Annotated in this window: 51 protein-coding genes and 1 tRNA gene (2 of these 52 running past the window's edge); 40 read left to right on the top strand and 12 right to left on the bottom strand. The window is 67.0% G+C overall.

Translation table 11 applies throughout. The features are described from left to right. On the bottom strand, positions 1-849 hold the 5' portion of the coding sequence (locus EOJ32_RS13330; RefSeq protein ID WP_371706146.1) for a glycosyltransferase family 2 protein. The gene continues 18 nt to the left of window position 1, outside the view; the window shows 849 of its 867 coding nt (coding positions 1-849); the start codon lies at positions 847-849; its stop codon lies off the left edge, out of view. A gap of 8 nt (positions 850-857) precedes the next feature. Continuing rightward, complete coding sequence (locus tag EOJ32_RS13325; RefSeq protein ID WP_127898894.1) at positions 858-1,586, bottom strand: hypothetical protein; 729 nt, start codon at positions 1,584-1,586, stop codon at positions 858-860. Positions 1,587-1,785: 199 nt separating this feature from the next. Here EOJ32_RS13325 and infC point away from each other — a divergent pair, with 199 nt between their 5' ends. From infC to EOJ32_RS13300, 5 genes are all read left to right on the top strand, one after another. Then, positions 1,786-2,325 carry a translation initiation factor IF-3 gene (gene infC, locus EOJ32_RS13320; RefSeq protein WP_045999550.1) on the top strand — a complete coding sequence of 180 codons (540 nt, stop codon included), beginning with the start codon at positions 1,786-1,788 and terminating at the stop codon, positions 2,323-2,325. Positions 2,326-2,399: 74 nt separating this feature from the next. Further along, positions 2,400-2,879 carry a dUTP diphosphatase gene (dut, locus tag EOJ32_RS13315; protein ID WP_164871448.1) on the top strand — a complete coding sequence of 160 codons (480 nt, stop codon included), beginning with the start codon at positions 2,400-2,402 and terminating at the stop codon, positions 2,877-2,879. After that, positions 2,876-3,928 (top strand): HesA/MoeB/ThiF family protein, encoded by a 1,053-nt coding sequence (locus tag EOJ32_RS13310; protein ID WP_127898892.1) that lies wholly within the window; start codon positions 2,876-2,878, stop codon positions 3,926-3,928. Before dut ends, EOJ32_RS13310 begins: the two co-directional genes overlap by 4 nt. A gap of 27 nt (positions 3,929-3,955) precedes the next feature. Further along, positions 3,956-5,980 carry a M3 family metallopeptidase gene (locus tag EOJ32_RS13305; RefSeq protein ID WP_127898891.1) on the top strand — a complete coding sequence of 675 codons (2,025 nt, stop codon included), beginning with the start codon at positions 3,956-3,958 and terminating at the stop codon, positions 5,978-5,980. 31 nt (positions 5,981-6,011) lie between these two features. Next, a complete protein-coding gene (locus tag EOJ32_RS13300) occupies positions 6,012-6,383 on the top strand; it encodes a hypothetical protein (protein ID WP_127898890.1) in 372 nt (123 codons plus the stop codon). A gap of 121 nt (positions 6,384-6,504) precedes the next feature. Here the strand turns inward: EOJ32_RS13300 and EOJ32_RS13295 are convergent, their stop codons facing one another. After that, positions 6,505-9,939: a pyruvate carboxylase gene (locus tag EOJ32_RS13295; RefSeq protein ID WP_127898889.1), complete on the bottom strand. Its 3,435-nt coding sequence runs from the start codon at positions 9,937-9,939 to the stop codon at positions 6,505-6,507. Between the two features lie 221 nt (positions 9,940-10,160). On the opposite strand from EOJ32_RS13295, the gene uvrA reads away from it, so the two are divergent. Continuing rightward, a complete protein-coding gene (gene uvrA, locus EOJ32_RS13290) occupies positions 10,161-13,028 on the top strand; it encodes an excinuclease ABC subunit UvrA (protein WP_127898888.1) in 2,868 nt (955 codons plus the stop codon). Between the two features lie 125 nt (positions 13,029-13,153). Then, a tRNA-Gly gene (locus EOJ32_RS13285) sits at positions 13,154-13,228 on the top strand. A 295-nt stretch (positions 13,229-13,523) separates the two neighbouring features. On the opposite strand, the gene EOJ32_RS13280 is transcribed toward EOJ32_RS13285, so the two are convergent. Next, the gene (locus EOJ32_RS13280; RefSeq protein ID WP_127898887.1) at positions 13,524-16,016 is read right to left on the bottom strand and encodes an FAD-dependent oxidoreductase; all 2,493 of its coding nucleotides are present in this window, start codon (positions 16,014-16,016) and stop codon (positions 13,524-13,526) included. A 152-nt stretch (positions 16,017-16,168) separates the two neighbouring features. Between EOJ32_RS13280 and panC the strand changes: the two genes are divergently transcribed. Next, positions 16,169-17,014: a pantoate--beta-alanine ligase gene (gene panC, locus EOJ32_RS13275; protein ID WP_127898886.1), complete on the top strand. Its 846-nt coding sequence runs from the start codon at positions 16,169-16,171 to the stop codon at positions 17,012-17,014. A gap of 38 nt (positions 17,015-17,052) precedes the next feature. After that, positions 17,053-17,862 (top strand): 3-methyl-2-oxobutanoate hydroxymethyltransferase, encoded by an 810-nt coding sequence (panB, locus tag EOJ32_RS13270; RefSeq protein WP_127898885.1) that lies wholly within the window; start codon positions 17,053-17,055, stop codon positions 17,860-17,862. A gap of 8 nt (positions 17,863-17,870) precedes the next feature. Here panB and EOJ32_RS13265 read toward each other — a convergent pair whose 3' ends face one another. After that, positions 17,871-19,013: an MFS transporter gene (locus tag EOJ32_RS13265; protein ID WP_127898884.1), complete on the bottom strand. Its 1,143-nt coding sequence runs from the start codon at positions 19,011-19,013 to the stop codon at positions 17,871-17,873. Next, the gene (locus EOJ32_RS13260; protein WP_127898883.1) at positions 19,013-20,017 is read right to left on the bottom strand and encodes a D-glycerate dehydrogenase; all 1,005 of its coding nucleotides are present in this window, start codon (positions 20,015-20,017) and stop codon (positions 19,013-19,015) included. Before EOJ32_RS13260 ends, EOJ32_RS13265 begins: the two co-directional genes overlap by 1 nt. A 233-nt stretch (positions 20,018-20,250) precedes the next feature. On the opposite strand from EOJ32_RS13260, the gene EOJ32_RS13255 reads away from it, so the two are divergent. The 24 genes from EOJ32_RS13255 (at position 20,251) to trmB (ending at position 42,106) form a co-directional block, all read left to right on the top strand. Further along, complete coding sequence (locus EOJ32_RS13255) at positions 20,251-20,721, top strand: SH3 domain-containing protein (protein WP_240542551.1); 471 nt, start codon at positions 20,251-20,253, stop codon at positions 20,719-20,721. Positions 20,722-20,911: 190 nt separating this feature from the next. Beyond that, entirely contained in the window at positions 20,912-21,229 is a 318-nt protein-coding gene (gene ndhC / locus EOJ32_RS13250) for an NADH-quinone oxidoreductase subunit A (protein ID WP_206692694.1), read from the top strand. Further along, positions 21,229-21,753 (top strand): NADH-quinone oxidoreductase subunit B family protein, encoded by a 525-nt coding sequence (locus tag EOJ32_RS13245; protein WP_176695081.1) that lies wholly within the window; start codon positions 21,229-21,231, stop codon positions 21,751-21,753. The genes ndhC and EOJ32_RS13245 overlap by 1 nt, the downstream gene beginning before the upstream one ends. Before the next feature lie 2 nt (positions 21,754-21,755). Beyond that, entirely contained in the window at positions 21,756-22,376 is a 621-nt protein-coding gene (locus tag EOJ32_RS13240) for an NADH-quinone oxidoreductase subunit C (protein ID WP_045998808.1), read from the top strand. Beyond that, positions 22,373-23,614 (top strand): NADH-quinone oxidoreductase subunit D, encoded by a 1,242-nt coding sequence (locus tag EOJ32_RS13235; RefSeq protein WP_045998809.1) that lies wholly within the window; start codon positions 22,373-22,375, stop codon positions 23,612-23,614. Before EOJ32_RS13240 ends, EOJ32_RS13235 begins: the two co-directional genes overlap by 4 nt. Beyond that, a complete protein-coding gene (nuoE, locus tag EOJ32_RS13230; RefSeq protein ID WP_127898881.1) occupies positions 23,614-24,507 on the top strand; it encodes an NADH-quinone oxidoreductase subunit NuoE in 894 nt (297 codons plus the stop codon). The genes EOJ32_RS13235 and nuoE overlap by 1 nt, the downstream gene beginning before the upstream one ends. A 35-nt stretch (positions 24,508-24,542) precedes the next feature. Further along, complete coding sequence (locus tag EOJ32_RS13225; RefSeq protein WP_127898880.1) at positions 24,543-25,103, top strand: hypothetical protein; 561 nt, start codon at positions 24,543-24,545, stop codon at positions 25,101-25,103. Then, entirely contained in the window at positions 25,103-25,312 is a 210-nt protein-coding gene (locus tag EOJ32_RS13220; RefSeq protein WP_045998811.1) for a DUF5337 domain-containing protein, read from the top strand. Before EOJ32_RS13225 ends, EOJ32_RS13220 begins: the two co-directional genes overlap by 1 nt. A 24-nt stretch (positions 25,313-25,336) precedes the next feature. After that, complete coding sequence (nuoF, locus tag EOJ32_RS13215; RefSeq protein WP_127898879.1) at positions 25,337-26,632, top strand: NADH-quinone oxidoreductase subunit NuoF; 1,296 nt, start codon at positions 25,337-25,339, stop codon at positions 26,630-26,632. A gap of 101 nt (positions 26,633-26,733) precedes the next feature. Further along, the gene (locus EOJ32_RS13210) at positions 26,734-27,135 is read left to right on the top strand and encodes a DUF5333 domain-containing protein (RefSeq protein ID WP_127898878.1); all 402 of its coding nucleotides are present in this window, start codon (positions 26,734-26,736) and stop codon (positions 27,133-27,135) included. A 10-nt stretch (positions 27,136-27,145) separates the two neighbouring features. Then, positions 27,146-29,158, top strand: coding sequence for an NADH-quinone oxidoreductase subunit NuoG (nuoG, locus tag EOJ32_RS13205; RefSeq protein WP_127898877.1), 2,013 nt, complete (start codon positions 27,146-27,148; stop codon positions 29,156-29,158). Positions 29,159-29,193: 35 nt separating this feature from the next. After that, positions 29,194-29,910, top strand: coding sequence for a hypothetical protein (locus EOJ32_RS13200; protein ID WP_240542436.1), 717 nt, complete (start codon positions 29,194-29,196; stop codon positions 29,908-29,910). Positions 29,911-29,928: 18 nt separating this feature from the next. After that, positions 29,929-30,960 carry an NADH-quinone oxidoreductase subunit NuoH gene (nuoH, locus tag EOJ32_RS13195; RefSeq protein ID WP_045998816.1) on the top strand — a complete coding sequence of 344 codons (1,032 nt, stop codon included), beginning with the start codon at positions 29,929-29,931 and terminating at the stop codon, positions 30,958-30,960. Between the two features lie 3 nt (positions 30,961-30,963). Continuing rightward, positions 30,964-31,455, top strand: a complete 492-nt coding sequence (gene nuoI / locus EOJ32_RS13190) for an NADH-quinone oxidoreductase subunit NuoI (protein ID WP_045998817.1) — start codon at positions 30,964-30,966, stop codon at positions 31,453-31,455. Continuing rightward, positions 31,452-31,865, top strand: a complete 414-nt coding sequence (locus EOJ32_RS13185; RefSeq protein WP_045998818.1) for a carboxymuconolactone decarboxylase family protein — start codon at positions 31,452-31,454, stop codon at positions 31,863-31,865. Before nuoI ends, EOJ32_RS13185 begins: the two co-directional genes overlap by 4 nt. After that, entirely contained in the window at positions 31,862-32,464 is a 603-nt protein-coding gene (locus EOJ32_RS13180) for an NADH-quinone oxidoreductase subunit J (RefSeq protein ID WP_127898876.1), read from the top strand. Before EOJ32_RS13185 ends, EOJ32_RS13180 begins: the two co-directional genes overlap by 4 nt. A gap of 58 nt (positions 32,465-32,522) precedes the next feature. Beyond that, positions 32,523-32,828, top strand: a complete 306-nt coding sequence (nuoK, locus tag EOJ32_RS13175; RefSeq protein ID WP_042248542.1) for an NADH-quinone oxidoreductase subunit NuoK — start codon at positions 32,523-32,525, stop codon at positions 32,826-32,828. Positions 32,829-32,832: 4 nt separating this feature from the next. Next, on the top strand, positions 32,833-34,959 hold the full coding sequence (gene nuoL / locus EOJ32_RS13170) for an NADH-quinone oxidoreductase subunit L (RefSeq protein ID WP_127898875.1): 2,127 nt from the start codon (positions 32,833-32,835) through the stop codon (positions 34,957-34,959). Position 34,960: 1 nt separating this feature from the next. Continuing rightward, positions 34,961-36,514: an NADH-quinone oxidoreductase subunit M gene (locus EOJ32_RS13165; protein ID WP_127898874.1), complete on the top strand. Its 1,554-nt coding sequence runs from the start codon at positions 34,961-34,963 to the stop codon at positions 36,512-36,514. A 10-nt stretch (positions 36,515-36,524) separates the two neighbouring features. Continuing rightward, positions 36,525-37,985: an NADH-quinone oxidoreductase subunit NuoN gene (gene nuoN, locus EOJ32_RS13160; protein ID WP_127898873.1), complete on the top strand. Its 1,461-nt coding sequence runs from the start codon at positions 36,525-36,527 to the stop codon at positions 37,983-37,985. A 25-nt stretch (positions 37,986-38,010) separates the two neighbouring features. Next, on the top strand, positions 38,011-38,745 hold the full coding sequence (locus EOJ32_RS13155) for a biotin--[acetyl-CoA-carboxylase] ligase (RefSeq protein WP_127898872.1): 735 nt from the start codon (positions 38,011-38,013) through the stop codon (positions 38,743-38,745). A 4-nt stretch (positions 38,746-38,749) separates the two neighbouring features. Beyond that, a complete protein-coding gene (locus EOJ32_RS13150; protein WP_045998823.1) occupies positions 38,750-39,529 on the top strand; it encodes a type III pantothenate kinase in 780 nt (259 codons plus the stop codon). After that, the gene (locus EOJ32_RS13145) at positions 39,522-41,198 is read left to right on the top strand and encodes a ribonuclease J (RefSeq protein WP_127898871.1); all 1,677 of its coding nucleotides are present in this window, start codon (positions 39,522-39,524) and stop codon (positions 41,196-41,198) included. Before EOJ32_RS13150 ends, EOJ32_RS13145 begins: the two co-directional genes overlap by 8 nt. Positions 41,199-41,392: 194 nt before the next feature. Then, a complete protein-coding gene (gene trmB, locus EOJ32_RS13140) occupies positions 41,393-42,106 on the top strand; it encodes a tRNA (guanosine(46)-N7)-methyltransferase TrmB (RefSeq protein ID WP_127898870.1) in 714 nt (237 codons plus the stop codon). A gap of 27 nt (positions 42,107-42,133) precedes the next feature. Here trmB and glmS read toward each other — a convergent pair whose 3' ends face one another. Both glmS and glmU read right to left on the bottom strand, forming a co-directional pair. Next, entirely contained in the window at positions 42,134-43,951 is a 1,818-nt protein-coding gene (gene glmS / locus EOJ32_RS13135; RefSeq protein ID WP_127898869.1) for a glutamine--fructose-6-phosphate transaminase (isomerizing), read from the bottom strand. Further along, entirely contained in the window at positions 43,951-45,294 is a 1,344-nt protein-coding gene (gene glmU / locus EOJ32_RS13130; protein WP_127898868.1) for a bifunctional UDP-N-acetylglucosamine diphosphorylase/glucosamine-1-phosphate N-acetyltransferase GlmU, read from the bottom strand. Before glmU ends, glmS begins: the two co-directional genes overlap by 1 nt. Positions 45,295-45,411: 117 nt before the next feature. On the opposite strand from glmU, the gene EOJ32_RS13125 reads away from it, so the two are divergent. Continuing rightward, complete coding sequence (locus EOJ32_RS13125; protein WP_127898867.1) at positions 45,412-46,086, top strand: HAD-IA family hydrolase; 675 nt, start codon at positions 45,412-45,414, stop codon at positions 46,084-46,086. A 4-nt stretch (positions 46,087-46,090) separates the two neighbouring features. On the opposite strand, the gene bfr is transcribed toward EOJ32_RS13125, so the two are convergent. Together bfr and EOJ32_RS13115 are read right to left on the bottom strand one after the other, a co-directional pair. Next, a complete protein-coding gene (gene bfr, locus EOJ32_RS13120; RefSeq protein ID WP_127898866.1) occupies positions 46,091-46,576 on the bottom strand; it encodes a bacterioferritin in 486 nt (161 codons plus the stop codon). Then, positions 46,524-46,817 carry a bacterioferritin-associated ferredoxin gene (locus EOJ32_RS13115; RefSeq protein WP_127898865.1) on the bottom strand — a complete coding sequence of 98 codons (294 nt, stop codon included), beginning with the start codon at positions 46,815-46,817 and terminating at the stop codon, positions 46,524-46,526. Before EOJ32_RS13115 ends, bfr begins: the two co-directional genes overlap by 53 nt. A 118-nt stretch (positions 46,818-46,935) precedes the next feature. Here EOJ32_RS13115 and queA point away from each other — a divergent pair, with 118 nt between their 5' ends. The 3 genes from queA to lpdA all read left to right on the top strand — a co-directional run bounded on the left by queA (position 46,936) and on the right by lpdA (position 50,782). Beyond that, complete coding sequence (queA, locus tag EOJ32_RS13110; protein ID WP_127898864.1) at positions 46,936-47,982, top strand: tRNA preQ1(34) S-adenosylmethionine ribosyltransferase-isomerase QueA; 1,047 nt, start codon at positions 46,936-46,938, stop codon at positions 47,980-47,982. Positions 47,983-48,067: 85 nt separating this feature from the next. Further along, complete coding sequence (locus tag EOJ32_RS13105; protein WP_045998830.1) at positions 48,068-49,324, top strand: MFS transporter; 1,257 nt, start codon at positions 48,068-48,070, stop codon at positions 49,322-49,324. Between the two features lie 66 nt (positions 49,325-49,390). After that, positions 49,391-50,782, top strand: a complete 1,392-nt coding sequence (lpdA, locus tag EOJ32_RS13100) for a dihydrolipoyl dehydrogenase (protein ID WP_045998831.1) — start codon at positions 49,391-49,393, stop codon at positions 50,780-50,782. A 51-nt stretch (positions 50,783-50,833) separates the two neighbouring features. On the opposite strand, the gene EOJ32_RS13095 is transcribed toward lpdA, so the two are convergent. Next, positions 50,834-53,251 (bottom strand): penicillin acylase family protein, encoded by a 2,418-nt coding sequence (locus EOJ32_RS13095; RefSeq protein ID WP_127898863.1) that lies wholly within the window; start codon positions 53,249-53,251, stop codon positions 50,834-50,836. Between the two features lie 137 nt (positions 53,252-53,388). Between EOJ32_RS13095 and EOJ32_RS13090 the strand changes: the two genes are divergently transcribed. The 3 genes from EOJ32_RS13090 to EOJ32_RS13080 all read left to right on the top strand — a co-directional run bounded on the left by EOJ32_RS13090 (position 53,389) and on the right by EOJ32_RS13080 (position 56,415). After that, entirely contained in the window at positions 53,389-54,255 is an 867-nt protein-coding gene (locus EOJ32_RS13090) for an NAD(P)-dependent oxidoreductase (RefSeq protein WP_045998833.1), read from the top strand. 54 nt (positions 54,256-54,309) lie between these two features. Continuing rightward, on the top strand, positions 54,310-54,693 hold the full coding sequence (locus EOJ32_RS13085; RefSeq protein WP_045998834.1) for a PaaI family thioesterase: 384 nt from the start codon (positions 54,310-54,312) through the stop codon (positions 54,691-54,693). A 78-nt stretch (positions 54,694-54,771) separates the two neighbouring features. Next, positions 54,772-56,415 (top strand): long-chain fatty acid--CoA ligase, encoded by a 1,644-nt coding sequence (locus tag EOJ32_RS13080; protein ID WP_127898862.1) that lies wholly within the window; start codon positions 54,772-54,774, stop codon positions 56,413-56,415. Positions 56,416-56,427: 12 nt separating this feature from the next. Here the strand turns inward: EOJ32_RS13080 and EOJ32_RS13075 are convergent, their stop codons facing one another. Next, positions 56,428-56,513: the final stretch of a ribbon-helix-helix domain-containing protein gene (locus tag EOJ32_RS13075; protein WP_084693622.1), read on the bottom strand. The gene runs 154 nt beyond the window's last position; 86 of the gene's 240 nt are visible here — the last part of the coding sequence; its start codon lies beyond the right edge, outside the window; its stop codon occupies positions 56,428-56,430.

Below are 56,513 nucleotides of genomic sequence, written 5' to 3'. Positions count from 1 at the left end.
CTCCATCAGGCCCAGGTCCATCAGCTGCTGGCTGGTCCAGTCGAAGCGGTGCGAATTGCGCCAGGTCATGTCGCGGACCTGTTCGCGCGATCCGGGGTTGCGTACCAGCGCCTTGGCGACCCGAAAGGATGCCACAGCGGCCGTCAGGTTGTGGTGCCAGGGACAGGAGTAGGTGTTGTACTCCTCGATCGAGAAGCGGTGGTCGGCGGTCACCGTCAGGCCGGGGGCGGCGCGGAACAGCGCGATGCGGTCGATGCGGCGACGGTCTGCCGGCAGGAACTCCTCATAGCGCCAGCGCAGGCCGCCATGAAAGTCCAGCTGGCGTTCGCGGATCTGGCCGTCCGTGCCGCGACGGCCCAGGGCATAGTATCCCGTCCGGTCGAACAGCGCCCCGTCAAGATCGACCGCGTCGGGGCAGGCCCGCAGATCACCCGCATAAAGATCGATCACATAGGACAGCATCGCGGCGCGCCGTTCCTCGGTGTGAAAGGCCAGCATCTCTCCGACGCTTCGGGTTTCGCAGAAGGGATAGAACAGGAACTCTGCGTTAAAGCCGTAGTAAAGCCAGGTGCCGGTCGGCACGGCGCGGATCACCGCGTTCACCGCCTGGACATGGGCCGCGGGCCTGCGCGGGTCGTAGCGCAGCTGCGTCACCTGCGCGGCCATCGCGTCGGGCAGATCCTGCGGCTGGTCCGACATCAGCAGGATGTGGCGAAAGCCCCGGTCCAGATGATGGCGCAGCGTCGCCGCGACGGCGGTGTCGTCCTCGACCAGGATCACGGCAAGCGGTCCGCGGGCCAGGACGGCGGGCCGCCCGGCCAGGAACGGCGCCATGTCCCGGATCGGCAGGACCGTCATCAGCGCATGACCGCCTTGACCTGCTCCAGCGCGGCGGCCAGCAGGGCGGGGTCGCCCTCTGCCTGCGACACCAGCTGCTTGAGCGTCTGCTTCTGCGTGTCGGGGATGGCCGCGCCGTCGATGATGCTGTCGACCTGGGCGCGGTCGAAGCCCTCGGGGGTCAGCAGCGCCTCGATCCGGGCGGCGACGGTGGCGGCATCGGCCGTCTCGGCGGCGGCGTCCGCCGCGTCCTGCGCGGCGCTGGCGGCCTCCTGCGCGGCCGCGTCGGCGGTCAGGCCGGTGACGCCCGCGGTGGCGCCCGCGGCGGCGGCCGCGGCCCGGTCGGCGGCGTCCAGCGCGGCCTCGGCCGCGGCTTCGGCGGCGTCCGCCGCGTCGCTGGCGGGGGCGGCGCCGGTGTCGTTCGATGCGGCGACGGCCTCGGCCGCGGCATCGGCAGCGATGGCGGCGGCGTCGGCGGCCGCGTCGGCTGCGGCATTGGCTGCATCCTGGCTGTCCGTCGCCTCTGTCGCGGGGGCATCGTCCGCGGTTTCCGCGGCTGTCTGTGCGGCGTCGGCGGCATCGTCGGCCAGGCGCGCAGCGTCGCCCGCGACGGTGTCGGGGGCCGCGGTCGGGGCCTCGGGGGCCTGGGCCATCTCAACGGGTTCGTCGGTGCGGCCTTGCATCAGGTATGACGCACCCCCCGCGGCCAGAACCAGAATCACGACGATGGGCAACAGTTTCGGCATCATGGACCCCTGATGTTCACGGCATTTGCACACTCTATGACACAGCCCCCCGCGCCGGAAAAGCGCCGCACCCCCCGATTGCCCCCGGATCGGGTCGCCGCAGGGCCGAATTGCGCCCCGTCCTGATCAATTCCGGTTGAATAATGACGCGGTTGCCCTTATTTTCCTGTCACTTCGCATTGGCCATAAAAGGAGCAACGCCATAGCCCGCCGCCCGCATAACGCACCGCCCCAACGTGACACCGGTCCCCGCACCAACGAACGCATCCGCGTGTCCGAAATCCGCCTGATCGGTCCCGAAGGGGAAAACATCGGCGTCGTGCCGCCGTCGGTCGGCATGCAGATGGCACAGGATGCCGGGCTGGATCTGGTCGAGATTTCGCCGAACGCGGCCCCCCCGGTCTGCAAGGTCATGGACCTCGGCAAGTACAAGTACGAGATGCAGAAACGCGAGGCCGAGGCCCGCAAGAAGCAGAAGGTCATCGAGGTCAAGGAGATCAAGTTCCGTCCGGGAACCGATACTCACGACTATGACGTCAAGATGCGCAGCGTGCTCAAGTTCCTGGAAGGCGGCGACAAGGTCAAGGTGACCCTGCGCTTTCGCGGCCGCGAGATGGCCCACCAGGATCTTGGCCTGGAACTGCTGCACCGCGTCCGCGACGACGTCGGAGAGGCCGGCAAGGTCGAGACCATGCCCAAGCTGGAAGGTCGCCAGATGGTGATGATGATCGCTCCGCGCTGATCCGTTCCGACTGCGACATGCTGAAAGGCCGTGCGGCATTGCCGCGCGGCCTTTTGCATTGCATGGATAGGGGCATGACCCACCAGCCCGTCCTGCGCGTGATGCGCCTTCCCGATGCCGACCCCACCCTTCCGCTGCCGTCCTATCAGACGGCGGGGGCGGCGGGGGCCGACCTGTGCGCCAACCTGGCCCCCGCGGACCGGCTGCAGGGGGTGACCCTGCAGCCGATGGGCCGCGCGCTGATCCCCACCGGGCTGGCGCTGGCCATCCCGCAGGGGTGGGAGGTCCAGGTCCGCCCCCGGTCCGGGCTGGCGCTCAAGCACGGCCTGACCCTGCCCAACAGCCCCGGCACCATCGACTGCGATTATCGCGGCCCCCTGGGGGTGATCGTGCTGAACCTTGGCGATGCGCCGTTCACCATCCGCCACGGCGACCGGATCGCCCAGATGGTCGTGGCCCCCGCGCCGCAGGCCCGGTTCGAACTGGTCGACGCGCTGGACGACACCGTGCGCGGGCAGGGCGGGTTCGGTTCCACCGGGGGGGCGGGGCTATGACCGGCGTCTTCCTGATCGTGATGCTGCTGATTTTGGGCCGGGTGCTGCATCTGCCACGCCAGGTGGTGCTGCTGATGGTGGGGATCCTGTGGGTTGGCATGCTGTCGCTGCAGGTGATCGCGCCGGGCAGCGGTGCCGCCGCCGCCCTTGGTGGCAGCGCGGCGGGCTGGCTGGTTCTGGGCGCGGTGGTGATGCTGGTCATCGGCTATCGCCGGCTGCTGGCGCGACTGCGCGTTCAGGCCACGCCCGCGCCCGCCCCCGTGACCCGCGATGCCGGGCTGTCGGACGCAGAGCTGGACCGCTATGCCCGCCATCTGGTCCTGCACCAGATCGGCGGTGCGGGTCAGATGCGGCTGAAGGACGCGCGGGTGCTGGTCGTCGGGGCAGGGGGGTTGGGCTCGCCCGTCTGCCTGTACCTGGCTGCAGCTGGGGTGGGGCGGATCACGCTGGCGGATGACGACACGGTCAGCCTGTCCAACCTGCAGCGCCAGGTGATCTTTCGCGACGATCTGCGCGGCGAACCCAAGGCCTATGCCGCGGCCGAGGCGATGCTGCGGCTGAACCCGCATCTGGACGTGACGCCCCTGATCCGCCGCATCACCGAAGGCGACAGCGACCTTATCGCGGGACATGATCTGGTCATCGACGGCACCGACAGTTTCGCGGGCCGCGCCGCGATCAACCGGGCCTGCGTGGCGGCGGGCGTGCCCCTGCTTTCGGGCGCCATCGGCCAGTGGGAGGGGCAGGTGACCCTTTTCGACCCGGCCCGCGGCGGGCCCTGCATGGCCTGCCTGTTCCCCGTGGCCCCCGAACGCGACGCCCCCTGCGCCGAGGCGGGCGTGGTCGGCGCGCTGCCCGGCGTGATCGGCAGCCTGATGGCGCTGGAGGCGATCAAGCACCTGACCGGCGCGGGACAGGGCCTGCGCGGCAGGATGATGCTGTTCGACGGCCTTTATGGCGAAACCCGGACGATCGCCTGCGCACAGGACCCGACCTGTCCGGTCTGCGGGGCGCAATCGGCGCTGGAACCCGGCGCGGCGCAACCCTAGGCTGCCTGTCGACGACAGGAGGTCTTGATGAACCCGCAACTGACCCGCTGGACCGGCCCCGAAGGCCTGCCGCGTTTCGACCTGATCCACGACACGGATTTCGCCCCCGCCTTTGACCAGGCGCTGGCCGCGGCCGAAGCCGCGAACGAGGCGATCGCCGCCAACCCCGACGCGCCCGACTTTGCCAACACCATCGCGGCGATGGAGACCGCGGACGAGGATCTGAACCGCGTCCTTTCGGTGTTCTACACCTTGGCCGGGGTCGATTCGAACGACGCGCGCCAGGCGCTGCAGCGTGATTTCGCCCCCAGGCTTGCCGAATACGGCAGCCGGATCAGCATGGATCCGCGTCTGTATGCCCGCGTGCGCGCCGTGGCGGCCGCCGCCGACGGCCTTTCGCCCGAGGATCGGCGCATCACCGAACTGGCGCTGCGCGACCTGACGCGGGCCGGGGCGGGCCTGGACGAGGCGGGCCGTGGCCGCATGGCCCAGATCCGCGCCCGGTTGGCCGTGCTGACCACCGAGTTCACCCAGAACGTGCTGACGGACGAACGTGATTATGTCCTGCCCGTGGCCGACGACGCCCTGGCGGGTCTGCCCGACTGGCTGGTCCGTGCCATGCGGGCGGCGGCGCGCGAGCGCGGCATGACGGGGCAGGTGGTGACGCTGAATCGATCGTTGATCGTGCCTTTCCTGGAACATGCGCAGGACCGCGCGCTGCGCGAGACGGCGTTCCGGGCCTGGACCGCACGGGGGTCGGGTTCGGGGGCAGGCGGCGCGGCGACCGACAACCTGCTGCTGGTCTCCGAGATCCTGGCCCTGCGCCATGAGCGCGCGCAGCTGTTGGGCTATGCCGATTTCGCCAGTTACAAGCTGGAGACGCAGATGGCGGCGACGCCCGACCGCGTGCGCGACCTGCTGTCCCAGGTCTGGACCGCGGCGCGCGCCCGCGCGCTGTCCGATCAGCAGGTGCTGGCCCAAATGCTGCACGAGGACGGCGTCAACGGTCCTCTGGAGGCTTGGGACTGGCGCCTCTATGCCGAACGGCATCGCGCCCGCGCGCATGATTTCGACGCCGATGACGTGGCCCCCTATCTGACGCTGGACGCGATGCTGGGTGCTGTCTTCGACGTCGCGCATCGCCTGTTCGGCCTGGAGTTCCAGCCGCTGGAGGCGCCGCTCTGGGCGCCCGACGTGCGCGCCTGGCGGATCACCCGCGACGGTCAGCTGATGGCCGTCTTTGTGGGCGACTATTTCGCGCGGCCGTCCAAGCGGTCGGGGGCGTGGTGTTCGGCCTTGCAGATGCAGCACAAGATCGGTGACGGTCAGAGGCCGATCGTGGTCAACGTCTGCAACTTCACCCCGCCGGACCAGCCGGGTGGGCCGGCCTTCCTGTCCTGGGACGATGCGCGCACGCTGTTCCACGAATTCGGCCACGCGACGCATCACATCCTGTCGGACGTGACTTGGCCCTCGATCTCGGGGACCTCGGTTGCGCAGGATTTCGTGGAGCTGCCCAGCCAGCTCTATGAACACTGGCTGGAGCAGCCCGCGGTGCTGGATGCCCATGCGCGCCACCATGAGACCGGTGATGTCCTGCCCGCCGATCTGCGCGACCGGATGCTGGCGGCGGGCAAGGCCGGGGCAGGGTTCTCGACCGTGGAATATCTGGAGAGCGCGCTGGTGGACCTGGCCTTCCATGAGGGTGCGCCGGCATCCGACCCGATGGCACGGCAGGCCGAGGTGCTGACGGGGCTGGAGGCGCCGGACGCCATCCCCATGCGTCATGCGACGCCGCATTTCGCGCATGTCTTTGCTGGCGACAGCTATGCGGCGGGCTATTATAGCTACATGTGGTCCGAGGTGATGGACGCGGATGCCTTTGCGGCCTTCGCCGAGACGGGCGACATCTTCGACCCCGCAACGGCGCGGCGGCTGGAAGAGACGATCCTGTCCAAGGGCGGGTCGGCCCCGGCGGATCAGCTGTGGATGGCCTTTCGGGGCCGCATGCCGGGCGTCGATGCCCTGCTGAAAGGGCGCGGGCTGGACTGAGGCCCGCGCGACAGGAAGAAGGAGAAGACCCATGACCCCCATCCTGCCCGCCGCCCTGATGGCGGCGCTGGCCCTCGCGGCCTGCAAGACCGAGACCGGCGGCGGCGCCGTGCCGCCCCCCGCACAGGGCGGCGCTGCGCTGGTCGACGGGACCTATGATCTGCGGGCCGAGGCCTGCGGGGATCCGGCCTCGGAGACGCGGCTGACGCTGGCGGGGGAAAGCTGGCGGTTCTACGAGGCACGCTGCACGCGCAGTGCTGTGGGGGCGGACGGGGCGATGACGCTGAGCTGTTCCAGCGAGGGCATGACGGACACGCGTGCCGTCAGCGCCACGATGGAGGGGGCGGTGCTGCGCCTGACTGATGCGGGCGGCACGCGCCTTTACCAGCGCTGCGACGGTTGAGGGTGTGACGGGCCGGGGCGGGGGTGCCGACCGATGGTCGGCGTGCTGCCGCCCGGGCCTGAGGCGCCGCTGACGCGGCGCGGTCGTGCGGTGCCGGGGCGGCGTCCCCCGGCCCTGCGGCTCATTCGATCTCGACCAGGAGGTCTTTGGCGTCGATCTGCTGGCCGGGGCCGACATGCAGCGCCTTGATGGTGCCGTCGCGGTCGGCGTGCAGGCCGGTCTCCATCTTCATCGCCTCGATCGTCAGCAGCAGATCGCCCTGCTTGACTTGAGCGCCCTGGGCGACGCCGACGGACGCCACGACGCCCGGCATCGGCGCGCCCACATGGCCGGGGTTCGCGGCATCGGCCTTGGGGCGCGCAGCCTGCGCACCGGTGGCGGAGCGGTTCGGAACGCGGACCTGACGCGGTTGGCCGTTCAGTTCGAAGAAGACCTTCATCTGGCCGGTCTCGTCGGTCTCTCCCAGGGTCAGAAGGCGGACCTCCAGCGTCTTGCCCGGGTCGATCTCGACGCTGATCTCGTCGCCCGGCTCCATGCCGTAGAAGAAGGTTCGGGTCGGCAGGGTGCGCACCGGGCCATAGGTCTCATGGCGCTGCATGTAGTCGGTGAAGACCTTGGGATACATCAGGTATCCGTTCAGATCCTCATCGTCGATGGTCTTGCCGTCCAGCATCTCCGACAGTTTGGCACGCTCGGCCTCAAGGTCGACGGGCTCCAGATGGGCACCGGGGCGGTCGGTGATCGGGGTCTCTCCCTTGAGCACCTTGGCCTGGATCGCCCGCGGCCAGCCACCGGGGGGCTGGCCCAGGTTGCCGCGCATCATGTCCACCACCGAATCGGGGAAGGACATGTCGCGGTCGGGGTTCATGACGTACTCGGGGGGCAGGTTCTGGGACACCATCATCAGCGCCATGTCGCCCACGACCTTGGACGACGGCGTGACCTTGACGATGTCGCCGAACATCCGGTTCACGTCGGCATAGGCCTGTGCGACCTCGTGCCAGCGATCCTCCAGACCCATGCTGCGGGCCTGCGATTTCAGGTTGGTGAACTGCCCGCCGGGCATCTCGTGCAGATAGACCTCGGAGGCGGGGGACTGCAGGCCCGATTCGAACGCGGCATAGCTTTCGCGCACGCGTTCCCAATAGTTGCTGATGGCGCGGACGGCGCCGATATCCAGGCCGGTGTCGCGATCGGTCTGGGCCAACGCCTCGACCACGGACCCCAAGGTCGGCTGGCTGGTGTTGCCCGACAGCGCGTCCATCGCGCAATCGACGGCATCGACGCCCGCATCGGCGGCGGCCAGGATCGTGGCACCGCCCATGCCGCTGGTGTCGTGGGTGTGGAAGTGGATCGGCAGGCCGACCTCCTCCTTCAGGGCCTTGATCAGGATGCGGGCGGCGGGCGGCTTCAGCAGGCCCGCCATGTCCTTCAGGCCCAGCACATGCGCGCCCGCGGCCTTCAGTTCCTGCGCGGTTTTCACGTAATACTGCAGGTCGTATTTGGACCGGTCGGGGTCCAGCATGTTGCCGGTATAGCAGACCGTGCCTTCGCAGATCTTGCCCGACTCGATCACGGCGTCCATCGCGACGCGCATGTTCTCGACCCAGTTCAGGCTGTCGAAGACGCGGAACACATCGACCCCGGTCTCGGCGGCCTGCTTCACGAAGAACTGCACCACGTTGTCGGGATAGTTGGTGTAACCCACCCCATTCGACGCGCGCAGCAGCATCTGCGTCATCAGGTTGGGCATCTGCGCACGGATGTCGCGCAGGCGCTGCCAGGGGCATTCCTGCAGGAAGCGGTAGGCCACGTCGAAGGTCGCGCCCCCCCAGCATTCCACGCTGAACAGCTGCGGCAGGTTCGCGGCATAGCTGGGCGCCACGCGGATCATGTCGATCGACCGCATCCGTGTCGCCAGCAGCGACTGATGCCCATCGCGCATCGTGGTGTCGGTGATCAGCAGCTGGGTCTGGGCGGCCATCCAGTCGGCCACGGCCTGGGCGCCCTGGGTCTCCAGCAGCTGGCGGGTGCCGGGCGCGGGGGCGGCCTTTGGGGCGGGCGGGACCGGCGCGCGGGCCTGGGCCGGGGGCAGGGCGCGGCCCGCGGTCTCGGGGTGCCCGTTCACGCTGATGTCGGCCAGATAGGTCAGGATCTTGGTCGCGCGGTCCTGACGCTTCTTGAAGTCGAACAGGTCGTCGGTCGTGTCGATGAACTTGGTCGTGTAGGTGTCGTCCAGGAAGGTCGGATGTTTCAACAGGTTGATGACGAAGTCGATGTTCGTGGAAACGCCACGCACCCGGAACTCGCGCAGCGCGCGGTCCATGCGGCGGATCGCCTGGTCGGGGGTCTGCGCCCAGGCCGTGACCTTGACCAGCAGCGAATCGTAATAGCGCGTGATGACGCCCCCCGAATAGGCCGTGCCGCCGTCCAGGCGGATGCCCATGCCGGTGGCCGACCGATAGGCGGTGATGCGGCCGTAATCGGGGATGAAGTTGTTCTGCGGGTCTTCCGTGGTCACCCGGCATTGCAGGGCATGGCCCGACAGGGTGATGTCGGACTGGGCGGCATGGCCGGTGGCATCGGCCAGCGTCTCGCCCTCGGCGATGCGGATCTGGCTTTGGACGATGTCGATGCCGGTGACCTCCTCGGTCACGGTATGCTCGACCTGGACGCGGGGGTTCACCTCGATGAAGTAGAACTGCTGGCTGTCCATATCCATCAGGAACTCGACCGTGCCGGCGTTCTGATAGCCGACCGCCTGCCCGATCTTCAGCGCCAGGCCGCAGACCTCGGCGCGCTGGTCCTCGGTCAGGTAGGGGGCGGGGGCGCGTTCGACCACCTTCTGGTTGCGGCGCTGCACGGTGCAGTCGCGCTCATAGAGGTGATAGAGGCCGCCATGCGTGTCGCCCAACAGCTGCACCTCGACATGGCGGGCGCGCAGGATCATCTTCTCCAGATAACCCTCGCCATTGCCGAAGGCGGCCTCGGCCTCGCGGCGGCCCTCGCGGACCTTCTCGATCAGTTCTTCGGGGTTGTTGATCGGCCGCATGCCGCGCCCGCCACCGCCCCAGGACGCCTTCAGCATCAGCGGATAGCCGACGTCGGCCGCCTCACGCTTGATGGCGTCGAAATCATCGCCCAGCACCTCTGTCGCGGGAATGACCGGGACACCCGCCTCGATCGCCACGCGCCGCGCGCTGGCCTTGTCGCCCAACGCGCGCATCGTGTCGGCGCGCGGCCCGATGAAGGTGATGCCCGCCGCGGTGCAGGCATCCACGAAATCGGGGTTTTCCGACAGCAGGCCGTATCCCGGATGGATCGCGTCGGCGCCCGACAGCTTGGCCACGCGGATGATCTCGGGGATGGACAGATAGGCCGCGACCGGTCCCAGCCCCTCGCCGATGCGATAGGCCTCGTCCGCCTTGAAGCGGTGCAGGCCCAGCTTGTCCTCCTCGGCATAGACGGCGACCGTCTTCTTGCCCAGCTCGTTGGCCGCGCGCATCACGCGAATGGCAATCTCGCCCCGGTTCGCCACCAAAATCTTCTTGAACATGCCAAGCCCCCTTCCTCGTTGCCAAGCATCCTATCCGTGCTGCGATGCAGCGCAAGTGTTAGCGATAACCAGAAGCCTCCGCCCCGCGATATGCGACCAAAAGCTGATAGGCCACGCAGCGGATGTCACGGTGCCGCAGCGATGTTCCGCCTTCGTTCGCAGATGGAACTTGCTTTTCGCCCAAGCGTCCCTATCTGATGCGACTGGTCAGAGGGGCACGTATGGAACAGAAGTTCATCGAGGTTCGCGGCGCGCGCGAACACAATCTGAAAAACGTCGACATGGATATCCCCCGCGATCAGCTGGTGGTGATCACCGGTCTGTCGGGGTCCGGCAAGTCGTCCCTGGCCTTCGACACGGTCTATGCCGAGGGGCAGCGCCGCTATGTCGAAAGCCTGTCGGCGTATGCGCGCCAGTTCCTGGACATGATGGGCAAGCCCGATGTCGACCATATCAGCGGTCTGTCCCCCGCGATCAGCATCGAGCAGAAGACGACCTCCAAGAACCCGCGTTCCACCGTGGGCACGGTCACCGAGATCTACGACTATCTGCGTCTGCTGTTCGCGCGCGCCGGGACGCCCTATTCCCCCGTGACCGGCCTGCCGATCGAGGCGCAGCAGGTCCAGGACATGGTCGACCGCACCATGGCCCTGCCCGAAGGCACGCGCGCCTATCTGCTGGCCCCCATCGTCCGCGACCGCAAGGGCGAGTACAAGAAGGAGCTGGCCGAGCTGCGCCGCCAGGGCTTTCAGCGGGTCAAGATCAACGGCACCTTCCACGACCTGGACGACGCGCCGACCCTGGACAAGAAGTTCCGCCACAACATCGACATCGTGGTCGACCGCGTCGTCGTGCGCGAGGGGCTGGAGACGCGGCTGGCAGACAGTCTGCGCACCGCGCTGAACCTGGCCGACGGCATCGCCCATCTGGAGCTGGCGCAGGAGGAGGGGGCCGAGGGTGAACCCGAGCGCCTGACCTTTTCCGAGAAGTTCGCATGCCCCGTCAGCGGCTTCACCATCCCCGAGATCGAGCCGCGGCTGTTTTCGTTCAACGCGCCGTTCGGCGCCTGCCCGGTCTGTGACGGTCTGGGGGTCGAGCTGTTCTTCGACGACCGCCTGGTCGTGCCCGACGCGGCCCTGTCGGTGGACAAGGGCGCGATCGTGCCTTGGGCCAAGACCAAGTCGGCCTACCTGACCCAGACCATCAACGCGCTGGCGAAGCATTACGGTTTTGACAAGAAGACCCCGTGGAAGGATCTGCCCGACAGCGTCCAGCAGATGTTCCTGCGCGGGTCGGGCAAGGACGAGATTAAGTTCCGCTTCGACGACGCCGGCCGTGTCTATGAGATCAGCCGTGTCTTCGAGGGCGTGATTCCCAACATGGAACGCCGCCTGCGCGAGACCGACAGCGCCTGGGTGCGCGAGGAGTTCGAGCGTTATCAGAACAACCGCCCCTGCGGCGCCTGCGGAGGCTATCGCCTGAAGCCCGAGGCGCTGGCGGTCAAGATCGCCGGCAACCACGTGGGCGAGGTCGTGCAGCTGTCGATCCAGGAGGCGCTGGACTGGATCACCGACGCGCCGAACCACCTGTCCAAGCAGAAGGCCGAGATCGCCGCCGCAATCCTCAAGGAGATCCGCGAGCGGCTGGGATTCTTGGTCAATGTGGGCCTGAACTATCTGACCCTGTCGCGCGCGGCAGGCACGCTGTCGGGCGGCGAAAGCCAGCGCATTCGCTTGGCCAGCCAGATCGGGTCGGGCCTGACGGGCGTGCTGTACGTTCTGGACGAGCCGTCCATCGGCCTGCACCAGCGCGACAACGACCGGTTGCTGACCACGCTGATGAACCTGCGCGACCAGGGCAACTCGGTGTTGGTGGTCGAGCATGACGAGGATGCGATCCGCCATGCCGACTATGTCTTTGACATGGGGCCGGGGGCGGGGGTGCATGGCGGCACCGTGGTCAGCAAGGGCACGCCTGCCGAGATTGCCGCCGATCCGAACAGCCTGACCGGCCAGTATCTGTCCGGCAAGCGCGCGATCGAGGTCCCCGAGACCCGCCGCAAGGGCAACGGCAAGAAGGTCACCGTGGTCAAGGCGACCGGCAACAACCTGAAAAACGTCACCGCCGAATTCCCGCTGGGCCGCTTCGTCTGCGTCTCGGGCGTGTCGGGGGGCGGCAAGTCCACACTGACCATCGAGACGCTGTTCAAGACCGCATCCCTGCGCCTGAACGGTGCCCGCCAGACCCCCGCGCCCTGCGAGACGATCCGGGGGCTGGAGCATCTGGACAAGGTCATCGACATCGACCAGCGCCCCATCGGGCGCACGCCGCGGTCGAACCCGGCGACCTATACCGGCGCCTTCACGCCCATCCGCGACTGGTTCGCGGGCCTGCCCGAGGCCAAGGCGCGCGGCTACAAGCCGGGCCGCTTCAGCTTCAACGTCAAGGGGGGCCGCTGCGAGGCGTGCCAAGGCGACGGTGTCATCAAGATCGAGATGCATTTCCTGCCCGACGTCTATGTCGAGTGCGAGACCTGCAAGGGCAAGCGCTATAATCGCGAGACGCTGGAGGTGCAGTTCAAGGGCAAGTCCATCGCCGACGTGCTGGACATGACCGTGGAGGACGCGCAGGAATTCTTCAGCGCCGTCCCCTCGATCCGCGAGAAGATGGACGCGCTGATGCAGGTGGGCCTCGGCTACATCAAGGTGGGCCAGCAGGCGACGACCCTGTCGGGCGGCGAGGCGCAGCGCGTCAAGCTGTCCAAGGAGCTGTCTCGCCGGTCCACAGGCCGCACGCTGTATATCCTGGACGAGCCGACGACCGGTCTGCATTTCGAGGATGTCCGCAAGCTGCTGGAAGTGCTGCACGAACTGGTCGACCAAGGCAATTCGGTCATCGTGATCGAGCATAACCTGGACGTTATCAAGACGGCAGACTGGATCATCGACATCGGCCCCGAGGGCGGCGATGGCGGCGGCGTGATCGTGGCGGCAGGCACGCCGGAGGACGTCGCGCAGGTCGAGGCCAGCCATACCGGGCGCTATCTTGGACCCATGCTGAACCCCGCCCGCAGCCGCGCCGCGGAGTAGGGCAGGGGGTGCAAAAGAAAATCGCCGATGTTGCGTTTTTTCCTCTTGCACCCCCCGGCGGGCTTTCGTAAATACACGCTCACCGAAGGCGAGACGGTCAAACGGATCGCAAGAGGAACTGGAGTGCGGGCGTAGCTCAGGGGTAGAGCATAACCTTGCCAAGGTTAGGGTCGGGCGTTCGAATCGCCTCGCCCGCTCCAAAAACAAAAGGCCAGACCTTCGGGTCTGGCCTTTGTCATTTGTGGCCTGCGGCTTGGCGTCAGGCGGCAATAGCCCGAATTCCATCATGATTGTTTGTTACAATGGTCTGGGTGATTCCGGGTGCACAAACAGCTTTTGTTGGCACGCGGAGGATGATCCGCCGGATGCGACACCCACGGTCAGTGCCGCTTTGCAATACGCCGGTCGATCGGTGACGACATAGGTCGATCCAACCATCGGCACCCTGGGCGTCCGTGCGCAGGCGATCGCGGGGGGACCGCCTGCGCAACCTTGTCAGCCGTCGACGCGAATGCGGGCGTTCTGCGGGTCGTGCGGGCTGTCCTCGGTCACCACCGCGTCATACAGCTCGCGGAACATCCGCACCTGAAGCTTGGTGCCGGGCGTCGCCAGGTCGGGGCGGACATAGCCCATGCCGATCTGCTTGCCGAAGGCCGCCGAATAGCCACCCGAGGTCAGGCGCCCGATCTTTTCCCCGTCCAGGAACAGCGCCTCGCGGCCCCAGGGGTCCGCATCCGCCGGCCCGTCGATCAGCAGCGTGACGCAGGTGGACCGGATCCCCTTGGCCTGCATCGCGGCCTTGCCGCGGAACTCCTTGCCCAGGTCCACGAACCGGTCCAGCCCCGCCTCCAGCGGCGTCGCATCCCGGCCCAGTTCGGTGCCGAAGGCGCGGTACGACTTTTCCTGGCGCAGCCAGTTCTGAGCCCGTGCGCCGACCAGCTTCATGCCGGACGGCTCTCCTGCGGCGATCAGCTTGTCGAACAGGTGGTTCTGCATCTCGATCGGGTGGTGCAGCTCCCATCCCAGCTCGCCGGTATAGGCGACGCGGATGGCCATGACCGGTACCATGCCCAGCTCGATGTTGCGCATCGACAGCCAAGGAAAGCGCTTGTTCGACAGGGCGGTCGCGGGTTCCGCGTCACGGATCATCCGGGCCAGGATGTTCCGGCTCTCAGGCCCTGCCAGGGCAAAGACGCCCCATTGCGTGGTCACGTCCTGCACATGGACGTACTGGCCCCCGGCGGCCATGAAATCCTGCGCCGACTTCACAAGGTTGTCGCGGTCGTAATCGGTCCACGCGCCGGCGCTGACCAGGTAATAGTCCTGCTCTCCACGCCGCACGATGGTGTATTCGGTCCGCACCGTGCCTGCATCGGTCAGCGCATAGGTCAGGTTGATCCGTCCCACCTTGGGCAGCTTGTTGGTGGTCAACCAGTCCAGGAAGGCGGTCGCCCCCGGCCCGGTGACGGTGTGCTTGGCGAAGGCCGTCGCATCGACCAGGCCCGCCGTCTTGCGCACGGCCTCTGCTTCGGCCTTGGCGTATTGCCACCAGCCGCCGCGACGGAAGCTGCGGCTGTCGTGGTCGTCAAAGCCCTCGGGCGCGTAGTAGTTCGGGCGTTCCCACCCGTTCACATGCCCGAACTGCGCTCCATGCGCCGCCTGCCGGTCATAGGCCGGGGATGTGCGCAGGGGGCGGCAGGCGGGCCGCTCCTCGTCGGGATGGTGCAGGATGAAGACGTGGTCATAGGCCTCCTCGTTCTTGCGTGCGGCGTATTCCGTGGTCATCCAGGACCCGAACCGGCGCGGGTCCAGGCTGGCCATGTCGATCTCGGCCTCGCCCTGGGTCATCATCTGCGCCAGGTAATGGCCCACGCCGCCTGCTGCGGTGATGCCAAAGCTGAACCCCTCGGCCAGCCACATGTTGCGCAGGCCGGGCGCGGGTCCGACCAGCGGGTTGCCGTCGGGGGTATAGCAGATCGGGCCGTTGAAGTCGTCCTTCAGACCCACCGTCTCCGACGTCGGAATCCGGTGGATCATCGCCATGTACTCCTCCTCGATCCGCTCAAGATCCAGGGGGAACAGGTCGGCGCGGAAGCTGTCGGGCACGCCATATTCGAACCGCGCGGGCGCACCCTTCTCATAGGGCCCTAGGATCCAGCCGCCGCGCTCCTCACGGACATACCACTTGGCGTCCGCATCGCGCAGGACCGGGTGTTCGGGGTTCCCCTCGGCGCGCCAGCGCATCAGGGCGGGGTCGGGCTCGGTCACGATGAACTGGTGTTCGACCGGAATGGCGGGGATCTTGATGCCCAGCAGCTTGGCCGTGCGCTGTGCGTGGTTGCCGGTCGCGGTCACCACATGTTCGGCGTGGATGTCATAGACCTCTCCGGACGGGATCAGGTTGCCGCCCCGATCGACCATCTTTTCCACCGTCACGACCCATTCGGACCCGGTCCAGCGATAGGCGTTCACCTGGATCTTGCGCTCGATCCGGCAGCCCGCCATCCGCGCGCCCTTGGCCATGGCCTGCGTCACGTCGGCGGGGTTGATGTATCCGTCGGTCGGGTGGAACAGCGCGCCCTTCAGGTCCTCGGTGCGGACCAGCGGCCAGCGCTCCTTGATCTGCGCCGGCGTCAGGAACTGATGCTCGATCCCGATCGTCTCGGCGGTGGCGGAATACAGCATGTATTCGTCCATCCGCGCATCCGTCTGCGCCATGCGCAGGTTGCCGCAGCGGGTGAAGCCCGCGTTCAGCCCCGTCTCGGCCTCCAGCCCGGCATAGAGCTTGACCGAGTAATCGTGGATGTGGCTGGTCGCATAGTTCATGTTGAACAGGGGCAGCAGCCCCGCCGCGTGCCAGGTCGATCCGGCGGTCAGCTCGTCGCGTTCGACCAGCAGCGTGTCCCAGCCCGCGCGCGCCAGATGCAGCGCGATGCCGCATCCGACCGCGCCCCCGCCCACGACCAGAACCTTCACATGCGACGTCATCGCGCTCTCCTGTTGGAACCGTTTCGCCTGTGATGCCCCATCGGTGAAACGCCGCGTCAAAGGCGCCCGACATCTGCGGGCGAAAAACGACATGGCCTTGCCCAGACCCGCCCCCGTCGCTAGGTTGCGGCCCACGCCAACAAGGGGGCACCATGGACATCTGCCGCAGCACCGACGCCATGCGCGCCTGGCGCCGGGACGCGGGCCGCACAGCCCTGGTGCCGACGATGGGCGCGCTGCATCAGGGCCACCTGACCCTGGTCGCGCGGGCCCGCGACTGGCTGGACGGGCAGGGTGGCGGCCGGGTGGTGACCTCGATCTTCGTGAACCCCGCGCAGTTCGGCCCGAACGAGGATCTGGACAAGTATCCCCGGCAGGAGGCGCAGGACCTGGACCTGCTGCGCGAGGCCGGCTGCGACGCGGTGTTCCTGCCGCAGGTGTCCGACATCTGGCGCCCCGGTGCGCAGACCCATGTGCAGGTGACGCAGTTGGGCGGCATCCTGATGGGCCGCCTGCGCCCCGGCCATTTCCGCGGCGTGGCGACCGTGGTCACCAAGCTGTTCAACATCGTCCAGCCCCAGGCCGCGGCTTTCGGCGAAAAGGACTATCAGCAGCTGACCCTGATCACCCGCATGGTCGAGGACCTGGACATTCCCGTGACCATCCTGCCCGTGCCCACCGTGCGCGAACCCGACGGGCTGGCGATGTCCTCGCGCAACCAGCGCCTGACGGCAGAGGATCGCGCAGCCGCCCCGGTGCTGGCCCGTGCGCTGGACCATGCGGCGGAATCGGTCGCGATGGGTACACCCGTCAGCCTGCTGCGCCGCCAGATCCGCGCCATCCTGTCCACGGAACCGCGGGCCGACATCCGCTCGATCGACATCCGCGACGCGCGCGACCTGTCACGCATCGCCGTCGTGGGCGGTCCGGTGGCGATCCTGCTGGCCGTCCGTTTCGGCGACGTGCTGCTGATCGACCAGCGCACCGCCCATCCCTGACCCGCGCGGCCCCGCGCATCCCCTTGAAAGGTCGACCCATGTCCGCGCAAGCCCCCGTCCGCCGCGTCACCGCGCCCCAGATCGCCGACCGCAAGGGTGCGGCCCCCATCGTCGCGCTGACCGCCTATACCGCGCCGATGGCGGCAATGGTCGATGCCCATGCCGATGTGATCCTGGTGGGCGACAGCCTGGGCATGGTGGTCCACGGCCTGCCCTCGACCATCGGGGTCACGCTGGAGATGATGATCCTGCACGGCCAGGCCGTCATGCGCGGGTCCGACCGCGCCATGGTCGTCATCGACATGCCCTTCGGAAGTTATGAGGAATCGCCGGAACAGGCGTTCCGCAACGCCGCCCGCGTGATGGCCCAGACCAGCGCCGGCGCCGTCAAGCTGGAGGGGGGCGCCCGCATGGCCCCCACCATCCGCTTTCTGGTCGACCGCGGCATCCCGGTCATGGCCCATGTCGGCCTCACGCCGCAGGCCACGAACACGATGGGCGGCTTCAAGACGCAGGGCCGCGATCCGGCCACCTGGCCCGCCTTCGTCGCGGATGCCCGCGCGGTCGCCGATGCGGGCGCGTTCAGCGTCGTGGTCGAGGGGGTGATGGAGGCCTTGGCCGATCAGATCACCGATGCCATCGCCGTGCCGACCATCGGCATCGGCGCCAGCGCGCGCTGCGACGGGCAGATCCTGGTGCTGGACGACATGCTGGGCCTGTCGGGTCGCGTGCCGCGCTTTGTCCGCCGTTTCGGGGAACTGGGCAACGAGGCCGACCAGGCCATCGCCGCCTATGCGGCCGCGGTCCGTGACCGCAGCTTTCCGGCCGCGGCCGAACTGTACCGCTAAGGCGGCGCTCAGTCGTCGCGCGGTTCGAAATCGGCGGTGGCGGCCAGGCGGGACAGCAGCAGCGGGATCAGCAGCAGGGCGGCAAGCCCCAGATAGATGGTGCCAAGGCTGAGGTGTTCCGCCAGGAAACCGATGCTGCCCGGCGCCAGCAGGATGCCGGAATAGCCCATCATCGTGACCACCGACAGGCCCATGCCCGCGGCCAGTCCCGGCACGTTCCCGGCCGCGGAAAAGGCGATGGGCACCATGTTCGCGATGCCGATGCCCGCCAGCGCGAATCCCGCGATCGCCGGGGCGGGGCTGCTCGACAGCCCGGCAAGGACCAGGCCCGCCATCGCCACGGCCGAACTGGCGCGCAGGGTGGTGACCGCGCCAAAGCGCCGGCGCAGCCCGTCGCCCGCAAAGCGCATCGCCGCCATCGTGCCCGCGCAGGCGGCAAAGCCCAGGCCCGCGACCGACAGCGACGCGCCCATCTCGCGCTGCAGATAGACGGCGGCCCAATCCAGGATCGCGCCTTCGGGAATCATCGCGGCCAGGGCCATCAGCCCGATCAGCCAGGGCAGGGGGCTGCGCGGCAAGCGCAGCGGCGCCTTGGGCGAGCCAGCCTCGGGGGCGTCCTCCAGCAGGCGGGACAGCGCCAACAGCAGCACCAGCGCAAAGACCGCGGTGATGACGACGGCATGGGCCAGCTCCCCGAATCGCTGGATCAGCCAGCCGCCCGCGGCGGCGCCGGCAAAGGCGCCCAGGCTCCAGAAGCCGTGGCAGGACGACATGATCGCCCGGCCGCGCGCGCGTTCCACCGCGACCGCGTTGGCGTTCATCGCCACGTCCATGCCGCCGACCATGCCGCCGAACAGCACCACGGTCGCCGCCACCATCCAATAGGTCGGCGCCAGAGAGATCCAGATCATCGACGGCGCGGCCAGCCACGCGGCCAGCCGCACGGCGCTGGCCGATCCGGCCCGTGCGACCATCGCCCCGAACAGCGGCATCACGCAGATCGAGCCCAGGCCCAGCCCCAGCACGATCACCCCGGCGCTGGCCTCGGTGATGCCAAGCCTTTCCATCAGGACGGGAATTTTCGGCGCCCAGCTGCCCACCAGCAGGCCGTTCACGAAAAACAGGGCCGACACGGCCCAACGCATCGTCATCACAGCATCGACGGCACGACCAGGTCGGGCGGGCGGTGCCCGTCGGCAAAGGTCTTGATGTTGATGATCACCTTCTCGCCCATCTCGGCGCGGCCCTCGACGGTCGCGCTGCCCATATGCGGCAGCAGGACGACGTTGGGCAGTTCGCGCAGGCGGGGGTTGATCTCGTGGCCATGCTCGAAGACGTCCAGGCCCGCGCCCGCAATCTCTCCGGCGCGCAGCATGCGGGTCACGGCGTTCTCGTCGATGACCTCGCCGCGCGAGGTGTTCACGATCACGGCGGTCGGCTTCATCAGCTTCAGCCGACGCGCGTTCAGCAGGTGGAAGGTCGAGGGCGTGTGCGGCGCGTTCACGCTGACGATGTCCATGCGCGCCAGCATCTGGTCCAGGCTCTCCCACCAGGTCGCGCCCAGGGCCTCCTCGATCTCGGGGCGCAGGCGGCGGCGGTTGTGATAGTGGACCTGCATGCCGAATGCGGCGGCGCGGCGCGCGACGGCCTGGCCGATGCGGCCCATGCCCAGGATGCCAAGACGCCGCCCGCCGACGCGCCCGCCCAGATGGGCGGTGGGCGACCAGCCCTGCCAGCGTCCGGCCTGCATCTCGGCCAGGCCTTCGGGAATCTTGCGGGTCACGGCCAGGATCAGCGCCAGCGTCATGTCGGCGGTGTCCTCGGTCACGACGCCGGGGGTATTGCTGACCAAGACGCCGCGCTGGCGGGCGGACATCACGTCGATATGGTCGATGCCCGCGCCGAAATTCGCGATCAGCTTCAGCCGCTCGCCCGCGCGCGCCAGCATTGCGGCGGTGATCTGGTCGGTCACGGTCGGCACCAGGACGTCCGCGTCCTGCATCAGCGATACCAGTTGATCGGACGACATCTTGCGGTCGTCGTCGCGCAAGGCCACGTCGAACAGTTCGGACATGCGGGTCTCGACCGCCTCAGGCAGGCGGCGCGTCACGGCGACGCGCAGTCTGCTGCGGGGGGCTGCGGGGGTGGCGGGCATGGTCACCTCACTGTGTCAGAGCCTTGATCGGTCGCCTGCAGGCACGCCCTTCCCATCGGCGGACGCTTTTGGCAAACTGCCCGCGTTGAGGGGCAGGCACAAGACCCCAGAAGGGGCGTCCGCGCCCCGCACAGGACAGGAACGGACAACGCATGACGGCACGGCCAGGCAGGACGGGCGCAAGGGTGGCACTTGCGCTTGTGGCGATGATGGGGGCTGCCGCCCCGCAGGCGATGGCCCAAAGCGAACCGCGACAAAGCCAGGGTGCGACCGAACAGCGGGGTCCGGTGACCAACCTGCCGCTGCCCCGCTATGTCAGCCTGAAGGGCAACGAAGGCAACGCCCGTCGCGGGCCCAGCCTGTCGCACCGCATCGACTGGGTGTTCCGCCATGCGGGGATGCCGCTGCGGGTGGTGGCCGAATTCGGTCATTGGCGCCGGGTCGAGGACAAGGACGGGGCAGGGGGCTGGATCCACTATGCGCTGCTGTCGGGGGTCCGCACCGCACTGGTCACCCAGGACATGCTGGAACTGCGCGCCCGACCGCATCGCGATTCCGACATCGTGGCGCGGGCCGAGGCCGGGGCCATCCTGCGGCTGAACGAATGCGAACCCGAATGGTGCCGAGTGTCGGGCGGCGGCCAGCGGGGCTGGGTGCCCAAGACGGCGATCTGGGGCGTGGACGCGGGCGAAATCCGCGACTGATCCGCGCCGCATTGCAACAATTCGCCGCGCTTTCGATCCCCTGCGCCCGTTGACCCCGGACGGTCACGGGTCTAAACCGCACTCAGCCAACCCGTCGCGGGGTCAGCCGTGATCCCCGCGACCGACAAGGGGATCGTCACCCGTGCAAAACATTACGCAGGACTATCTGCCCATCCTCGTCTTCGCGGCGATGGCCTCGGCGCTTGCGCTGATCTTGCTGCTGTCCGCGTTCGTCATCGCCGTGCGCAATCCCGACCCCGAAAAGGTCAGTGCCTATGAATCGGGCTTCAACCCGTTCGACGACGCGCGGATGAAGTTCGACGTGCGATTCTATCTGGTGTCGATCCTGTTCATCATCTTCGACCTCGAGGTCGCGTTCCTGTTCCCCTGGGCGGTCAGCTTCCAGGCGATCAGCGAGACCGCGTTCTGGTCGATGATGGCGTTCCTGGGCGTGCTGACCGTGGGCTTTGCCTACGAGTGGAAGAAAGGAGCCTTGGAATGGGCGTGATGGCAGGGGCGAATACCGCCGGACCCGATCGTGAATACGCGACCAAGGCCCTGAACGCGGAGCTGCAGGACAAGGGTTTCCTGCTGACCACGACCGAGGACATCATCAACTGGGCGCGCAACGGCTCGCTGCACTGGATGACGTTCGGCCTGGCCTGCTGCGCGGTCGAGATGATGCAGACCTCGATGCCGCGGTATGACCTGGAACGCTTCGGGACCGCGCCGCGCGCCTCCCCGCGCCAATCGGACCTGATGATCGTGGCGGGCACGCTGACCAACAAGATGGCCCCGGCGCTGCGCAAGGTCTATGACCAGATGCCGGAGCCGCGCTATGTCATCAGCATGGGCAGCTGCGCCAATGGCGGCGGCTATTACCATTACAGCTATTCCGTGGTGCGCGGATGCGACCGGATCGTGCCCGTGGACATCTATGTCCCCGGCTGCCCGCCGACCGCCGAGGCGCTGCTTTACGGCATCCTGCAACTTCAGCGCCGCATCCGGCGCACCGGCACGCTGGTGAGGTGATCATGGCGACCTATACCGATCCCGACGCGCTGGACCAGCTGGCCGAGCACATCAAGCTGCGCCGCCCGAACGAGGTCATCGGCACCGACGTGGCCTTTGGCGAACTGACCGTGACGGCCACGGCCAGCGGCATCCTGGATCTGCTGGATTTCCTGCGCAGCGACAGCAGCTGCCGGTTCTCCACGCTGGTCGACATCACCGCCGTCGATTACCCGTCGCGCCAGCAGCGGTTCGACGTCGTCTGGCACTTCCTGTCGATGTACCAGAACCACCGCATCCGCGTGAAGGTCGCCATCCGCGAGGATGAGATGCTGCCGACGCTGACCGCGATCTATCCCGCCGCAAACTGGTTCGAGCGCGAGATCTTCGACATGTTCGGGATCCTGTTCACCGGTCATCCGGACCTGCGCCGCATCCTGACCGACTATGGCTTTTCCGGCCATCCGCTGCGCAAGGACTTTCCGACCACCGGTTATGTCGAGGTTCGATATGACGACGCCGAAAAGCGCGTGATCTATGAACCCGTGTCGCTGGTGCAGGAATACCGGCAGTTCGATTTCCTGTCGCCTTGGGAAGGCGTGCAATACGCCCTGCCCGGCGACGAAAAGGGGGCCGCGAAATGATGGACGGCGACATCCGCGCGAACAGCTATGACGACGGCAGCCACGACCTGGTGACGGGCGAACAGCGCATTCGCAACTTCAACATCAACTTCGGTCCGCAACACCCTGCCGCGCACGGCGTTCTGCGCATGGTGCTGGAGCTGGACGGCGAGGTCGTGGAACGCGCCGACCCGCATATCGGCCTGCTGCACCGCGGCACCGAGAAGCTTATGGAGAGCCGGACCTATCTTCAGAACCTGCCGTATTTCGACCGGCTGGATTACGTGTCGCCGATGAACCAGGAACACGCCTGGTGCCTGGCGATCGAACGTCTGACCGGCACGGTCGTGCCGCGCCGCGCCAGCCTGATCCGGGTCCTGTTCTGCGAGGTGGGGCGTATCCTGAACCACCTTCTGGGCCTGACGACCGGCGCGCTGGACGTCGGCGCCCTGACCCCGCCGCTGTGGGGCTTCGAGGCGCGCGAGGATCTGATGATCTTCTATGAGCGCGCATCGGGCGCGCGTCTGCATGCGGCCTATTTCCGGCCGGGCGGCGTCCATCAGGACCTGACCCCCGACCTGCTGGACGACATGGAGGCGTGGTGCGAACGTTTCCCCAAGGTTCTGGACGATCTGGACACGCTGCTGACCGAAAACCGCATCTTCAAGCAGCGGCTGGTCGACATCGGCATCGTGTCCGAACAGGATGCGTTGGATTGGGGTTTCTCGGGCGTGATGGTGCGCGGATCGGGCATGGCCTGGGACCTGCGTCGCAGCCAGCCCTATGAATGCTATGACGAATTCGACTTCAAGATCCCGGTCGGGACGAACGGCGACTGCTATGACCGTTTCCTGTGCCGGATGCAGGAAATGCGTGAATCGACGCTGATCATGAAGCAGGCGATCGCCAAGCTGCGGGCCGAAGGGCCGGGCGAGGTTCTGGCCCGCGGCAAGCTGACCCCGCCCAAGCGGGGCGACATGAAGCGGGACATGGAAAGCCTGATCCATCACTTCAAGCTGTACACCGAGGGCTTCCGCGTTCCCGCCGGAGAGGTCTATGCCGCCGTCGAGGCCCCCAAGGGCGAGTTCGGCGTCTATCTGGTCAGCGACGGCACCAACCGTCCCTATCGTGCGAAACTTCGTGCGCCGGGGTTCCTGCACCTTCAATCCATGGACTGGATGTCCAAGGGCCATCTGCTGGCCGACGTCCCGGCCCTGATCGCCACCCAGGATATCGTTTTCGGAGAGGTTGACCGCTGATGCTGCGCCGCCTGCACCCCGTCCAGCCGGACATTTTCGAATTCACGCCTGCGAACCTGGAATGGGCACAGGCACAGATCACCAAATACCCCGAGGGTCGTCAGCAATCGGCGATTATTCCTGTCCTGTGGCGTGCCCAGGAACAGGAAGGCTGGCTGTCGCGTCCTGCCATCGAATATTGTGCCGAACTGTTGGGCATGGCCTATATCCGGGCGCTGGAAGTGGCGACGTTCTACTTCATGTTCCAGCTGCAACCCGTTGGGACTGTTGCGAACATCCAGATCTGCGGCACCACGACCTGCATGATCTGCGGGGCCGAGGACCTGGTCGCGGTCTGCAAGCGCAAGATCGCGCCCACGCCGCATACCCTGTCGGCGGACGGCAAGTTCAGCTGGGAGGAGGTCGAGTGCCTTGGCGCCTGCGCCAACGCCCCGATGGCCCAGATCGGCAAGGACTACTATGAGGATCTGACGCCCGAGAGCCTCGAGGCGCTGATCGACCGCATGTCGGCCGGAGAGGTTCCGGTGCCCGGATCGCAGACCGGCCGCTTTGCGTCCGAACCCGTCAGCGGGCTGACCAGCTTGGCCGATCTGAAGGGGCAGGAGGGTCACAACGCCAGCGTGCAACTGGCCTCTGACCTGGGCGAGACGCTGAAGCGGATCGACGGGACCGAGGTTCCGATCCTGACGAAATGGCGCCGCAAGCCCGATGCCGCGGCGGACGACCAGACCGGCGTGGACACCGCGCCGGAACGCGAACCGCGCCCGTCGGACGGGGCACCGGTCGATTCGACCGGCGTGACCGAGCAGGAGGCGCAGGCCAGTTCGGCCGCGCGCCCGGTTTCGGCGCGCGAACCGGCCGATGTGCGCAAGGATGACAAGGACCGCGACTGACCGCAGCCCGACGACCCGCAGAAAGGACGCCAGCCATGACACCCGCCAGCAGAACCACCGGAGCCGTCACGGCGCTGCTGGTCTTTCTGGGCATCGGCCTGTTCGGGCAGATGGGCTGGCTGGCGGCCTTGTTGCTGGCGCTGATCGCGGGTGGCCTGCTGGCCCTGATGGTGGCTTGGCTTGGCGATCCCCGCGGGGTCGGAATGGACGCGCCGGATTGGGACGCGATGCCGCTGCCGTGTCAGCCTGTCGCGGCCGCGCCCGTCCGGCAGGCACCGGCGCCTGCGGCTGCGCCCGAGATTGCGCCGTCGGGGGATGCCATTCCGCCAGCCGCCCCGCGCGAGACGCCGGACGCCGCGCGCAGCATCTATGCCGGCGGGCCGGACGACCTGCGTGCCATAAAGGGCATCGGGCCGAAGGTCCAGCAGGCGCTGGAGCAGGCGGGCGTGACGCGGTTCGCGCAGATCGCCGCCTGGGACGATGCCGACGTGGATCGCATGGCGGCCGGGATCGGCCGCGCCGCGTCGCGTATCCGTAATGACGACTGGGTGGGGCAGGCGCGCGCGCTGGCCGCACGCAGGCAGGAGGCGGGGTGATGGCGGACCCCGCGCAGGACGCCCGCCAGATGCGGCTGGTCGCGATCGTGATCGCGACGACCATGCTGATCTGGCTCGCCATCCAGGCGATCGGGCAGCACTATGACTGGGCGGCGCGGTGGGCCTTTCTGGCCGACCTTGCCGCCATCGGCGCTTTTGTCTGGTCGCTGATCGTGACCTGGCGTATCTGGCGGCGCAGGAATGCGTGACGCCGGGAATAAAGGACGTATCGGATGCTGAAAGACCAGGATCGCATTTTCACCAACCTGTATGGCATGGGCGACCGCAGCCTGGCGGGCGCGCAGAAGCGTGGCCATTGGGACGGGACCGGCGACATCATCGGCCGCGGGCGCGACAAGATCATCGAGCAGGTCAAGGCTTCGGGGCTGCGTGGACGCGGCGGCGCAGGCTTTCCGACCGGTCTGAAATGGTCCTTCATGCCCAAGGAATCGGACGGCCGGCCCAGCTATCTGGTGATCAACGCCGACGAATCCGAGCCTGCGACCTGCAAGGACCGCGAGATCATGCGCCATGATCCGCACACCCTGATCGAGGGTGCGCTGATCGCAAGCTTCGCGATGAACGCGCATGTCTGCTACATCTACCTGCGCGGCGAATACATCCGCGAAAAGGAGGCCCTGCAGGCCGCCATCGACGAATGCTATGACGCGGGGCTTCTGGGCGCGAATGCGGCCGCGTCGGGATGGGATTTCGACCTTTACCTGCATCACGGTGCCGGTGCCTATATCTGCGGCGAGGAAACCGCGCTGCTGGAAAGCCTGGAGGGCAAGAAGGGCATGCCGCGCATGAAGCCGCCCTTCCCGGCGGGCGCGGGTCTCTATGGCTGCCCGACCACGGTGAACAACGTCGAATCCATCGCCGTCGTGCCGACGATCCTGCGCCGCGGGGCGGAGTGGTTCGCGGGCTTTGGCCGTCCGAACAACGCGGGCGTCAAGCTGTTCGGCCTGACCGGACACCTGAACGCGCCATGCGTGGTCGAGGAGGCCATGTCGATCAGCATGAAGGAGCTGATCGAGAAGCATGGCGGCGGCGTGCGCGGCGGCTGGAAGAACCTCAAGGCGGTGATTCCCGGCGGTGCCTCCTGCCCGGTCCTGACGGCCGAGCAGTGCGAGAACGCCATCATGGATTACGACGGCATGCGCGAGCTGAAATCCAGCTTTGGCACCGGCTGCATGATCGTGATGGATCAGTCGACCGACATCATCAAGGCGATCTGGCGCCTGTCCGCCTTCTTCAAGCACGAGAGCTGCGGTCAGTGCACGCCCTGCCGCGAGGGCACCGGCTGGATGATGCGCGTCATGGCGCGCCTGGTGTCCGGCGAGGCCGAGGTCGAGGAGATCGACATGCTGCTTGACGTGACCAAGCAGGTCGAAGGCCATACCATCTGTGCCTTGGGCGACGCGGCGGCATGGCCGATCCAGGGCCTGATCCGCAATTTCCGCGGAGAGATCGAGGATCGCCTGATCGCCAAGAAGACCGGGCGCACGGGCGCGCTGGCCGCGGAATGAGCATGACGGCGGCATATCACGATCCCCGCACGGGGTCGTGTCGGGCAATGCGCCCGGCCGGCGATTACGTGGAGGCACGTGATCACCGAGAGGATGCCGTGATGAAACGACCCATGCTTGCCGCCATCGCCCTGGCGTTCCTGGCCCTTCCTGCCGCCGCGCAGGTGCCGCTGAGCCAGGAGACCTACATCAACGACCGGCTGGTCCAAGCCCGTGTGGCCGACATGCTGCGCCGGGGATGCCCCGACATCAGCGCGCGGATGATCCGTGCCTTCAGCGAGGCGCGCGCGCTGAAACGCTATGCCCTGGATCAGGGCTATTCCGAGACCGAGATCGAGACCTTTCTGGACAGCCGCGAGGATCGCCGACGCATCTATGCCGAGGCAGACCGCTATATGGTCCAGAACGGTGTCGTGAACGGACAGCCGGAAACCTTTTGCCGCCTCGGGCGGGACGAAATCGCACGGCAGACGGTCGCAGGATCGCTGCTGAGTGCCAGATAAGGAAGTCATCATGGCCGAATTGCGGACAATCAAGATCGACGGCATCGAGATCCAGGTCGATCCGAACCTGACCTTGATCCAGGCCTGCGAGCAGGCCGGGATCGAGATCCCGCGTTTCTGCTATCACGAGCGGCTGTCCATCGCGGGCAACTGCCGGATGTGCCTGGTCGAGGTCGTGGGCGGCCCGCCCAAGCCCGCCGCCTCCTGCGCGATGCAGGTCAAGGACATGCGCCCCGGTCCCGACGGCGCCCCGTCCGAGATCCGCACCAACAGCCCGATGGTCAAGAAGGCCCGCGAAGGCGTGATGGAGTTCCTGCTGATCAACCATCCGCTGGATTGTCCGATCTGCGACCAGGGCGGCGAATGCGACCTGCAGGACCAGGCGATGGCGTACGGCGTCGATTTCAGCCGCTATCGCGAGCCCAAGCGTGCCTCCGAGGAGCTGAACCTGGGGCCGCTGGTCGAGACCCACATGACGCGCTGCATCAGCTGCACCCGCTGCGTGCGCTTCACGACCGAGGTCGCGGGCATCACCCAGATGGGCCAGACCGGCCGCGGCGAGGACAGCGAGATCACCAGCTATCTGAACCAAACGCTGGAATCGAACCTGCAGGGCAACATCATCGACCTGTGCCCGGTGGGCGCGCTGGTATCGAAGCCCTATGCCTTCACCGCCCGCCCGTGGGAACTGACCAAGACCGAGACGATCGACGTCATGGACGCGCTTGGCAGCGCGATCCGCGTGGACACCAAGGGCCGCGAAGTGATGCGCATCCTGCCGCGCAACCATGACGCGGTGAACGAGGAGTGGATCAGCGACAAGACCCGCTTCGTCTGGGACGGTCTGCGCCGCCAGCGTCTGGACACCCCCTATCTGCGCGAGAACGGCCGCCTGCGCCCGGCCACCTGGCCCGAGGCGCTGACCGCCGCCGCCCGCGCGATGCAGGGCGGCAAGGTCGCGGGTCTGGTCGGTGATCTGGCCTCGGTCGAGGCGGCCTTCAGCCTCAAGACGCTGGTCGAGGGGCTGGGCGGTTCGGTGGAATGCCGCACCGACGGCGCGCGCCTGCCGGCGGGCAACCGGTCGGGCTATGTCGGCAATGCGGTGATCGAGGATATCGACAACGCCATGTCGATCCTGCTGATCGGGACCAACCCGCGCGACGAGGCGGCCGTGCTGAACGCCCGCCTGCGCCGGGCCTGGGCGCGCGGCGCGCAGGTCACGGTCGTCGGTCCGGCGGTCGATCTGACCTTTGATTATGACCATGCGGGCACCGACCGCGCGGCGCTGTCCGCCTTGCTGGACAAGGCCGAACAGTCCGAGGACGCGGGCATTATCATCATCGGGCAGGGCGCCCTGCGCGAGGCCGACGGCGAGGCCGTGCTGGCCGCCGCCCAGGCCTTGGCCCAGACCACCGGCGCGCGCCTGCTGGTCCTGCACACCGCCGCCGGCCGCGTGGGTGCGATGGACGTGGGTGCCGTGACCGAGGGCGGGATGTCCGCCGCGATCGACGGGGCGCAGGTGATCTTCAACCTGGGCGCCGACGAGGTCGAGATCGCCGCGGGTCCGGTGGTCATCTATCAGGGCAGCCATGGCGACCGGGGCGCGCATCGCGCCGACATCATCCTGCCCGCCGCCTGCTATACCGAGGAGATGGGCCTGTTCGTGAACACCGAGGGCCGTCCCCAGCTTGCCATGCGCGCCAATTTCGCGCCGGGCGAGGCCAAGGAGAACTGGGCCATCCTGCGCGCCCTGTCGGCCGAGCTGGGCCAGACCCTGCCGTGGGACAGCCTGGCGCAGCTGCGTCGTGCGCTGGTCGAGGCCGTGCCGCATCTGGGCCAGGTCGATCAGGTCGTCGAGAGCGACTGGCAGCCCCTGCCGATGCGGGACCTGGGCCAGGCGGCCTTCGTGAACCCGATCCGTGATTTCTACCTGACGAACCCGATCGCACGCAGCTCTCCGCTGATGGGAGAGTTGTCGCGCATGGCTGCGGCGCGCCATATGCCCGCGTTGGCTGCGGAGTAACAAGGATGACCCCCACTGTTCGGACAAGCGCTTCGGTGACGGCCCTGATCGGGGCCGTCTTGGCCCTGTCGGGCTGCATGCAGACCTCGACCGGTGGGGGGGCGGAGGCGCGTCCTCCGGTGGCGGCCTCGGTGGCGGGGGGCGACAGGCTTGGCCGCGCCCGCGTGTCCAGCCAGTCGGGAGAAATCCTGATCCTGGAGGAGGACGGCAGCGTCACGACGATGGATCTGGACAGCCCCGGCGGCCGCGACGCCTTTGCGGTGACCGAGGCCGACCTGGAGGCGCTGAACCAGAACCTGGACCTGGATTTCGCAGGCCTGGTCGCGCCCAACCGCCCGCGGGAGAAGACCGCGCAGCAGAAGGCGCTGGAGGCGTTCGCCGCCCGGACCCAGCCCGCGCTGCCAGTACTGGCCGAGGGGACCGAGATCGCGCCGGAATCCTTCATCGCCGTGCAGGTGGTGCCGCTGAACCGCGGCGCGGGGGCCGATCTGGTCGAGGTGACGGCCAATCTGCAGCAGGGGGTGGACGCGGATATCGCGTTCTCGTATGCCACCTGCGCATTGGCCGGTTGGGCCCGCGACAACGGCAACCCCTATGGTCGGCATGTCCGCACGCTTCAGGCCGAACGGAACGGCAAGTTGCTGATCGGATCGGCGTTCCTGCTGTCGGACAGCAAGCCGATGGGATTGCGGGTGATGGAAACGGAAGAGACCTTGCGCGAATGCGACGCACGCGGCATTCCAACGGCGTAAGGCAAAGGGACTGGCATCATGGCTGAATTTTGGGCATCCTCCTGGGGCATCGCGCTGATCCTGCTGGCGCAGGGCCTGGCGCTGATCGTCTTCGTGATGCTGTCGCTGGTCTACATGGTCTATGGCGACCGCAAGATCTGGGCGGCGGTGCAGATGCGCCGCGGACCCAACGTGGTCGGGCCCTGGGGCGTCCTTCAGACATTCGCCGACGCGCTGAAATTCGTGGTCAAGGAAATCGTCGTGCCCGCGGGCGCGGACAAGTTCGTGTTCTTCCTGGCGCCGTTCCTGTCGATGATGCTGGCGCTGCTGGCCTTCGTGGCGATTCCCTTCGCGCCGGGCTGGGTGATGGCCGACATCAACGTTGGCATCCTGTTCATCTTCGCGGTCTCCTCGCTGGAGGTCTACGGGGTGATCATGGGGGGCTGGGCGTCCAACTCCAAGTTCCCGTTCCTGGGCTCGCTGCGGTCGGCCGCACAGATGATCAGCTATGAGGTCAGCCTGGGCCTGATCATCATCGGCGTGATCATCTCGGCAGGCTCGATGAACCTGACCGCCATCGTCGAGGCGCAGCGCGGGGCGGGACTGCTGTCCTGGTTCTGGCTGCCGCACCTGCCGATGGTCGTCCTGTTCTTCGTCTCGGCCCTGGCCGAGACGAACCGCCCGCCCTTCGACCTGCCGGAAGCGGAATCCGAACTGGTCGCGGGCTTCATGACCGAATATTCCTCGACCCCCTATCTGCTGTTCATGGCCGGCGAATACATTGCCATGTGGCTGATGTGCGCACTGATCAGCCTGCTGTTCTTCGGCGGCTGGCTGTCGCCCATCCCCGGCCTGCCGGACGGCGCGATCTGGATGTTCCTCAAGATGGTCATCTGGTTCTTCATGTTCGCGATGGTGAAGGCCATCGTGCCGCGGTACCGCTATGACCAGTTGATGCGGATCGGCTGGAAGGTGTTCCTGCCGCTGTCCCTGGGCTGGGTTGTGATCGTGGCTTTCCTTGCGAAATTCGAAGTCTTCGGGACCTTCTGGGCCCGTTGGGCAGGAGTGTAAAAGATGGCTTTCGACGTCGTCCGCGCCACCAAATACTTCCTGATGGTGGATTTCATCAAAGGGTTCGGCCTGGGCATGCGCTATTTCTTTGCGCCCAAGGCGACCATCAACTATCCCCACGAGAAGGGTCCGCTGTCGCCGCGCTTCCGCGGCGAACACGCCCTGCGCCGCTATCCCAACGGCGAGGAACGCTGCATCGCCTGCAAGCTGTGCGAAGCGATCTGTCCCGCGCAGGCGATCACCATCGATGCCGAACCCCGCGACGACGGCTCGCGCCGCACGACGCGCTATGACATCGACATGACCAAGTGCATCTATTGTGGCTTCTGCCAGGAGGCCTGCCCGGTCGATGCGATCGTCGAGGGGCCGAACTTCGAGTTCGCCACAGAGACCCGCGAGGAGCTGTTCTACAACAAGGACAAGTTGCTGGATAACGGCGCCCGTTGGGAATCCGAGATCGCGCGCAACCTGGCGATGGACGCGCCGTACAGATGACCGATCCCTTCACCAAGATGTTTCAGCAGATGCTGAGCCAGGGACAGGAGATGGCGCGGACCTTCAATCCGGCGCTGGAGCATTTCGACGTCAAGGCGTTCGAGAAGATGTTCCCGACCATGCCCGCCGACATGCTGGAGATGTGGTTCGGCAAGACCTTCAACCGCGACGGTCTGGATGCGCGCACCCGCCTGCTGGTGACCATTGCGGCCATGACCGTGCAGGGCGCGCTGGCCGAACCGCAGATGCGCATGACCATCCGCCACGCCATCGAGGCAGGCGCCACCCCGCGCGAGATCGCCGAGGTGATCTATCAGATGGGCATGTTCGGCGGCCTGCCGGCGATGCAGAAGGCGCTGGAGATCGCCCAGGGCGTCTTTACCGAATCCGAGGGGAGCCCCCAGTCATGATGACATTCGCATTCTACCTGTTCGCCATCTCTGTCTGCACGGCGGGCTTCATGGTGGTGCTGGCGCGCAACCCGGTCCATTCGGTGCTGTGGCTGATCCTGGCCTTCCTGTCGGCCGCGGGGCTGTTCGTCCTGCTGGGCGCCGAGTTCGTGGCCATGCTGCTGATCATCGTCTATGTCGGTGCGGTCGCGGTGCTGTTCCTGTTCGTGGTCATGATGCTGGACGTGGACTTCACCAAGCTGAAGGGCGAGTTCGCCCGCTATCTGCCGCTGGCCGGCCTGATCGCCATCGTCCTGCTGGCGCAGCTGGCCATCGCCTATGGCGCGTGGGAAAGCAGCGACCAGTCGGCGACCCTGCGGTCCGTGCCGATGGCGACCGAGGTTCTGAACACCAACGCGATCGGTCTGCTGCTCTATGACCGCTACATCCTGCCGTTCCAGATCTCGGGCCTGGTCCTGCTGGTCGCGATGATCGGGGCGATCACGCTGACCATGCGGCACCGCACCAACGTCAAGCGCCAGGACGTGATCGCCCAGATGCACCGCGATCCGGCCAAGGCCATGCAGCTGCGCGACGTCAAGCCGGGGCAGGGGCTGTAAGCTTCCGCCCCAGCCAACGGAATATCAACGGGTGAGAGAGCCCGGAGGGACTGAACTGATGATCGGATTGACACATTACCTGGTCGTGGGCGCGATATTGTTCGTCGCCGGGATCTTCGGCATCTTCGTGAACCGCAAGAACGTCATCGTCATCCTGATGTCGATCGAGCTGATGCTGCTGGCGGTCAACATCAACTTCGTGGCCTTCTCGGCCCATCTGGGCGATCTGGGCGGGCAGATCTTCACCATGTTCATCCTGACCGTCGCCGCGGCCGAAGCGGCCATCGGCCTGGCCATCCTGGTCGTCTTCTTCCGCAACCGCGGCACGATCGCGGTGGAAGATGTCAACGTGATGAAGGGTTAGGGTCATGGCTCAGTTCATTCTTTTCGCACCCCTGCTGGGTGCGCTGATCGCGGGCTTCGGATGGCGCCTGATCGGAGAGCGCGGCGCGCAGATCCTGACGACAGCCATCCTGTTCGCCGCCGCGGCCCTGTCCTGGGTGGTCTTCCTGACCTTGGGCGAGCCGCAGAGCATCCCCGTCATGGACTGGATCGTCTCGGGCGACTTCACCTCTGAATGGGCGATCCGCCTGGACCGCCTGACCGCGATCATGCTGATCGTGATCAATTCGGTCTCGGCGCTCGTGCACCTCTACAGCTTCGGCTACATGGCGCATGACGAGAATTTCGGCGACGACGAGCCTTACCGCGCGCGTTTCTTCGCCTATCTGTCGTTCTTCACCTTCTCGATGCTGATGCTGGTGACCTCCGACAACCTGCTGCAGATGTTCTTCGGCTGGGAAGGCGTGGGCGTCGCGTCCTATCTGCTGATCGGCTTCTACTTCAAGAAGCAGTCGGCGGGCGCCGCAGCGATGAAGGCGTTCATCGTCAACCGCGTCGGCGACTTCGGCTTTCTGCTGGGCATCTTCGGCCTGTGGTGGATGACCGGGTCGATCCAGTTCGACGAGATCTTCGCCCAGGTCCCGATGCTGGCCCAGACCGAGATGACCTTCCTGTGGCGTGACTGGAACGCGGCCAACGTGCTGGCGATCCTGCTGTTCATCGGCGCGATGGGCAAATCGGCGCAGCTGTTCCTGCACACCTGGCTGCCCGACGCGATGGAAGGCCCGACCCCTGTGTCAGCCCTGATCCACGCGGCGACCATGGTGACCGCGGGCGTGTTCCTGGTCTGCCGGATGTCGCCGCTTTACGAATTCGCGCCCGAAGCCAAGATGTTCATCGTCTATATCGGCGCGACCACCGCCTTCTTTGCGGCGACTGTCGGTCTGGTCCAGAACGACATCAAGCGCGTCATCGCCTATTCGACCTGTTCGCAGCTGGGCTACATGTTCGTGGCTGCGGGCGTCGGCGTCTATTCGGTCGCCATGTTCCACCTGTTCACGCATGCCTTCTTCAAGGCGATGCTGTTCCTGGGCGCGGGTTCGGTGATCCATGCGATGCATCACGAACAGGACATGCGGAATTATGGCGGGCTGCGGAAAAAGATTCCGCTGACCTTCTGGGCCATGATGATCGGCACGCTGGCCATCACCGGCGTCGGCATTCCGCTGACCCATATCGGCTTTGCGGGCTTCCTGTCCAAGGACGCCGTGATCGAGAGCGCCTTCGTCGGCAGCAGCTATGCCTTCTGGATGCTGGTGATTGCGGCCCTGATGACCAGCTTCTATTCCTGGCGGCTGATGTTCCTGACCTTCTATGGCAAGCCGCGGGGCGATCATCATGCGCATGACCACGCGCATGAGAGCCCGCGCGTGATGACCGCGCCGCTGGTCGTGCTGGCCTTCGGGTCGATCTTCGCGGGCATGGTCTGGTACAACAGCTTCTTCGAGGAGGAGGGCGTCACCCGCTTCTTCGGGATCGAGGCCGCCGCCACGCATCACGCCGAGGGTGCCGCCGCCGCAGGGACCGACACCGCCCTGGAGGGCAGCGTCGCCGAGGCCCCCGCGCAGGAGCCCGAGGGCGCCGCGCTGCACGCCGCCGCCGGTGCCGCCGAGAACCCGGCCGAGGTCGAGGCCTTCACCGTGACCCCCGGCGCGATCTACATGCGCCCCGACAACCACGTGATGCATGATGCGCATTACGTGCCGAAATGGGTCAAGGTGTCGCCTTTCGTCGCGATGCTGATCGGCTTGGGCCTGGCCTGGCTGATGTATATCCGCCGCCCGGAATGGCCGGCCCAGCTGGCCGCGCAGCAGCGGGGGCTCTATCAGTTCCTGTTGAACAAGTGGTATTTCGACGAGGCCTATGACGCGATCTTCGTGCGTCCGGCGCGCTGGATCGGCGCCAAGCTGTGGACGAGCGGTGACGGAGCCGTTATCGACGGCGCCATCAACGGCCTGGCTTTGGGAATCATCCCGCGCCTGACCCGGTTCGCCGGACGGGTGCAGTCGGGCTATCTCTTCCATTACGCCTTCGCGATGGTTTTGGGCATCGTGGGCTTGCTGATCTGGGTGATGATGCGGGGCGCGCAATAACATGACGAACCTTCTTTCGATCATCACCTTCCTGCCGATCGTTGCGGCGGGCATCTTGGCCCTGTTCCTGCGCGGCGACGACGCCGCCTCGCAGAAGAACGCGAAATGGCTGGCGCTGATCGCGACCAGCGCGACCTTCCTGATCTCGCTGTTCCTGCTGGCGGGTTTCGATCCCTCGAACACGGGCTTCCAGTTCGTCGAGGATCACGCCTGGATCATGGGCCTGCGCTACCGCATGGGCGTGGACGGGATCTCGATCCTGTTCATCATGCTGACCACCTTCCTGATGCCGCTGACGATCCTGTCCTGCTGGGACGTGATGCTGCGGGTCAAGGAATACATGATCGCGTTCCTTGTGCTGGAGGGGCTGATGATCGGCGTCTTCGCGGCGCTGGACCTGATCCTCTTCTACCTGTTCTTCGAGGCGGGCCTGATCCCGATGTTCCTGATCATCGGCATCTGGGGCGGCAAGAACCGCATCTATGCGTCGTTCAAGTTCTTCCTCTACACCTTCATCGGCTCGGTGCTGATGCTGGTGGCGATGATCGCGATGGCGCGCACGGCGGGCACGACCGACATCGCCGCGCTGCTGGAATTCGACTTCCCGTCGCAGACCATGGCGGTGATGGGCTTCACCATCGTGGGCGGCATGCAGACGCTGCTGTTCCTGGCCTTCTTCGCCAGCTTCGCGGTCAAGATGCCGATGTGGCCGGTCCATACTTGGCTGCCCGACGCGCACGTCCAGGCGCCGACCGCCGGTTCGGTCGTGCTGGCGGCCGTGCTGCTGAAGATGGGCGGCTACGGCTTCCTGCGCTTCAGCCTGCCGATGTTTCCGGTGGCCTCCGACCTGCTGCAGCCCTTCGTGCTGTGGCTCTCGGCGATCGCCATCGTCTATACCTCGCTGGTGGCCTTGGCGCAGTCCGACATGAAGAAGCTGATCGCCTATTCGTCGGTCGCCCACATGGGCTATGTGACCATGGGTATCTTTGCCGCCAACCAGCAGGGGCTGGACGGAGCGATCTTCCAGATGCTGTCGCACGGCTTCATCTCGGGCGCTTTGTTCCTCTGCGTGGGCGTCATCTATGACCGCATGCACACGCGCGAGATCGACGCCTATGGCGGTCTGGTGAACCGGATGCCGGTCTATGCGCTGGTCTTCATGTTCTTCACCATGGCCAACGTGGGCCTGCCCGGCACATCGGGCTTCGTGGGCGAGTTCCTGACCCTGATGGGGACGTTCCATGCCAACACCTGGGTGGCCTTCGTCGCGGCGACCGGCGTGATCCTGTCGGCGGCCTATGCGCTGTGGCTTTACCGCCGCGTCACCATGGGCGCGCTGATCAAGGAAAGCCTGCGCACGATCACCGACATGACCCCGCGCGAACGCTGGATCTTTGCGCCGCTGATCGCCATGACCCTGATCCTGGGCGTCTATCCGCGCCTGGTCACCGACATCACCGGCCCCTCGGTCCAGGCGCTGCTGGTGAATTACAACGACGCGCTGCCTGCTGATGCGGCGACGGGCGACCTGGCCTCGGCCACCGCCAGCCATTGAGGAACGCACGATGACCGGTTTGGATATCTCCACCATTCTGCCCGAGCTGCTGCTAGCGATCTATGCGCTGGCCTCGCTGCTGGCGGGGGCCTATCTGGGCAAGGACCGGATCGCACGGCAGATCCTGTGGGCCAGCGTGGCGGCGCTTATTGCGGCGGCGATGGTGGTGGGCATGGCCGACCGCCCGCAGCAGAGCGCGTTCTTCGGGATGTTCATGGACGACGCCTTCGGTCGTTTCGCCAAGGTCACGATCCTGCTGTCCGGCGCCGCCGTCCTGGCGATGAGCGCCGAGTACATGGAACGGCATCGCCTGATGCGGTTTGAATACCCCATCCTGATCGTACTGGCGACCGTCGGCATGATGGTGATGGTGTCGGCCGGCGACCTGCTGTCATTGTACATGGGCCTGGAGCTGCAGTCGCTGGCGCTGTACGTCGTCGCCGCCATGCGCCGCGAAAGCGTCAAGTCGTCCGAGGCCGGGTTGAAGTATTTCGTGTTGGGTGCGCTCAGCTCTGGCCTGCTGCTCTATGGTGCGTCGCTGGTCTACGGCTTTGTCGGCACCACGCAATTCGCTGGCATCATGCAGGCCGTTCAGGCCGGAAGCTTGCCCTTGGGCCTGCTGTTCGGTCTGGTGTTCCTGCTGGTCGGCCTGGCCTTTAAGGTGTCCGCCGTGCCATTCCACATGTGGACGCCGGACGTCTACGAAGGTTCGCCCTCGCCGGTGACCGCGTTCCTGGCCACTGCGCCCAAGGTCGCGGCGATGGCGCTGATCGCGCGGCTGATGTTCGACGCTTTCGGGAACGTGCCGGCCGATTGGGGTCAGATCATCGCGGTGCTGGCGCTGCTGTCGATGTTCCTGGGCTCGATCGCGGGCATCGGTCAGCGCAACATCAAGCGTCTGATGGCCTATTCCTCGATCGCGCATATGGGCTTTGCACTGGTCGGCCTGGCTGCAGGCACCGCCTATGGGGTGCAGGCGATGCTGATCTACATGGCCATCTATGCGGTCATGAACGTGGGCAGCTTTGCCTTCATCCTGTCGCTGGAACGCGATGGCCGCCCGATCACCGACCTGGAGAGCCTGAACCGCTTTGCCAGCGCCGAGCCGCTGAAGGCGATGGCGGTCCTGTTGCTGATGTTCAGCCTTGCGGGCGTGCCGCCGCTGGTCGGTTTCTGGGCCAAGTACGGCGTGCTGTCGGCAGCGGTCGATGGTGGCATGGCATGGCTGGCTGTCGCCGGCGTGATCGCATCTGTCATCGGCGCATTCTATTACCTGCGCATCGTGTACTACATGTATTTCGGCGCCGAGACCGAGGGCGTGACCAGCCGCATGGGCAGCGTGCAGTACGCCGCCCTGCTGGTGCCGGCCTTCGCGCTGCTGCTGGGTTCGATCACCCTGCTGGGCATCGACGATTCCGCGGCGCTGGCCGCGCAATCGCTGGTCGGTCAAGCCACGGTTGCGGGTGAATAACCCGCCCGCCACATGGCCCCAGGGCGTGGCACGCCATGTCCTGGACCGTGTGGACAGCACCAACGCCGAAGCCTTCAGGCTGGCCCCGACGCTCGGCGGGCCGGCTTGGATCATGGCGCGCGAACAGCAGGCCGGACGTGGCCGCCGCGGCCGCGCCTGGACCGATCCGCCCGGAAACTTTGCCGCGACGCTGGTCCTGCGGCCGCAGGGGGCTGCGGCGGATGCGGCGCGGTTGTCCTTCGTCGCGGCGCTTGCCGTGCATGACGCACTGCGCGATCTGTGCGGTCCGGCGCTGAACCTGTCCCTGAAATGGCCCAACGACGTCCTGCTGAACGGCGGCAAGCTGTCCGGCATCCTGCTGGAGAGCAGCGGGGCAGGGGGACAGGTCGCGGTCCTGGCGATCGGCATCGGCGTCAATCTGGCGCAGGCCCCGGAGCCGTCCGAGGTCGAGGCCGGCGCGCTGCGTCCGGTCAGCCTGGCCGGAGAGACCGGCCTGACCGTGACGCCCGACGATCTGCTGGACGCGCTGGCCGTCCGTTTCGACGAAGGCATGCGGCAGATGTCGGCCTATGGCTTTGCGCCGATCCGTGCGGCCTGGCTGGCCCGCGCCGCAAGGCTGGGAGAGACGATCACCGCACGAACCGGCACCGCCGAGATCACCGGGCGCTTCGACGGTATCGACGAAACCGGCGCCCTGATCTTGACGGGTCCGCGCGGACGCCAGGTGATTTCCGCCGCAGACATCCATTTCGGGGGCTAGATCCATGCTGCTGTGCATCGATACCGGCAACACGAACACTGTCTTCTCGATCTGGGACGGGACGCGGTTCCTGTCCCACTGGCGGATCCGCACGGATCATCGGCGGACGGCGGACGAATACTATGTCTGGCTGTCCACGCTGATCGCGGTGCAGCGGTTCGAGTTGCAGATCGACGCCTGCATCATCAGCGCCACGGCGCCGCGGGTGGTCTTTAACCTTCGGGTGCTGTGCAACCGCTATTTCGACACGCGGCCCCTGGTGGTGGGCAAGCCCGACTGCCTGCTGCCGGTGCCGCCGCGGGTCGATGCGGGGACGACCGTGGGGCCCGACCGGCTGGTGAACACGGTCGGCGCCTATGACCGGCACGGCCCGGACCTGATCGTGGTCGATTTCGGCACGGCCACCACATTCGACGTGGTCGACATCGACGGCGCCTATATTGGGGGCGTCATCGCGCCGGGTGTGAACCTGTCGCTGGAGGCGCTGCACATGGGGGCGGCGTCCCTGCCGCATGTCGACGTGACGATGCCGGCGACGGTGATCGGCACGAATACGGTTGCATGTATCCAGTCAGGCGTGTTCTGGGGATATGTGGGGCTGGTCGACGGTATCGTGGACAAGATCCGCGCCGAGCGCGACCGACCCATGAAAGTGATAGCCACTGGCGGGCTTGCGCCATTGTTCGATCAGGGGTTCGACCTGTTCGATGCGATTGAAGACGATTTGACGATGCACGGGCTTCGGCTCATTCACGACTTTAACAAGGAGATGGGAAATGGCTGAACGCCTGATCTATCTGCCGCTCGGCGGAGCGGGCGAAATTGGCATGAACGCCTATGTCTATGGATACGGCCTGCCCGGCAAGGAGCGGCTGATCCTGGTGGACCTGGGCGTCACCTTCGGCGACATGGAGGGCAGCCCGGGGATCGACCTGATCATGCCCGACCTGACCTGGCTGGAGAAGAACCGCCACCGGCTGGAGGCGATCTTCGTCACCCACGGCCACGAGGACCATATCGGCGCCATCGCGCATCTGTGGAAGCGGCTGGACGTGCCGATCTATGCGCGCCGCTTCACCGGGACGCTGGTGCGCCTGAAGATGGAAGAGCACGGCCTGCCGACCGAGGTGGTCAACATCACCGAAGCGCGCCCTGCCGTGACCAATGTCGGCCCCTTCGGCGTGCAGTTCGTGCCGATCAGCCATTCGATCCCGGAAAGCAGCGCGCTGATCATCGACACGCCTGCGGGTCGGGTCGTGCATACGGGCGACTTCAAGATGGACGTGACCCCGGTCGTGGGCGACGCCTTCGACCCGGTCGGCCTGTCGCAGATCGCGGCAGAAGGTAAGGGCGTCAAGGTCCTGGCCTGCGACAGCACGAACATCTTTTCGACCCATCCCGGCCGGTCCGAGGCGGTTCTGGCGACCCCGATCCTGGAATGGGTCATGGCGCAGCCGAACATGGTCGTGGCCACCACCTTCGCCAGCAATATCGCGCGTCTGAAGACGCTGGCCGACGCGGCGCGCGCCTCGGGGCGCAAGGTGTGCCTGTTGGGCCGCGCGATGCGGCGCATGGTCAGCGTGGGCTTCGACAGCGGCATCCTGAAGGATTTCCCCGAGACGATCGGGCCCGAGGAGGCCGCCAAGCTGCCCCGCAACAAGGTCCTGCTGCTGGTCACCGGCAGCCAGGGGGAGCGTCGCGCGGCCAGCGCGCAGCTGTCGCGCGGCCGCTATCTGGGCCTGTCGCTGAAGGAGGGGGACAGCTTCCTGTTCAGCTCCAAGACCATCCCGGGCAACGAAAAGTCGGTCGGCCGCATCATGAACGCGCTGAGCGAGGCCGGAGTCGAGGTCTGGGACGCCGATGACGGGCTCTACCACGTCTCGGGTCACGCGAACCGGCCCGACATCGAGGCGATGCACGACCTGCTGCGGCCCAAGGTCGTGATCCCCATGCATGGCGAGCACCTGCACCTGCGCGAACACGTGATGCTGGCCCGTGCCAAGGGCATGACCGCCGAGATCGTCACCAACGGCACGATGCTGGACCTGACGGGCGATCGCCCCAAGGTCTGCGATCAGGTCGAAACGGGGCGTCTTTATCTGGACGGCAACCTGCTGATCGGCGCGATGGACGGGGTCGTGCGCGACCGCATCCGCATGGCGCTGAACGGGCACGCGATGGTCAGCGTGATCGTGGACGAGGACGACAATGTCCTGCCCGATGCCTGGGTCGAACTGATGGGCCTGTCCGAGCGGACCCGTTCGGGCGGCGAGCTGGCCCGCCAGATCGAGGCCGAGCTGTCCGAGTTCCTAGAGCGTGCCGATGCACGCACCGTGCGCGACGACGGCAAGATGGACGAGGCGATCCGCAAGATCACCCGCCAGGTGGCGATGGAGGAGATCGGCAAGAAGCCCGAGGTCACCGTCAGCATCAGCCGCCTGATGGCCGACTGACCTGAACCAGGCTTGCGTCCCGCGACGGGCCGGGGGGCCAGCCCCCCGGACCCCCCGATGTCCCACGGAGCGGAGGCGAAGGCTTGATCATCCCGCAGGGGGTCCGGGGGGTGCGAAGCCCCCCGGCCACCGCGGGACGCAAAGGCGCACAGGGGGCTTGAAACCGCGCCGCGCTTGCGGCAATGCCCGGCATCATGAGCGACACATCCGAATCCGGCTTTGATCCGAACCCGCCCCGCCGCAACTTCTATGGACGGCGGCACGGCAAGACCCTGCGGCAGAGCCAGAAGGGTTATCTGTCCGAGGACCTGGGCGAGCTGCGGCCCCGCGGCATCACCCTGCAGGACAACCCGGAACGCACCCCGGTCGATTCTGCCGCGATCTTCGGCAACGACCGCCCCGTCTGGCTTGAGGTGGGCTTTGGCGGTGGCGAGCACATGGTCCACATGGCCGCCACCTATCCCGACATCAACATCATCGGATGCGAGCCGTTTATCAACGGCGTCGCGATGCTGCTGGGCAAGATCCGGGCGGCGGGCGTGACGAATGTCAGCGTCCATCCGGGCGACGCGCGCGATCTGATGGATGTGCTGCCCGATGCCAGCGTCGAGCGCGCCTTCCTGATGTATCCGGATCCCTGGCCCAAGGCGCGCCACCATCGGCGGCGGTTCGTGACGCCCGAACACCTGCGCCCCCTGGCCCGCGTGATGCGGCCCGGCGGGATCTTTCGCGTGGCCAGCGACATCCCGGACTATATCCGTCAGACCCGCGAGGAGGTGCCGCCCGCCGGGTTCGAGACGCTTGATGACACCGCCGTCGCATGGGACGACTGGATCAGCACCCGTTACGAGCAGAAGGCCCTGCGCGAGGGGCGTCCGCCCCATTACGTGACCTTTCGCCGTCTGTAAGGAAAGGCCCGCCGAAGCGGGCCTTTTTCATTCCACGGTGACGGATTTTGCCAGGTTGCGGGGTTGATCGACATCGGTGCCCTTGGCGACCGCCGTGTGATAGGCAAGGTACTGCATCGGCACGGCATAGAGGATCGGCTGGAACACACCGCCGCCGGTGGGCAGGGCCAGGCTGGCGGTGATGCCGTCGCCCGCCGCCGCAATCCCCGCAGCGTCCGAAATCAGCAGCACCTGGCCGTGACGGGCCATCACCTCCTGCATGTTAGAGATGGTCTTGTCGAACAGCGCGTCATGCGGCGCCAGCACCACCACCGGCACGTCGCCGTCGATCAGCGCAATGGGGCCGTGCTTCAGCTCTCCGGAGGCATAGCCCTCGGCGTGGATATAGCTCAGCTCCTTGAGCTTGAGCGCGCCTTCCAGCGCGACGGGGTACAATGCGCCCCGGCCCAGATAAAGGACGTCGCGGGCCTGCGCCAGCCAGTCGGCCTGCATCCGGCAGTCGTCCGACAGAGCCAGCGCCTGCGCCAGCAGCGCGGGGATGGCGCGCAGGTCGCGCAGATGGGCCGTCAGGGCGGCATCATCAAGCCGACCGCGGTCATGCGCCGCCTTCAGCGCCAGCACGGCCAGCACGGCCAGCTGGCAGGTGAAGGCCTTGGACGACGCCACGCTGACCTCGATCCCCGCCAAGGTCGGCAGCGCCATGTCGGCGTCGCGCGCGATGGCCGACGTGCCCACGTTCACCAGCCCCACGGTCCGCGCGACCTTGCCGCGGGCATAATGCAGGGCGGCCAGCGTATCCGCCGTCTCTCCGGACTGGCTGACGGCGATGAACAGGCTGCGATCCGACAAGGGCGGTTCGCGATAGCGGAATTCGGAGGCGACATCGATGTCGCAGGGCAGGCCCGCCAACTGTTCGAACCAGTATTTCGCCACATGCCCCGCCAGATGCGCGGTGCCGCAGCCGACCAGGGTCACCCGGTCCAGGTCCGCGAAATCCAGGCCGTCCGGCAGGACGATGCGGTCGCCCTTGACGTAATGGTTCAGCACGTCGCCGATCACCACCGGCTGTTCGGCGATTTCCTTGGCCATGAAGTGACGGTGCCCGGCACGGTCGATGACGGTCGCGCCGACATCGATGCGGGCGGTGGCGCGGTGGACCTGGTGGCCCTCCGCGTCCCAGATCTGCACGCCCGCGCGCGTCAGAACGGCGTGGTCGCCATCCTCCAGATAGGTGATGCGGTCCGTGAAGGGCGCCAACGCCACCGCGTCCGAACCAAGATACATCTCTTTGTCGCCATGGCCCACGGCCAGCGGGCTGCCCTTGCGGGCCGCGATCAGCAGGTCGGGCTGATCCTGGAACAGGAAGGCCAGCGCAAAGGCCCCCTGCAGGTGGGCCAGCGTGGCACGGGCGGCCTCCACCGGCGATAGGCCCTGATCCAGGTGATGCGCGGTCAGCAGCGCAACGGTTTCGGTGTCCGTCTGCGATTCTGGCATGATGCCCCGATCGGCCAGTTCGGCGCGCAGTTCGCGAAAGTTCTCGATGATGCCGTTATGGACGACGGCGACGGGGCCGGACTGATGAGGATGGGCGTTGACCTCGGTCGCGGCGCCATGGGTGGCCCATCGCGTGTGTCCGATACCCGCATGCCCCGTCAGCGGCCGATGGACCAGCAGGTCCGACAGGTTGACCAGCTTGCCCACCGCGCGCCGGCGCGACAGCTGTCCGGTCGCGTCCACGGTCGCCACGCCGGCGCTGTCATAGCCGCGGTATTCCAGCCGCTTCAGCGCATCGACCAGCTGCGGGGAAACCTCGTGGTTGCCCAGGATTCCGATGATGCCGCACATCAGCGCGCCTCCTTCTTCAGCCGCAGCGCCGCCATCAGGCGGGTCGCCAGGCCCGGTTTCGTGACCTGGCGGGCCCGGCCGATGGCCAGGGCGCCGTCGGGGATGTCCTCGGTGATGGTGCTGCCCGATCCGGTCATGGCGTCCGCGCCGACATGGACGGGGGCCACCAGCATCGTGTCGCTGCCGATGAAGGCGCGCGGGCCGATCGTGGTCCGATGCTTGGAGACGCCGTCGTAATTGCAGGTGATGGTGCCAGCGCCGATATTCGTGTGCTCGCCCACATGGGCGTCGCCCAGATAGGTCAGATGGCCGACCTTGACACCCTCGTCCAGGACGGCGTTCTTAATCTCGACGAAGTTGCCGACATGGACATCCGTGCCCAATTCGGCGCCGGGGCGCAGACGGGCAAAGGGTCCGACGGTGGCCCCTTCACTGACATGGCAACCCTCCAGATGGCAAAAGGGCAGAATCTCGGCGCCCGATTCCACCGTCACGCCGGGGCCGAAGACGACGTTGGGCCCGATCACCGCGTCGCGCCCGATGACCGTGTCCAGCGCCAAAAAGACGCTGCCCGGATCGGTCAGGGTCACCCCGTCTTCCATCAGCGCCGCACGGGCACGGGCCTGGAAGGCGGCCTCGGCTGCGGCCAGTTCGGCGCGGGTGTTGATGCCAAGCGTCTCGGCCTCGTCGCAGATCACCACGTCGGCGCGACGCCCCTCGGCGCGGGCCAGGGCCACCAGGTCGGTCAGATAGTACTCGCCCGCGGCATTGTCGTTGCCCAGGCCCACGATCAGGCGGCGCAACAGATCGGCCTGCAGCGCCATGACGCCGGAATTGCACAGCACGATCTCGCGGGTCGCGGCGTCGGCGTCCTTGTACTCGACGATACGCTCCAGCCCGCGGTCGGTGACGACCAGCCGCCCATAGCGGCCGGGATCGTCCGCCTCGAAGCCCAGGACGACCAGATCGGCGGGGTGGGCTGCCAGTTCGTCCAGCGTGTCAGGGGCAATGAAGGGGGTGTCGCCATACAGGATGATCACCCGCCCCTCAAATCCTTCCAGGCTGGGCAGGGCCTGGCGCACGGCGTGCCCGGTGCCCAGCTGTTCGGCCTGCAGCACGGTCGCGGCCTCGGGGTCCAGCTTGGCCACCGCCCGGGCGACGGCGTCCGCGCCGTGGCCCGTCACGACCACGATCTGTTCCGGCTGCAGGTTGCGCGCCGCGCGCAGCGCGTGCCCGACCAGCGGCACCCCGCCAAGACGGTGCAGGACCTTGGGCAGGTCCGATTGCATCCGGCTGCCCTGTCCCGCCGCCAGAACCACGACCGCCAATCCAGCTTCCGACATCACCGCCCCCATCGCCTGTTTGCTTTTTCTTCACGGCGTTCTAATCGGGGCGGGACGCGCTGGAAAGGCCCGGCGCGGTCACCTTTGTTTTCCGAACATTTCCACGGGGGATGGCGCATGGCGGGTACGGTGGTCTTCGATCTGGACGGAACGCTGGCGGATACGTCGGGCGATCTGGTCGCGGCGGCGAATGCGTGCTTTCGCGCGCGGGGCCTGGGCGACCTGCTGGACCCGGTCGCGGATGCGCTGATCGCGTTTCATGGCGGACGGGCGATGCTGCGGGCGGGCTATGGCCGGATGTCGGATGATACGCTGTTGCCCCCCGGTGCCGAGGATGAGGATTTCGACAGCCTGCTGTCCCATTACGGTGCGGCGATCGCCGTGCACACGCAGCTGTATCCGGGGGTCGAGGCGGCGCTGGACCGTCTGGCCGCCGACGGGCACCGCCTGGCCGTCTGCACCAACAAGCCAGAGGCCCTGGCCGAGACGCTGCTGCGCGAACTGGGCATCCGCGACCGGTTCGGCGCCATGATCGGCGCGGACACGCTGCCGGTGCGCAAGCCCGACCCGCGCCCCTATCACGCCGCCGTCGAGGGCGCGGGCGGCACCGTCGCGCAGTCCTTCCTGGTGGGCGATACCGAGACCGACCGCAAGACGGCCGCGGCTGCCGGGGTGCGCGTCGCACTGGTCAGCTTCGGTCCCGAGGGCGAGGCGATCTCTCGCCTGGCGCCCGAGGTTCTGCTGGCGCATTTCGACCAGCTGCCCGCCATCGCCCGCGACTGGCTGGGCTGAGGGCCTATTCGGCCTCGTCAGCGGACTTGGCGTTCAGCTGGCCATAGTTCTGGGCGCCGATCGTCTCGAATAGGTGGATCTGCGTCTCTAGGAAGTCGATATGGCCTTCCTCGTCCTGGATCAGCTCCTCGAACAGCATCTTGCTGGGATAGTCGCCAACGGCATCACAATGGTCGCGCGCCTCGATGTACAGCGTGCGCGCGTCATGTTCTGCAGCCAGATCGCTGTCCAGCGTCTCGCGCAGGGTCTGTCCGATTCGCAACGGGTCCAGACGCTGCAGGTTGGGATGACCCTCCAGAAAGATGATCCGCTGGATCAGCTTGTCGGCGTGGTTCATCTCCTCGATGGATTCGGCGCGCGACTTGGCCGCGATCTTGCCGAAGCCCCAATCCTCCTGCAGACGATAATGCAGCCAGTACTGGCTGACCGCCGTCAGCTCAGAGCGCAGTGCGGCGTTGAGATACTCGATGACCTTGGCGTCGCCCTTCATGGGTGGCATCCTTCTTGCTGTCGGTTCTGGCCCGCAAAATCGGCGGTGCGACGCCCAGCTTATCGCACGCGCGCATGGTGTCCAGAAACAGCGGCATGCAGCCCCCGCAATCGGCGCGCTTGCCCAGGGCGTGATAGATCTTGCCCGGCGTGATGATGGTCTGGGCATCCGCCGCGCGCATCCAGTCGATGGCGGCGCGGATGTCGTGATCCGAGATCATGGCGCAGTGGCAGACGATCATGGCGGGCTCCTGTCGGGCGGAGACTTACCAATTCTGTCGGGCTTGTAAAGTCCGACGTTTTCGCTTTGGCATCACGGCTGCTTGACGCGGGCGCGGGCGGGCCGCAAAACCCCGTGCCATGAAGCTGTCCGATTTCGATTTCGACCTGCCCGCCGACCTGATCGCCACGCGGCCCGCCAAGCCGCGCAGTTCCGCACGTCTGCTGCTGGCGGAAGGCGGGGCCATCACCGATCGCCATGTGGGCGATCTGCCGCAGATCCTGCGCCCCGGCGACCTGCTGGTGCTGAACGACACCAAGGTCATTCCCGCCCGCCTGACCGGCACCCGCGCCCGCCAGACCCCGCAGGGCGAGGCCGTGGCGCGGATCGAGGTCACGCTGCTGGAACCCGCCGCCGAAGGCTGGCAGGCGCTGGCCAAGCCGCTGCGCAAGCTGCGCGTGGGCGAGGTAATCCGGTTCGGCGACACCCTGTCCGCCACCGTGGCCGAGATGACCGCGACCGGCCTGCGCTTGGTGTTCGACGCCACGGGTGATGCGTTCGATGCGGCGCTGCAACAGGTGGGGGCGATGCCCTTGCCGCCCTATATCGCGGCGCTGCGGGCGCCGGACGACCAGGACCGCGACGACTATCAGACGGTCTGGGCCGCGCGGCAGGGCGCGGTCGCGGCCCCCACGGCCAGCCTGCATTTCGACGCCCCCCTGCTGGAGACGCTGGCGGCGCAGGGCGTCCAGTTCGTGCATGTGACCCTGCACGTGGGGGCGGGGACGTTCCTTCCGGTCAAGGTCGACGACGTCACCACCCACCGGATGCACGCCGAATGGGGAGAGGTGTCCCCCGAGGCCGCCGAGGCGATCAACCGTGCCAAGGCGGAGGGCCGCCGGGTGATCCCGGTGGGCACCACCGCCCTGCGCCTGATCGAATCGGCCGCCCCCCGGGTCGGGCGGATCGCGCCGTTCCGGGGCACGACCGACATCTTCATCTATCCCGGTTATCAATTCCGGGTGACCGACGGGCTGATGACGAACTTTCACCTGCCCAAATCCACGCTGCTGATGCTGGTTTCGGCCCTGATGGGGTCCGAGAAAATCCGGGAAATCTATGGACATGCGGTCGAACGAGGCTATCGTTTCTTCAGCTATGGCGACGCGTCGCTGCTGATCCCCTGAGGTCGGTTTCCTGCTGGCATCGGGGCCCCGTCGGGCATAGGTCGGGCATTCCGCCCCCACGCCCCTGAACAAGACGAGACCCGCGATGATTTCGGTGTTGCGCACCACATGGCCGCTGCTGCTTGGCATCCTTCTGCTGATGGTCGGCAACGGCATGCAGGGCACCCTGCTGGGCATCCGCGGCGGGATCGAGGGCATCCCGACCTTCCAGATGTCCATCGTCATGGCCAGCTATTACGGCGGGTTCCTGCTGGGCAGCCTGACCGTGCCGGACCTGATCAAGAACGTCGGCCATGTCCGCGTCTTTGCCGCCCTGGGGTCGCTGATCAGCGCCGTGCTGGTCCTGTTCGCGGTCGAGCCGCACTGGATCAGCTGGACGGTCCTGCGGTTCCTGATCGGGTTCTGCTTCTGCGGGGTCTATGTCACGGCGGAAAGCTGGCTGAACGCCGGCTCCACGAACGAGAACCGCGGCCAGGCGCTGTCGCTCTACATGATTGTGCAGTTGCTGGGCATCGTGATCGCGCAGGCCCTGCTGAACGTCAGCAGCCCGGCGGGTTATCTGTTGTTCATCATCCCGTCGGTGCTGGTGTCGCTGGCCTTCACGCCGATCCTGCTGTCGGCCCAGCCCGCGCCGCAGTTCCAGACGATCAAGCGGATGTCCTTTGCAAAGCTGTACAAGGCATCGCCGCTGGGCTGCGTGGGGATCTTCCTGATCGGGGGCGTGTTCTCGGTCCTGTCGGGCATGTCGTCGGTCTGGGGCGCCCAGATCGGGCTGTCGGTGGCGCAGATCAGCCTGTTCGTGGCTGCGATCTATGCAGGGGGGCTGGTCCTGCAATATCCGATCGGCTGGATCTCGGACCGCTATGACCGGCGCAAGCTGGTCCTGGGGATGTCGGCCATCGGCGGGCTGTGCGGCCTGGTGACCGTCGCGGCACAACCCGGAACCCTTGGCCTGGTCATCGCTGGGGCGATCATGGGCGGGGTCGCGAACCCGGTCTATGCGCTGCTCTTGGCCTATACCAACGACTATCTGGATCAGTCCGACATGGCGTCGGCATCGGCGGGCCTTCTGTTCATCTATGGCATCGGCAGCATGGGCGGGCCGATCATCACCGGCTGGATGATGGGCATCATCGGGCCTGACGGGTACTGGGTCTACATGGGCGTCCTGCTAGCGCTGCTGACGGCCTATGCGGGATGGCGCACCACGCAGCGTCGTGCCCTGACCCCGGACGAACAGGGCAGCTTTGCGGTCATCACGCCCAACGCGACCCCCCTGGCGGTCGACGCGGTGCTGGAGGAGGCGCAGTCGGACGACCCGTCGCCCCAGCCTGCGACCTGACCGCCCGCTTGCCGCCTTGGGGCAAATGGTTTAACGCTGAACTATAATTCATCAGCGGGGGATCCGATGGCCCAGAATTTCGACTTGGTGGTGATCGGCGCAGGGCCGGGCGGCTATGTGGCCGCGATCCGGGGCGCGCAGCTGGGCCTGAAGGTGGCCTGCATCGAACGCGAGCATCTGGGCGGCATCTGCCTGAACTGGGGCTGCATCCCGACCAAGGCCATGCTGCGTTCCGCAGAGGTCTATCACCTGATGCACCGGGCCAAGGAATTCGGGTTGAAGGCCGAGGGGCTGGGCTATGATCTGGACGCGGTCGTGAAGCGGTCGCGCGGCGTTGCCAAGCAGCTGTCCGGCGGCATCGGCCACCTGTTCAAGAAGAACAAGGTGACGGTGATCATGGGCGAGGCCAAGCTGGCCGGCAAGGGGAAGGTCACCGTCAAGACCGACAAGGGCACCGAGGAGGTGACCGCGAAATCCATCGTGCTGGCCACCGGCGCGCGGGCGCGCGAGCTGCCGGGGCTGGAGCCGGACGGCAAGCTGGTCTGGAACTACAAGCACGCGCTGGTCCCGCCGCACATGCCCAAGAAGCTGCTGGTCATCGGGTCGGGCGCCATCGGCATCGAATTCGCCAGCTTCTTCAACACGCTGGGCGCCAAGACCACCGTGGTCGAGGTCATGGACCGCGTCCTGCCCGTCGAGGATGCCGAGATCAGCGCCTTTGCGAAGAAGCAGTTCGTCAAGCAGGGCATGACGATCATGGAAAAGGCCGCGGTCAAGAAGCTGGACCGCAAGGGCTCGACCGTCACCGCCCATATCGAGGTCGGCGGCAAGGTCGAGACGCAGGAGTTCGATACGGTGATTTCCGCCGTGGGCATCGTCGGCAACACCGAGGGACTGGGCCTGGAGGAGGCCGGGATCAAGGTCGATCGCACCCATGTCATCACGGACGAATACTGCCGCACCGGGGTCGAGGGCGTCTATGCCATCGGCGATCTGGCCGGCGCGCCCTGGCTGGCGCACAAGGCCAGCCATGAGGGCGTGATGGTGGCCGAGCTGATCGCGGGCAAGCACCCCCATGCGATCAAGCCGGGCAGCATCGCGGGCTGCACCTATTGCCACCCCCAGGTCGCATCGGTCGGCCTGACCGAGGCCAAGGCCAAGGAGCAGGGGCTGGACATCAAGGTCGGCCGCTTCCCCTTCGTCGGCAACGGCAAGGCCATCGCGCTTGGGGAACCGGAAGGCATGATCAAGACCATCTTCGACGCCAAGACGGGCGAGCTGCTGGGCGCGCACATGGTCGGCGCCGAGGTGACCGAACTGATCCAAGGCTATGTCATCGGGCGCCAGCTTGAGACGACCGAACAGGACCTGATGGAGACGGTCTTCCCGCATCCCACCTTGTCCGAGATGATGCACGAATCCGTGCTGGACGCATACGGGCGCGCCATCCACTTCTGATCGCAGCTGGAACACGGGAACGAAGGGGGGCGGTTTTGCCCCCCTTTTTCGTCAATCTGCCGGTGTCAGCGTGGTGATGCCCGCGGCCGCGGCACGGGCCAGATCGGGGTCCAGCGACATGCCGATGTATTCGCCTCGCCGCCACAGGCCTGCCAGGTCGTCGTAATGGCGCGACAGCGGATGACCCGACTGTCCGGTCGAGGTGATGAACACCGAACTGTCCGGGTCCGCCAGGTCGATCACGCTGCGATAACCGGCCCCGCCGATCGCCTGATAGGGGTCGTCGCCGGTGCCGATCATGCCGGTGCGGGCCACGGTGAACTCTCCGCCCGAGATCGACTGGGTGATGTTCATGATCCAGCCAAGTGCGGGCAGCGCGCCCAGGCCCGGATGCACGTGATGCGCCTGATGCGCGTCGCCCCACCGCCAGCTGGTCACGTCGGGACCGTATTCGGCGGTCAGGTCCAGGATGGCGCGGTCCAGCGACTGGCGGGCGATGGTCGCGCAATCCTCGGTCGCGGCGCTTTGGACCACGTCGCACCAAGCGGCGGCGCCGTCGCGATCGCGGAACACCGCGTCGATGAAATGCGGTTGCAGGCGGATCAGGTCGTCGGCCAGCGGCCCCAGCTCGTCCCGGACCAGGCGGTCCTGCAGCGCACCCATCCAGGCGGCATAGATCAGGGGTTCAGGCAGGTGCTCGTTCATGGCGCCGTCCCATTCGGCCAGCAGGGTCAGGGCGTCCTGACGCTGGCGTTCCGGGGTGCCGGGCGCCGCCGGATCGCCGGTGAACCATAGATTCGCCCCCACCAGCGGCAGCAGGGCGCGGGCCGCAGGGCTGACGACGTCCAGCTGTGCGGCGATGAAGCTGTCGCGGGAATGCACCTCGCGCCCGCCCAGCAGCCCGGACAGCCGGTCATGGCGTAGCCCGTCGGCCTCCGGCTCCTCCGTCGCGAGGGCAAGCCCGTCCTGCGGGCGACGCGCCTGGGTCGCCAGCGACACGGTGCCCTGCCATGCGGTTTCGGTCAGCCAGCCGGGCGAGGGCAACGCGCCCTTGGTCGGATGGTCGTCGGCCCGCTGGGGTGCCGCGCCTGCGGCCAGCCGGGTGACGGTCTCTCCCTGCGCCAGGGTCACGTCCAGCGCCGGGGCGACCACGTCGGCCAGGGCGCGGGTCGCCTGATCGGCGTCGCCGGCCCGCATCAGCGCCATCAGCGCGGACATCGTGCGGTCGCGCTGCGACAGCCCCGTCCAGCGCAGCGATGGGACATGCCCTATGGGCGTCACGTCACGCAGCCCCGGGTCCAGGCCGGGAACGACGGGACCGTTCTGCGTCTCCCGCAGAGTGATGGTCTGGGGGGACGCGTCCAGCACGCGGATCACCTCGGTCCGGGTCTGGAACTCTGTCCAGCCCTGCGTGCCGCGATAGCGGTCGGTATTGCCGGGCTGGACCTCCTCGATGGCGATGTCGGCCACGTCCAGGTCCAGCGGCGTCAGCGCCCAGGACAGTGTCGGATTGCGCCCCGACAGGACCAGCGGCATGCCGGGCACCGTGGCCCCGATCACTCCGCCGCCTTCCAGCTCCAACCGCGCCAGATAGTACAGCGACGGCACCGTCAGCCCCGCATGCAGGTCGTTGGCCAGCAGCGCGGCCCCCGCAGCCGTCCGCAGCGCCTCGGCGCCGAAGGCATTGCCGCCAAGCGCCTGTTCGGGGCGCAGGAAGCCAAGCGGGTCGTAATCCGCCTGCGGGTCCAGGCGCCGTTCGGGCGCACCAAGGCGGGCACCGGGAAACAGCCCCGCATAGTCGGGCAGGGCAGCAGGTATGCCGGCCCCGTCGACGATCTGCATGCCGCGTTCGGGCCAGGCCAGGGCCAGTCGGGCGCGCAGGATCTCCTCTCCCGCGGAATCGGTGCCGGCCGCCGCCATCAGCTTCAGGATCGCCAGCGAATCGGCGGGCTGCCAGAAGGTGATGACATCCGGGAACAGGAAGAATTCGGGCGCGCCGCGCCCCATCGCACCGTCGTTGACGATGCGGATCCATTGGTTCACCCCGTCGGCATAGGCCTGCAGCGCCGCAAGCGTGTCGTCGTCCTGCACCTCCAGCGAAGCCTGGGCCGCGCGCTGCAGGCCCAGCCTGCGGATCAGGTCGTCGGCGGGCAGGGCGCGAGGGCCATGGACCTCGGCCAGCCGGCCCTGCGCCGCGCGGCGCAGCAGGGTCATCTGGAACAGCCGGTCCTGCGCATGGGCCAGGCCCAGGGCAAAGAACACGTCCGCGTCGGTCTTGCCGAAGATATGCGGCACATTCTCGGTCGAGCGCACGATCTCGACCGGGGCGGTGATGCCCGTCACCGAATAGCTGGCGGTATAGTCGGGCAGGGACCGCACGGCGAAATACCAGACCAGCACGGCGGACAGGACCGCCAGGACGATCAGCGCGATGGTCAGCCGCAGAAGCCAGCGAAACAAGGTCAGCATGTGCGGGCAGGTCCTTGGCCGGGGGCGCGGCACGGGTTGACCCTGCCGCGCATGGATGGTGGTGTGTTGCATAGGACAGGCGCGCGGGCATTTCAACGCACCCCCGCGCCACGGGCAGCGACCCGAGGGAGATTTGCATGGCCAAGACGGCGTTTCTGGGACTGGGCGTGATGGGCTTTCCGATGGCCGGGCATCTGGCCGCGGCGGGACATCAGGTGACGGTGTTCAACCGCAGCCCGGCCAAGGCCGAGGCCTGGGTCGGCCGGCACGGCGGCGCCTCCGCCGCGACCCCGCGCGAGGCGGCGCAGGGCGCGGATCTGGTAATGTGCTGCGTGGGCAATGACGACGACCTGCGCCAGGTATGCCTGGGGCCCGACGGGGCATTCGCGGGCATGGCGCAGGGTGCGGTCTTCGTCGATCACACCACGGTCTCGGCCAAGGTGACGGAGGAGCTGGCGCAGGCGGCGGCAGAGGCGGGCATCGGCTATGTCGATGCACCCGTATCCGGCGGTCAGGCGGGGGCCGAAAACGGCCAGCTGTCGATCATGTGCGGGGGCACGGTCGCGGATTTCGATCGCGCCGCGCCGGTCATCGACGCCTATGCCAAGATCTGTCGCCGGATGGGCGATGTGGGCGCGGGACAGATGACCAAGATGTGCAACCAGATCGCGATCGCGGGGTTGGTTCAGGCGCTGTCGGAATCGCTGGCATTCGCGCAGAAGGCGGGGCTGGACGTGGCCGATGTCGTCGAGGTGATCAGTCAGGGTGCGGCCGGCAGTTGGCAGATGGTCAACCGTCATGCGACCATGCATCGCGGCGAATTCGAGCACGGGTTCGCCGTCGACTGGATGCGGAAGGATCTGGCGATCTGCTTGCAGGCAGGGGACCAGCTGGGCGCGGCCCTGCCGGTCACGGCACTGGTCGACCAGTTCTACAAGGATGTGCAGGCGATGGGCGGCGGCCGGTGGGACACCTCGTCCCTGATCGCGCGGCTGACCCGCTAGGGCCGGGGAACGACAAAAGGCGGGATGCCCGCCTCTAACGAAGGAACTTGGGGGATGGCGGATCACAGCCTTGCCGGACAGATCGAGTTCGAGATCACCGGCGTGAACGAGCAGGAAGCCACCGGAGAGATGACCGTGACCGCGGGCATCCTGAACCCGTTCGGAACCATCCATGCGGGCGCGCTGGTCTGGTTCGCGGACGTGGTCGCGACGAACCTGGTCCTGGGCGGAGAGCAGCCGCAGGAGGGCATGGACAACTTTCCCGTGGCCATCACACTGAACGCCCAGCTGCTGACCAACCGCCGCGACGGGGTTCTGACCGCGCTGGCATCCTGGATGCGGCGCGGGCGACGCATCTCGACCGTGCGCACGCAGGTCACCGATGCGGACGGGGCGGTGCTGCTGGACCTGACCTCGACCCATGTCAGTGCCCGCTGACCCTGCGGCACCATCGCGCCGGGCGGGTTGAAACGCCCGGCAATCGCGTCATCATGGCGCCATGATGGAGGAGACGTCATGGACGGTCTGATGATGCACCGCCCGCTGCTGCAAAGCGGGCTTCTGGATTTCGCCGCCGAGAGCTTTCCCGAAGCGCGGATCGTGTCGCGTCGGGTCGAGGGTGACCTGCACCGACAGAGCTGGGCCCAGACCCGTGCCCGCGCGGTCCAGCTGTCCTTCGCGCTGGAGGGTTTGGGGGTGGTGCCCGGCGACCGGGTCGCGACGCTGGCCTGGAACGGGCACCGCCATCTGGAGATCTATCACGCGGTGCCGTCCATCGGGGCGGTCTGCCATACGATCAACCCGCGGCTGTCGGCCGACCAGATGGTTTTCATCGCGCATCACGCGGGCGACCGGCTGCTGTTCACCGACCTGAGCTTCGTGCCGCTGCTGGAAAAGCTGCAGGACCGCCTGCCGTCCATGCGCTATGTCGTCATGACCGACGCGGCGCACATGCCGCAGACGACGCTGGATGCGCTGTGCTATGAGGACCTGCTGGCGGGGCAGCCGACCGAGCGGGTCTGGCCGGATTTTCCGGAAACGACCGCATCGGGCCTGTGCTATACGTCCGGGACGACGGGCGATCCCAAGGGCGTCCTGTATTCGCACCGATCTAACATGCTGCACGCGCTGGCCACGGCGGCGGTGCTGGGCCCGGACCTGGGACCGCAGCCGCGCATCCTGCCGGTGGTGCCGCTGTTTCACGTTAACGCCTGGGGTCTGCCCTTCACGGCCCCGCTGATCGGGGCCAGCCTGATCATGCCCGGCCCGGCGCTGGACGGAGCCAGCCTGTGGGACCTGTGCCAGACCGAGGGCGTCGAAAGCGCCTGGGGCGTGCCCACCATCTGGCAGGGACTGTTCGCCGAGATCCTGTCCCGCGGGGCCAAGCCCGCAGCCCTGCGCCACATCGTCGTCGGCGGCAGCGCAATGCCCCGCAGCCTGACCGAGGGCTTTGAACGTCTGGGCATCGACGTGAACCACGCCTGGGGCATGACCGAGACCTCTCCGCTGGGCAGCCAGGGGTCGCTGACGCCGGCGCAGCGCGATCTGCCGTTCGACCGGCGCATGGCGCTGAAGCAGGCGCAGGGGCGGCGGGTGTTCGGTGTCGAGATGAAGATCGTGGACGACGCGGGCACCCGCCAGCCCCATGACGGCCAAGCCATGGGAGAGCTGTTCGTGCGCGGCAACACCGTGGCCGCCGGTTATCACGACAATGCCGGTGCGACGGCGCGCGCCATCGACGCCGACGGCTGGTTCGGGACAGGCGATATTGCCTCGATCAGCGCCGACGGCATCCTGACGCTTCGCGACAGGGCCAAGGACCTGATCAAGTCGGGTGGCGAATGGATCAGTTCGATCGACGTCGAGAACCTGGCAGTCGCCCATCCGGACGTGGCGCAATGCGCGGTCATCGCGCTGCCCCATCCGAAATGGGATGAACGCCCGCTGCTGGTGATCAAGCCCAAGGGGGCCGCCCGACCTGGGCTGGAGGAGATGCGGTCCCATCTGGGCGCGCATCTGGCCAGCTGGCAGCTGCCCGATGACGTCGTCTATGTCGACGAGATGCCCCTGACGGCGACCGGCAAGATCAGCAAGCTGACCCTGCGGGAGCAGTTCCGCGACCACGTCCTGCCCGACCTGCGGGGCCAGGCGGCTGACTGACCCAAGGTCGGGTCAGGGATCCTGCGCCTGCAGGGTGGACAGCACATAAAGGCGCAGGGCCGTGGCCAGTCCGATTTGCGGCGGCCGGGCATGGTCGA

Source organism: Paracoccus sp. Arc7-R13 (assembly GCF_004010775.1).
GTDB lineage: Bacteria > Pseudomonadota > Alphaproteobacteria > Rhodobacterales > Rhodobacteraceae > Paracoccus > Paracoccus marcusii.
Note: the sequence above shows the minus strand (reverse complement) of the source record. Positions and strands in the feature narration are given on the sequence as shown.

Bases quoted from the DNA above. Each gene is read 5' to 3' on its own strand.
- EOJ32_RS13145 (WP_127898871.1), top strand. From the start codon at position 39,522: ATGGCTGAACGCCTGATCTATCTGCCGCTCGGCGGAGCGGGCGAAATT.
- nuoL (WP_127898875.1), top strand. From the start codon at position 32,833: ATGGCTCAGTTCATTCTTTTCGCACCCCTGCTGGGTGCGCTGATCGCG.
- bfr (WP_127898866.1), bottom strand. From the start codon at position 46,576: ATGAAGGGCGACGCCAAGGTCATCGAGTATCTCAACGCCGCACTGCGC.
- EOJ32_RS13185 (WP_045998818.1), top strand. From the start codon at position 31,452: ATGACCGATCCCTTCACCAAGATGTTTCAGCAGATGCTGAGCCAGGGA.
- nuoE (WP_127898881.1), top strand. From the start codon at position 23,614: ATGCTGCGCCGCCTGCACCCCGTCCAGCCGGACATTTTCGAATTCACG.
- EOJ32_RS13260 (WP_127898883.1), bottom strand. From the start codon at position 20,017: ATGCCCGCCACCCCCGCAGCCCCCCGCAGCAGACTGCGCGTCGCCGTG.
- nuoI (WP_045998817.1), top strand. From the start codon at position 30,964: ATGGCTTTCGACGTCGTCCGCGCCACCAAATACTTCCTGATGGTGGAT.
- EOJ32_RS13235 (WP_045998809.1), top strand. From the start codon at position 22,373: ATGATGGACGGCGACATCCGCGCGAACAGCTATGACGACGGCAGCCAC.
- EOJ32_RS13280 (WP_127898887.1), bottom strand. From the start codon at position 16,016: ATGACGTCGCATGTGAAGGTTCTGGTCGTGGGCGGGGGCGCGGTCGGA.
- EOJ32_RS13265 (WP_127898884.1), bottom strand. From the start codon at position 19,013: ATGACGATGCGTTGGGCCGTGTCGGCCCTGTTTTTCGTGAACGGCCTG.
- EOJ32_RS13180 (WP_127898876.1), top strand. From the start codon at position 31,862: ATGATGACATTCGCATTCTACCTGTTCGCCATCTCTGTCTGCACGGCG.
- nuoK (WP_042248542.1), top strand. From the start codon at position 32,523: ATGATCGGATTGACACATTACCTGGTCGTGGGCGCGATATTGTTCGTC.
- EOJ32_RS13225 (WP_127898880.1), top strand. From the start codon at position 24,543: ATGACACCCGCCAGCAGAACCACCGGAGCCGTCACGGCGCTGCTGGTC.
- nuoN (WP_127898873.1), top strand. From the start codon at position 36,525: ATGACCGGTTTGGATATCTCCACCATTCTGCCCGAGCTGCTGCTAGCG.
- EOJ32_RS13245 (WP_176695081.1), top strand. From the start codon at position 21,229: ATGGCAGGGGCGAATACCGCCGGACCCGATCGTGAATACGCGACCAAG.
- queA (WP_127898864.1), top strand. From the start codon at position 46,936: ATGAAGCTGTCCGATTTCGATTTCGACCTGCCCGCCGACCTGATCGCC.
- EOJ32_RS13210 (WP_127898878.1), top strand. From the start codon at position 26,734: ATGAAACGACCCATGCTTGCCGCCATCGCCCTGGCGTTCCTGGCCCTT.
- EOJ32_RS13090 (WP_045998833.1), top strand. From the start codon at position 53,389: ATGGCCAAGACGGCGTTTCTGGGACTGGGCGTGATGGGCTTTCCGATG.
- EOJ32_RS13105 (WP_045998830.1), top strand. From the start codon at position 48,068: ATGATTTCGGTGTTGCGCACCACATGGCCGCTGCTGCTTGGCATCCTT.
- nuoG (WP_127898877.1), top strand. From the start codon at position 27,146: ATGGCCGAATTGCGGACAATCAAGATCGACGGCATCGAGATCCAGGTC.
- nuoF (WP_127898879.1), top strand. From the start codon at position 25,337: ATGCTGAAAGACCAGGATCGCATTTTCACCAACCTGTATGGCATGGGC.
- lpdA (WP_045998831.1), top strand. From the start codon at position 49,391: ATGGCCCAGAATTTCGACTTGGTGGTGATCGGCGCAGGGCCGGGCGGC.
- panB (WP_127898885.1), top strand. From the start codon at position 17,053: ATGTCCGCGCAAGCCCCCGTCCGCCGCGTCACCGCGCCCCAGATCGCC.
- EOJ32_RS13095 (WP_127898863.1), bottom strand. From the start codon at position 53,251: ATGCTGACCTTGTTTCGCTGGCTTCTGCGGCTGACCATCGCGCTGATC.
- EOJ32_RS13325 (WP_127898894.1), bottom strand. From the start codon at position 1,586: ATGATGCCGAAACTGTTGCCCATCGTCGTGATTCTGGTTCTGGCCGCG.
- EOJ32_RS13165 (WP_127898874.1), top strand. From the start codon at position 34,961: ATGACGAACCTTCTTTCGATCATCACCTTCCTGCCGATCGTTGCGGCG.
- EOJ32_RS13115 (WP_127898865.1), bottom strand. From the start codon at position 46,817: ATGATCGTCTGCCACTGCGCCATGATCTCGGATCACGACATCCGCGCC.
- EOJ32_RS13240 (WP_045998808.1), top strand. From the start codon at position 21,756: ATGGCGACCTATACCGATCCCGACGCGCTGGACCAGCTGGCCGAGCAC.
- EOJ32_RS13255 (WP_240542551.1), top strand. From the start codon at position 20,251: ATGGCCCAAAGCGAACCGCGACAAAGCCAGGGTGCGACCGAACAGCGG.
- EOJ32_RS13125 (WP_127898867.1), top strand. From the start codon at position 45,412: ATGGCGGGTACGGTGGTCTTCGATCTGGACGGAACGCTGGCGGATACG.
- EOJ32_RS13220 (WP_045998811.1), top strand. From the start codon at position 25,103: ATGGCGGACCCCGCGCAGGACGCCCGCCAGATGCGGCTGGTCGCGATC.
- EOJ32_RS13305 (WP_127898891.1), top strand. From the start codon at position 3,956: ATGAACCCGCAACTGACCCGCTGGACCGGCCCCGAAGGCCTGCCGCGT.
- ndhC (WP_206692694.1), top strand. From the start codon at position 20,912: ATGGCCTCGGCGCTTGCGCTGATCTTGCTGCTGTCCGCGTTCGTCATC.
- uvrA (WP_127898888.1), top strand. From the start codon at position 10,161: ATGGAACAGAAGTTCATCGAGGTTCGCGGCGCGCGCGAACACAATCTG.
- trmB (WP_127898870.1), top strand. From the start codon at position 41,393: ATGAGCGACACATCCGAATCCGGCTTTGATCCGAACCCGCCCCGCCGC.
- panC (WP_127898886.1), top strand. From the start codon at position 16,169: ATGGACATCTGCCGCAGCACCGACGCCATGCGCGCCTGGCGCCGGGAC.
- EOJ32_RS13300 (WP_127898890.1), top strand. From the start codon at position 6,012: ATGACCCCCATCCTGCCCGCCGCCCTGATGGCGGCGCTGGCCCTCGCG.
- EOJ32_RS13310 (WP_127898892.1), top strand. From the start codon at position 2,876: ATGACCGGCGTCTTCCTGATCGTGATGCTGCTGATTTTGGGCCGGGTG.
- EOJ32_RS13085 (WP_045998834.1), top strand. From the start codon at position 54,310: ATGGCGGATCACAGCCTTGCCGGACAGATCGAGTTCGAGATCACCGGC.
- EOJ32_RS13080 (WP_127898862.1), top strand. From the start codon at position 54,772: ATGGACGGTCTGATGATGCACCGCCCGCTGCTGCAAAGCGGGCTTCTG.
- glmU (WP_127898868.1), bottom strand. From the start codon at position 45,294: ATGTCGGAAGCTGGATTGGCGGTCGTGGTTCTGGCGGCGGGACAGGGC.
- glmS (WP_127898869.1), bottom strand. From the start codon at position 43,951: ATGTGCGGCATCATCGGAATCCTGGGCAACCACGAGGTTTCCCCGCAG.
- EOJ32_RS13150 (WP_045998823.1), top strand. From the start codon at position 38,750: ATGCTGCTGTGCATCGATACCGGCAACACGAACACTGTCTTCTCGATC.
- EOJ32_RS13295 (WP_127898889.1), bottom strand. From the start codon at position 9,939: ATGTTCAAGAAGATTTTGGTGGCGAACCGGGGCGAGATTGCCATTCGC.
- dut (WP_164871448.1), top strand. From the start codon at position 2,400: ATGACCCACCAGCCCGTCCTGCGCGTGATGCGCCTTCCCGATGCCGAC.
- nuoH (WP_045998816.1), top strand. From the start codon at position 29,929: ATGGCTGAATTTTGGGCATCCTCCTGGGGCATCGCGCTGATCCTGCTG.